This is a genomic window from Lacinutrix sp. (assembly GCF_037625555.1).
Lineage (GTDB): Bacteria > Bacteroidota > Bacteroidia > Flavobacteriales > Flavobacteriaceae > Lacinutrix.
Window position 1 is genome coordinate 1 of sequence record NZ_JASJHV010000129.1, and the last position, 47,338, is coordinate 47,338.

Genomic DNA, 47,338 nt, shown 5'->3' on the forward strand with positions numbered 1-47,338 from the left:
GATGACCATGCCATAGTAATAGACTCTGTGTCTAAACGCTACAGGATGTGTGGCGCAAGAATTGGTTGTTTAGTTTCTAAAAATAAGGAAGTAATGCAAACAGCATTAAAATTTGCACAAGCAAGATTGAGTCCTCCAACGTTAGCACAGATAGCTAGTGAGGCTGCTTTAGATACACCACAAAGTTATTTTGATGATGTTATTGAAGAATATGTAGAGAGAAGAAACACTTTAATTACTGAACTGAATAAAGTAGAAGGTCTAAAAGTTGCAAACCCTAAAGGTGCTTTTTATTGTATCGCAGAATTACCAGTTAAAAATAGTGATGCATTTGCACAATGGCTTTTAGAAGATTTTGAAGTAGATGGAGAAACAATAATGGTAGCACCAGCTGCAGGATTTTACTCGACTCCTGGCGTAGGTTTAAACCAAATTAGAATTGCATATGTTCTTAACAAAGAGAGTTTAATAAAATCTGTTAACATCCTTAAAGAAGCCTTAAAAGTATATAAAGATTAGTGCATATTCAACATAACATATCCCTAACAAACTATAATACTTTTGGTATTAACGTTAATGCAAAGCATTTTATTTCGGTAGAAACGTTAACCGAATTAATTTCAGTTTTACAGCTTAAAAACTATCCAAACAAGTTAATACTTGGTGGAGGCAGTAACATGCTTTTAACTAAAGATGTAGAGGCACTCGTTATTCATATAAATTTAAAAGGAACAACCAAAGTTAATGAAGATTCAGATTATGCATTTATAAAGGCAGATGCTGGAGAAAACTGGCATAAATTTGTGCTTTGGTGTTTAGATAATAATCTTGGCGGATTAGAGAACATGTCTTTAATACCTGGAAATGTTGGCACCTCACCTATCCAAAATATTGGAGCTTATGGTGTAGAGTTAAAAGACAACTTTGTGTCTTGTGAAGCTCTAAATCTAGATACTTTAGAAATTGAAGTTTTAAAAAAAAACGACTGTAATTTTGGATACAGAAATTCAATTTTTAAAAATCAAGTTAAAGGCAAATATATTATCATAAATGTCACTTTTAAACTATCAAAAAAGAAACACAAATTGCACACTAATTATGGAGCTATAACAACAGAGTTAGCTGCAATGAATATTAGCGAGCCTACAATTAAAGATGTATCTAACGCAGTTATAAGTATAAGGCAAAGCAAACTACCAGATCCTAAAAAAATTGGGAACAGCGGAAGTTTCTTTAAAAACCCAGTAATTCCATTAGACGCATTCAATACGCTAAAACTAAATTTTCCAGAAGCGCCAAGCTACCCAGTTTCAGAGAGTGAAGTAAAAGTTCCAGCTGGCTGGCTTATTGAAACAGCAGGTTTTAAAGGCAAAACATTTGGTAATTATGGTGTACATAAAAAACAAGCACTTGTATTAGTTAATTATGGTGGAGCTAAAGGAAAAGACATTCTTGCACTTTCAAAATTAATTCAAAAAACAATTTATCGTATATTTAATATTGAAATTGAACCCGAAGTAAATATTCTTTAAAATATTACGTTAGTAATTTACAAGCAAGCTAATAATTATTTAGAATGAAAATTAAGTTTAAAAAAAAAAGATTTTATGCTAATTTAATATTAGGAATAGTTTTTACGTCTTTAGGTATTTTTAGTCTTTTTGAAAATGATAATTTGAGATGGTCTAGTTATGGAAACTTATTTATTGGTATTTTGTATCTAATATATTTATTATTCGAATTTAAGCACCAATACCTAATTATTAAAAACAATACAATACAAAAAAACATACTTTACGGGTTAAAAAATAAAATAAATCTAAATGACATTATTTGGATTAGAAAATTTGCAGGAGATTACACATTAAACACAGAGTTAATAGAAAAACAATCCTTAATAGAGTTGAATACTTTTCTTGACACACTAAATTTACCATCAAAGAAAAGACAAGTAGTAAATAAAAAACAATAATAAACTTGAGCACATCTACAGAACAAGATATAATAACATTGTTACAAAATGGCGACAAAAAAGCCATTTCACTATTATATGAAAACTATTCTGGCGCACTTTTAGGAGTCATTAAAAAAGTGATTAAAGACAATGATATTCAACAAGACGTCTTACAAGAAAGTTTTATAAAAGTCTGGAAAAAAGGGAAAAACTACGACGCATCTAAAGCAAAATTATTTACATGGCTTTATCGTATTTTTTACAATTCTGCAATAGATAAAGTACGCTCTTTAAAGAATAAGACTACTAAAGAAGTCCAAATTGAAGATTCAAACGTATATAAATTAACGACTAATAGTTTAAATCAAGACACTCTAGACATACAAAAACACTTAAGTAGTATTGAATTAAAATATCAGGTAGTTTTAAATGCGCTATTTTTTGAAGGTATGACCCAACAAGAAGCTAGTGAAGATTTAAATATACCATTAGGAACAATTAAATCTAGATTAAAAATAGGGCTTCGCGAATTGAAAAAAATTTACAATCCTTAACAATAATGTGATGACTGATAAAGACACATTTTTAAAATCTGATTTGTTAGAAAGATATCTAGCAGGTCTAACTAATACTCAAGAAAACCTTGAAGTAGAAAGCTATATAAATACTTTTCCAGAAGTAAAAGAAGCATACCATAAACTCGAAAATAAATTAGAATTAGTTGCCTTGGCAAATGCAGAAGAAGCACCAACTCATTTATTAGAATCTATATTAGAAACACTAGACCATAAACCTGTAGTTCCTTTAAATAACAATAGAAATAAATCTTGGTTTACATATGGAATAGCAGCAAGTATTGCAACACTAGTTTTTGCTGGAAGTTCAGTATATTTTTATGTTCAAAATCAAGATTTACAAGACGAAAATCAAGTAATTGTTGATGAACTTTTTGATTTAAGAAGTGATATAGACCAAAATAATTTAAGACTTGAAGCTCTATCTAAAGAGTTTTCTAGATTAAACAATCCGGAAACCGAAAAATACATTTTAAATGGTAATGGCAGAGCAAAAAATTTAAAAACCATAGCCTACATAAATCCAAAAGATAGAACCTCTTTAATAGATGTTGTTTCATTACCATTACTCCCAAAAGATCAAGAATATCAAATTTGGGCAGAACTACAAGACAAGCAGGTTAATTTAGGAATATTAACACCTTCCGAAAGACGTCTTCAAGAAATTCCATATACTAAAGATGCCTTAGGATTGAGTATAACAATCGAACAAAAAGGTATTAAGCCAAATAAAAACACAACCGACACACCAGTAGCAGAAATAGAGTTGAAAATAGAAGATTAGTATTTCTTACAAAACACAAAAAAGCGTCTCATTAAAATAATGGGACGCTTTTTTTATAATAAATATTACTACTATTTAATCCTTATTTGGAGCCATAAATTTATAAACAATACCTGCTAAAATTGCACCAACAAATGGAGCTACCCAAAACAACCACAATTGACCCATTGCCTCTGCTCCTGCAAAAATTGCGACTGCAGTACTTCTTGCTGGATTAACAGATGTATTTGTAACAGGGATACTTATTAAGTGAATTAATGTTAAAGCTAAACCAATAGTCATACCACCAAAAGCTGGTGAAGCATTTTTGTGTGTAGCATCAAGTATAACAATTAAAAACATAAATGTCATTACAACTTCTGTAACTAAAGCACCAACCATCCCAAAGTTGACATCATATACATTAGCATCGTAAAAATTAGTTGCAAAAGTTCCAGGTGAAGAACCTAATTCTGTAAAATCTGCTGCACTACTAACAATTAAGTACAAAACCGCTGCTCCTACTGCACCTCCTATTACTTGAGCTGCAATATACCCAGGCAACTCTTTATTACTAAATCATCCACCCATAAATAAGCCAATAGAAACTGCTGGATTAAAGTGTCCTCCAGAAATGTGTCCTAATGCATAAGCACCTGTAAGCACTGTAAGACCAAAGGCTAGTGAGACATCTACAAGGCCAATTCCTACATCAGCAACTCCTGCTGCTAATACTGCACTACCACATCCACCAAGTACTAACCAAAAAGTACCAATAAATTCTGCTAATAGTTTTTTCATAATTATGATTTGTTTAAATTTAACACCATTAATAACTTTTTAACAAAAAAAAGATTGTTTATTTAAAAAAACGTTACAAAACCAATAAAACGCAATAATATTAGTTAAATGGATCGAAGTCTATGTATGACTAAAAATGTTATAAAAACTATTATCTTTGCAATGTTATATTTATTTAAAATAAAAAAACGTGAAACTTTTACTACTTACTTTAGCTTTATTAGCAATAGCATTTGCTGGAATTGCCATTAAAATATGGGCAAAAAAAGATGGGAAATTTGCTGGCACATGCGCAAGCCAAAACCCTATGCTAAACAAAGAAGGTGATTCTTGTGGTTTCTGCGGAAAAACTCCAGACCAGTTTGACAACTGCAACGAAACACAACACACATAACATTCTATGATTTTACTTGACATTATCTTCTACAGCTTTGTGGTTGTAGTTTGTATTCAAGTTATTTACTATGGTGTAATTTTTGGCAGCTTTGCTTACGGTAAAACAGAAAAAAAAGATCAAAAAAACTACCCAATATCTGTACTAATTTGTGCAAAAAATGAGGCTAAAAATCTAAAAAAAAATTTACCTTCAATATTAGAACAAAACTATTCCAATTTTGAAGTTGTACTTATAAATGATGCCTCAATAGACAACACATCAGAGGTTATGGAAGCCTTTGTTAAAACACACTCGAATATAAAAATTGTTAATGTTAAAAACATTGAGGCGTTTTGGGCAAATAAAAAATACGCCTTAACACTTGGCATAAAAGCTGCAAAATATAATAATTTACTATTTACAGATGCAGATTGCAAACCAGTTTCTAATAATTGGATAAGCGAAATAACTGCACATTTTAATAAAGAGAAAACCATAGTTTTAGGTTATGGTGCTTACAATAAAATTAAAAACTCTTTCCTTAATAAGTTAATTCGTTACGAAACTTTACTAACTGCGATTCAATATTTTTCTTTAGCTAAATTAGGCACACCTTTTATGGGAGTTGGACGAAACTTAGCTTATAACAGAGAAGAATTTTTTAAAACAAACGGTTTTATTAAACATATAGATGTTCGTTCTGGTGACGATGATTTATTTATTAACGAAGCTGCGCATTCTAAAAACACAGTAATTTGTTTTACAAAAGAAAGTTTCACCACTTCTAATCCCCAAACAACTTACAAAAAATGGTTTCGCCAAAAACGTAGGCATGTTTCTACTGCCAACAAATATCAATTTAAACACAAAGCAATTTTAGCTTTATTCTATAGTACTCAAGTTTTATTTTGGGCACTTTCAACTATACTATTAAGCTTATTGTTTTATTGGCAATTTTTTGCCATACTAATAGCTATTAGATTCCTTATTCAATATATAGTAGTTGGTTTATCAGCAAAAAAATTAAGCGAAATAGATGTCATATATTTGCTTCCGTTTCTCGAACTGTTTTTAGTTGGATTTCAATTAACTATATTTATCTCTAATCTTATTTCAAAACCAAACCATTGGAAATAGAAGAAGCCATTTTAAAAGCAAAGAAAAATAATCAAAAAGCATTTAATTTTTTATTGGATGAGTTTTGGGATTACGTTTATGGATTTCAATTAAAAAGAGTTTCTAACGAATATGAAGCTGAAGATATTACCATACAAACCTTTTCTAAAGCATTTGATAAAATTGATAAATTCGACGAGAAATACAATTTTAAAACATGGCTAATTACCATCTCAAAAAACATACAAATAGACCTGCAACGAAAAGAAAAAAGCTCTATAAATTCTAAAATCATAAATCACGAAGATGACAAGGTATATCGAGTAATCGATGATGCACCATCGCCAGAAGACAAACTTATTACTGAACAAAATTTAGCGAAATTACTACGCGATATTAAAAAGTTAAAACCGCATTATCAAGAAGTAATAAATCTAAGGTATTTTCAAGAACTTAGCTATGCAGAAATTAGCAAGGAATTAAATGAGCCAATGAATAATATTAAGGTAAAGCTACTAAGGGCAAAGAAATTATTGGCAGAAATTATTAAGAAGTAATGCTTTCAATTAAAAAACTTGGACCTGGTTTACTTTTTGCAGGAGCTGCAATTGGCGTTTCGCACTTGGTCCAATCTACTAAAGCTGGTGCAGATTTTGGTCTTGGTTTACTTTGGGCATTATTATTAGTTAACCTTTTTAAATATCCTTTTTTTCAAATTGGGCCACGCTATGCGTCTGCTACAGGTGAAAGCCTTTTAGATGGTTATAAAAAATTAGGAAAAAGTGTTTTAAGTGTTTATTTTATTCTCACACTTGCAACCATGTTCACTATACAAACAGCAGTAACCATTGTAACTGCTGGATTAGCAACTTCACTATTTGGTGACTTTATACCAATTAAAGTTTGGACTATTATTATTCTATTTATTTGCGGAGCTATTCTATTTTTTGGTAAATACAGACTACTAGATCGTTTAATGAAAATAATTATTGTAACATTAACTGTAAGTACTATTCTTGCTGTAATATTAGCTTTATATAAATCTAACAGTACTTTGTCTGTGTCTCAAGTATTGCCAAAAGGAACTTTAGAAATTAGTTTTCTAATTGCTTTTATGGGATGGATGCCAGCACCTTTAGACATTTCTGTATGGCATTCCCTTTGGACTGTAGAAAAAGAGAAACACACTATAGAGAGAGACCTAAAAGCTTCACTTTTCGATTTTAATATTGGCTATATTACTGCTATTTTTCTAGGCATAGGTTTTCTACTTTTAGGAGCTCTTGTAATGTTTAATAGTGGTGAAAATTTTAGCGCTAAAGCAGGCGTATTTTCAAATCAATTAATAACAATGTATGCTAGTAGTTTAGGAGACTGGTCTTATATAATAATTGGTCTTGCAGCTTTCACCACAATGTTTAGCACAACATTAACTACACTAGATGCCTCACCAAGAGCAATGAATAAAACTATAGAATTATTAACAAATAAAAAGCAAAAATTTGGTTATGCCTTCTGGATTATGCTACTAATTTTAGGTACTATTTTTATTTTTTTTGTCTTTTTTTCAGAAATGGGCTTGCTTATAAAAATCGCAACTATACTTTCTTTTATAACTGCTCCTTTTTACGCTGTTATTAACTATGTTTTAATTAGTAGTAAACACACTCCAAAAAAATGGAGACCTAATCAACCATTGCATATACATAGTATTTTAGGCATTCTTTTTCTAATAGGTTTTAGTGTTTGGTATCTTACTATTTTATAGAATACTTCGTATCTTTGTATCAAGAAAGAAAAATTTATGAATACAGAAACTACTTCAACGATATCTGTTAAAGAAAGACAACCCAAGCCAAAATGGTTACGCGTAAAATTACCTACTGGTAAGAAATACACAGAACTTCGTGGTTTAGTAGACAAATACAAACTAAATACTATTTGCACCTCTGGAAGTTGCCCAAATATGGGTGAATGTTGGGGAGAAGGCACTGCCACTTTCATGATATTAGGAAACATTTGTACTCGTTCTTGCGGATTTTGTGGTGTAAAAACCGGAAGACCAGAGACTCTAGATTGGGACGAACCAGAAAAGGTAGCGCGTTCAATTAAAATCATGAAAATTAAACATGCCGTTCTAACTAGTGTAGATAGAGACGATATAAAAGACATGGGAAGTATTATGTGGGCAGAAACCGTAAAATCTGTTCGTAGAATGAATCCTGAAACTACTTTAGAAACTTTAATTCCAGATTTTCAAGGTATAGAAAAACATATAGATAGAATTATAGAGGTTGCTCCTGAAGTAGTATCACACAACATAGAAACAGTAAAGCGTTTAACTAGAGAGGTTAGAATTCAAGCTAAATACGAACGTAGTTTGGGTGTTTTAAAGTATTTAAAGCAACAAGGACAGAGAAGAACAAAATCTGGTATCATGCTAGGTTTAGGAGAAACGCGAGAGGAAGTAATTGAAACATTACATGATTTACGTGCTAATGATGTGGATGTAGTTACCATTGGGCAATACCTACAACCAAGTAAAAAACATTTACCAGTAAAAGAATTTATTACTCCTGAGCAATTTAAAGAGTACGAAACCATTGGTCTAGAATTAGGGTTTCGTCATGTAGAAAGTAGCGCATTAGTACGTTCTTCTTACAAAGCTCAAAAACATATAAATTAATATGATTACTATTGCTATAAATGGTTTCGGTCGTATTGGTCGACGTGTTTTTAGACTCTTACAGGATTATAAAAACATTAAAGTTGTAGCAATTAATGATCTGGCAGATGCAAGAACATTAAGTCACTTGTTAAAGTACGATAGTATTCATGGTATTTTTAAAGGCGAAATTTCAAATACAGAAAACCATATTATCGTTAATAATAATGAAGTCGTTTTATTAAACGAAAATCATCCAAGTCACATTAATTGGAAACCATTTAATGTTGACTTTGTTATAGAAGCTACAGGTAAATTTAAAACATCCAAAGATTTAGAACATCACATACAAAATGGAGCAAAACGTGTTATTTTATCAGTTCCTCCTACAGACGATACTATAAAAACTATTGTTTTAGGAACTAATGAAAATATTTTAGATGGTTCCGAAAAAATAATATCTAATGCATCTTGTACAACAAATAATGCAGCGCCAATGATTGCTATTATTAACGAACTTTGTGGTATAAATCAAGCCTATATTACAACCATACACTCATATACAACAGACCAAAGTTTACACGACCAGCCACATCGAGACTTACGTCGTGCAAGAGCTGCTGGGCAGTCTATTGTACCAACAACAACAGGAGCTGCAAAAGCATTAACAAAAATTTTTCCAGAGTTAGCTAATGTTATTGGAGGCTGTGGTATTCGTGTACCTGTAGCAAATGGCTCACTAACAGATATTACATTTAATGTAAAAAAACCGGCAACCATAGATGCTATAAACACCGCGTTTAAAGAGTCAGCAAATGGCGAATATAAAGGTATCTTAGAGTATAATGAAGATCCAATTGTATCTATTGATATTGTTGGAAATTCGCATTCTTGTATTTTCGATTCGCAAATGACTTCTGTAATTGGGAATATGGTAAAAATTATAGGTTGGTACGATAACGAAACTGGATATTCAAATCGAATAATTGACCTTATTGTCAATTTATCGGAAAAAAATGCACTTTTATCGAGTAAATAATTATATTTGTTGTAGCTAATTATGCTATAATGTCCCAATTTAAGAAAACTATTTACAACTTTTTTTTATTGTATGGAGTAATTGCTTTTGCGCAAGAACTTAAACAAACAGATACAATTATGCTTCAGTCTGAAGTAAACTCAAGCTTATCACTAGCCCAAAAAAACATTAAAAACTATAATTATTTACAAGCTAAATCAGGTTTAGAAAGCGCACTAGAGAAGGCAAAAATATTGAATAATAAAAAAAGCTTAGGCTTGGTATATTTCAACCTTGGTAAAATTCAGTATTTGTTAGAGGAATCTAATCAAGCAATAATCACACTTATTCGAGCAATAGAAATTCAACGTTTTGCAAAAGATAAAATTAATATTGCAGAAACACACAAAACACTTGGCGATGTATACTTAAATAGTAAAAAGCCAAAACAAGCAATTGAGCACTATATATCCGCACAAACTTTTTCTAACCTAGAAAACCTTAAAAACCTAGAAACCGAAACTATTATAAAAAAAGGTGAAGCACACCTAGTTTTAGGAGATTATAGAAGTGCAGAGATAGCTTTTAAAAAAGCGGTCACTTTATCTAGAAAGTTCAATATAGATAGACAACTTAGCATTAGCCTAATAAATTTAGGTATCACACAAACTAAAAACGGGCTTTTACTATCTGCTCAAAAAAATATTAAAGAGGGAAATACAATTGCAAAGGAAAATAAAGCAGTAGAAATACTTAATCTGGGTTATTTAAGCTTAAGTAACTTACAAGAGCTACAAGGTAATTATAGACTTGCAAACAAGAATTTAAAAGCACACTTAAAACTAACAGACTCATTATTTGAAACTAAAAGCGGATTATTATTAAAAGAAAAAATTAACGAATCTATAATTGCAAGTCAGTTAGATGCACAAAAACAAGTGAATGCAGAATTAGAAGAAGAAAATGAAGAAGAAGCAAGCACGAGTACTTTTAACCAACTAACAACCATACTTACCATTGCTTTAATTACTATTCTCTCTTTACTTACATTATCGCTTTACAAAAACAATAATATTAGATTAAAATCTAATTTGGTATTACAAAATAAAAACAATACACTTATTGAAAGTAAAGAAAAAGCTGAACTAGCATCTAGAACAAAAGCAAATTTCCTATCTACGGTAACCCACGAGCTAAGAACACCACTTTATGCGGTTACTGGACTAACAAATATGCTTTTGGAAGAAGACCCAAAACCAGACCAAATACCACATTTAAATTCTTTAAAATTTTCTGGCGACTACCTTTTAACTTTTATTAACGACATACTTCAAATTAACAAAATTGAAGCTCAAAAAGTAGAAATTGAGAAAGAAGTCTTCAATTTAAAAAAGAAAATTGCTAACATCATTTCTGCATTAAACAACTCAGCTTCACTAAATAATGTTAAATTACATTTTGAATTTGATGAAAAATTACCTCATAATTATTTGTCAGATCAACTTAAAATCTCACAGATTTTAATAAACCTAATAGGTAACTCCATTAAATTTACAAAAGATGGTGACATTTGGGTTCGAGTTAACAAAATAAACAACATTAACGGCATATACAATATTCGTATTGAAATTGAAGACAACGGAATAGGGTTTAGTAAAGAAAAGCAAGAACGCATGTTTGAAAGCTTCTCTCAAGGCTCTAATCAAATTAATAGAAAATATGGTGGAACTGGTCTAGGACTCTCTATTGTTAAAGGTTTAATAGAAATATTAAAAGGAAAAATATATTTTGAAAGTGAACTTGAAAAAGGCACAACTTTCTTTGTAGAAATACCTTTCGAGTTTGCCGAAGAAACTGTGGAAAGAGAACAAATTAGTTACTTTAAAAACATAAACGAAGATATACTTAACAAAGTTAATATTCTATTGGTTGAAGACAATAAAATCAATCAAATGATTACTAAGAAAATTTTAAATAAATTAAAACTTAATTGCGAAGTTGTAGAAAATGGTGAAGATGCTGTAGAAAAAGTAAAATCTAACACTTATGATGTTGTTTTAATGGATATTCACATGCCAGGAATTAGTGGTATAGAAGCCACTAAAATAATAAGAAAATTCGATAAAAAACTATCAATTTACGCGCTTACGGCAGTAACAATTGAAGATAAAATGGTGGAATTTGATGAAGCAGAATTTACAGATATTATTAGTAAACCATTTAAGCAGGAAGATTTCGAAAAGAAATTATTTGATGCAATAGTATTAAAAGAGAAAGCATAAACTAGACTTTATCTTTTACCTGTTCATTAAAATCATTCTCTCTATCTATTCTAATACTAATTGAAAGATAATATAATTTATTAACCAACTTTTTTTCACTAACTAATCTTACATAATCCTTTTCTGTAGTTACTACTAACTTATTTCTAGAGATAGTTTCTATTTCTTTTTTGGAAAAATCATGATGATCACTATACTCCATATGATTAAAATTCAACCCTTTATTTTTCAAGAATTCAATTAAAGGTTTTGCATTTGCTATTCCTGTAACCAAAGTAAAATCTTCAAGAAGGTCAAGAGCAATAGTTTTTTGATTACCAATAACTGAAGTAGCATAACCAATAGTACTAAAAAAAAGCTGTTGGCCTTTTTTTAGCTTCAACTTACCTTCTAATATTTGTTTTCTATTTAGGGTTAAATTTTCTGGACATTTGGTTACAACAATTATTTGTGCTCGTTTTGCGCCTTGCTTAGGCTCACGCAAATTGCCGGTAGGCAGTACAAAACCTTTGTAATACAAATCAGAATACGTGGTCAATAAAATATTAAGTTTCGCTTTAACTTTTCTATGTTGAAAAGCATCATCTAAAATAATTAAATTGGGTTGTTTTTTTAAATTACGCAGATTTAATATTCCGTTTTGTCTATTTTCATCTACAGCAACAGAAATTTTATTTTTAAATTTATTATAAAACTGAAAAGGTTCATCTCCTAATGTATTTGCAGAGGATTCTTCATTTGCCAACAAAAATCCTTTAGTTTTTCTTCCATAACCTCTACTTAAAGTGGCTAAAGTATAGTCTTGATATAGAAGTCTAATTAAGCACTCTACCATTGGAGTTTTGCCAGTTCCACCTGCACTTAAATTACCAACACAAATTACAGGAAAACTATACGTTTTAGATTTAAATATACCTAAATCAAAAAATTTATTACGCAACCATGTAATAGCATAATAAATAGGCACAATTGGGAATAATAAGAGTCTAATTAATTTCATTGCTATGGTTTAAGCATAACGAAAGTAAAAATTTTATATTTGTTACAAATCAATTCACATAAATAAAATGATTATTCAAGACATTATAGACCATCTCGAAGACTTTGCTCCTTTAGCATATGCAGAAGATTTTGACAATGCAGGTTTACTTGTAGGTGACAAAAACGCAGGTTTAACAGGTGTTTTAGTAACTTTAGACACTTTAGAAACAGTTATAGAAGAAGCTATAGAGAGCAATTGTAATCTTATAGTAAGTTTTCATCCAATAATTTTTAAAGGCTTAAAAAAGTTAACTGGCAAAACATATGTTGAACGCACAGTACAAAAAGCGATAAAAAACGATATTGCCATTTATGCAATTCATACTGCACTAGACAATAATATAGAAGGTGTAAATGATATGATTTGTAAACAACTAGGCTTGTTTAACAAATCGATATTAATACCACAGGTAGAAACAATAAAAAAACTAACTACTTATGTACAAAAAAAAGAAGCAGATAGATTAAGAGCATCTATTTTTAAAATTGGAGCTGGAAACATTGGCAACTATAGTAATTGTAGTTTTAACATAGAAGGAACTGGAACTTTTAAAGGTAATAAAAACTCAAATCCAACTATAGGTAATAAAGATGAAACAGTTTCTTTAAACGAAACAAAAATCTCAATAACTTTTGCTAAACACCTAGAAAACGAAGTTATAGATACACTATTTAAAAATCATTCTTACGAAGAAGTTGCTTACGAAATAACTACATTAGAAAACAGAAACCAAAATATTGGAATGGGAATGGTTGGAACTTTAGAAACACCAATGTCTGAAAATGATTTTTTTAAGTTTTTAAAGACAAAAATGAAAACTGAAAGCATTCGACATTCAAAATTATTAAATAAACCAATTAAAAAAGTAGCGGTATTAGGAGGCTCTGGAAGTTTTGCAATTAAAGCTGCAATAGCAGCAAAAGCTGATGTTTTTGTAACTTCCGATTTAAAATACCACGACTTTTTTACTGCCGAAAACACTATTGTTCTTGCAGATATTGGGCATTATGAAAGCGAACAGTACACAAAAAACGGTTTAGTTGCACATCTTACAAAAAAAATTAGTAATATTGCAGTCCTTTTATCAAAGACAAACACCAATCCTGTTAACTATTTTTAAAGTATGGCAAAGAGTAAAGAAATAAGTGTTGAGCAACGTTTAAGAGCTTTATACGATTTACAATTAATCGATTCTAGAATCGATGAGATAAGAAACGTTCGCGGAGAACTACCTTTAGAAGTTAATGATTTAGAAGACGAAGTCACCGGATTAAAAACAAGATTAGAAAAACTTGAAGAGAATTTGGCAGCTACAGATGCTCAAATTAGCGACAAAAAGAATCTAATTGAAGAAGCTAAAACTTTAATAAAAAAGTATAGCGAACAACAAAAAAATGTTAGAAATAACAGAGAATTCAACTCGATTACTAAAGAGGTTGAGTACCAAGAACTAGAAATAGAACTTGCTGAAAAACACATTAGAGAATTTAGAGATCAAATAGAGCAGAAGAAAGAAGTTGTAGACAAGACAAGAGATCATGCTAAAGAGCGTGAAACTCATCTTAAGCACAAAAAAAGCGAGTTAGATGCTATTTTAGCAGAAACTGAAAAAGAGGAAGAAGCACTTATTAAAAAATCTGAAGATTACAAGAGAAAAATCGAAGAGCGTTTAGTAAAAGCTTATAACCGCATAAGAACTAACGTTAAAAATGGTTTAGCAGTTGTACCAATCGAAAGAGGTGCATCTGGTGGATCTTACTTTACTATTCCACCACAAGTACAAATGGAAATTGCTTCTCGTAAAAAAATTATTACTGATGAGCATTCTGGACGTATTTTAGTTGATGAAGTTTTAGCAGAAGAACAAAAAGCGAAAATGGCTAAAATGTTTAAAAAACTTTAATCCAATTTTATATTAAAATTTTAAAATAATTAAAGTTACTTAACTTTTCAAGACTAACAATAAAAATCGCTATGAAAAAGTTAATTACACTACTAATTATAAGTTTATTATTTAGTTGCAAAAACACAGCACAAAATACAGACATTAAAGTAGCAAAAGAAAATATAAAAACCGCAAAACCTTTAGAGATACCATTAGAAAACGGAATGTCAAAAGCGTATTTTGCTAGCGGTTGTTTTTGGTGCGTAGAAGCTATTTACGAAAGTGTTAAGGGTGTAGAAGAGTCAATTAGTGGTTATGCTGGAGGACACACAAAAAACCCAACTTACGATGCAAGCAACACTGGTAGAACAGGACACGCAGAGGCTGTAGAAATCATCTACAATCCAAAAATTGTAAGCTTTGAAACCTTGATAGATGTTTATTTTGCATCACAAAACCCAACACAAGTTAATGGGCAAGGTCTAGATAGAGGTTCTCAATACCGTTCTATTATTTTTTATCAAAATGATGCACAGAAAAAAATAATTGAAACTAAAAAAGCAGCCTTAGCTAAAAAACTAAATACAACTATTGCGGCAGAAATATATCCTTTCCAAAAATTTTGGATTGGAGAAGATTACCACCAAAATTACGAGAAACTACATCCAGAAAACAGATATATTCAAGGTGTATCTATACCAAGATTAAAACGTTTTCAAGCCAAAATGCCAGAGGTTTTAAAAAAATCTCACTAATTTATCTTAAAATGAGTAATGTAAAGTGTCGTTTTATAAATAATAAAATACTGATATTAATTAAAAACAGTAAAATCCAGCATTATAAATCGATTACGCTTCTAGTATAATAACTTAAAACTCTGGGCTATTTTTTCGCCTTAAACAGTATCCATATCATAGCAATAAATAGTTGTTTCATAAATAATATTTTTTTGTGGATGGTACATAACAACAACAAAAACTGGATTTTTAGTATCGCCATCAATATCTGATGCTCTTACATAATAACCTTTAGGAACAGTCCTTAATTTTTTTGCTATTTTAACTTCGTGCAAGGATAGTTTTGATGCAACTACCTCTGTGGTCTTAGAAAGGTCATCAAAATAATCGCTAGCTACTTCACTAGGATAAAATATCTCAGTATCTACTGCTAGATAATTATTTTCATAGCCAACAACACGAACAGATTCAGTATCATAAACCTTTATATCTTTACTTGTTTCAAAAGAATAAAAATATTTTTCAGAGGAAATTGTTCTTTGTGCAAAACCTATATGGCAAATTCCAATTAGAAAAATTTAGTGTATATTATCTTTTTAATCATAGGTATTATGTCTATTAGCTTTTTAAAAAATGTAATTAAAATTCATAAATGTATATATTTTTAATTGTTTTTTTAAATTTAAATCACACCAGAGGTCTAAATTTTAGTTGCCTTAATCTCAAAAATTAAAGGATACAACTTATCTTTTGTAGTGTACATTCCTGACTGTGTTTCTTGCAATTCTGGCAAAACATTATAAGGGCTTTCGTTGTGCTCATTTAGATATTCAATCTTTAAACCAGCTTCGATTAAAGCATTAATTACTTCGCTTAAACCATGGTTCCAACCATATTCTTTAGTTACCATTTTAGACTCTTGATTGGCATAGGTGCCTTCATATTCTTCATAAATAACCTCATCTTGCATATAACCATATTTCATAATTGGCTTATTGTCTAAATAATCGAACATCCAAACAATGGGATGAAACTCTACCATATAAAACACACCTCCTTTTTTAAGTTTTTCGGCAATCATTTTTCCCCAAGGTTTTAAATCTGACAACCACCCAATTACGCCATAACTAGTATAAACAATATCAAAAACACCTTGAACATGTTTTGAAGTGTCTAAAACATTACAACACACAAATTCGGCATTTAATTCTAATTCTGTGTTTAACTCTTGTGCTAATTTAATACCTGCATCACTTAAATCTACTCCAGTACTTTTTACTCCTAACCTACTCCAACTTAAAGTATCTTGCCCAAAATGACATTGTAAATGCAACAGAGTTTTACCAGTAACATCACCTAAAGCATTAAGCTCATATTTCATTAAAGAGGTTTTTCCGCTTTTAAAAGCTTCCATTGCATACATATCACTTTCGGCATGTACTTTTACTTTATCGTTCCAAGTCGCTTTATTTGCGTTAAAATATTCTGAATTATTAGTCATATGTAGCTGGTATTTTCTCAAAATTAATTAATATTTCTTAGCTTTGAAAGAAAACCGAAATCCATGTATAGAATACTTTTTATTTGCTTACTTTTTTTGTCATCTTGTAAAGAAGAACAACCACAAAAAGAATACACACTTGCCCAAAAAATTGCAAATGCACATGGTTTCGAGAATTGGGACAGTGTTAAAGAGTTTCACTTTACATTCAATGTAGACAAAGACAGCACACATTTTGGTCGTTCTTGGATATGGAAACCTAAAATTAATGAGGTAACAATGCTAACCCAAAAAGACACTATTACTTACAAAACAAATAAAATAGAACAAGAAAGCCTTAACGCAGATCGTGCATTTATAAACGATAAATATTGGGCTTTATTACCATTTCAATTAATTTGGGACACTAGTGCCTCCCTTGGCCAACCAATTAAAATTGAAGCACCAATTAGTAAAAAAGAACTTTACAAAGTAACTTTAACCTATCCTGCAGATGGAGGTTATACTCCTGGAGATGCTTATGATATTTATTATGATGATAACTTTATTATTCAAGAATGGGTGTTTAGAGAAGCGAATGCAAAAGAACCATCGATGACTAATACTTTTGAAAACTACAAAGATTTTAATAGTATTAAATTAGCACAAGACCATAAAAAAGCTGAAGGTAATTGGAACCTTAACTTTACTAATATTAAAGTAATTACAGAATAACCACTAAAACATAAAAAGTGTCAAACTATACTTTAGGCATCGACTACGCTAAGCAATTAGACAAAGAAGATACAATATCGCATTACAGAGAGCAATTTCATATTCCAAAAGACAAAGATGGAAACAACTGGCTATACTTTACAGGTAACTCACTAGGATTACAACCAAAATCGACTCAAAAATACATTCAACAAGAATTAAAAGATTGGGCGAATTTTGGTGTAGAAGGCCATTTTGAAGCTAAAAATCCTTGGATGCCTTATCATGAATTCTTAACAGAATCTATGGCTAAAATTGTTGGTGCAAAACCAATAGAGGTTGTAATAATGAATACTTTAACAACTAATTTACACTTGTTAATGGTGAGTTTTTACCAACCAACAAAAACAAAATATAAAATAGTAATAGAAAGTGATGCTTTTCCTAGTGATAGGTATGCAGTGCAAACTCAATTAGAATTTCATGGTTTTGATGCTAGTGAAAGTTTAATAGAATGGAAACCTAGAGATGGAGAAGACCTACTAAATATTGAAGATTTAGAAACTATTCTTGAAGAACAAGGAGACGAGATTGCATTATTACTTATTGGAGGTGTAAATTATTACACAGGACAATATTTAGACATAAAAAAAATAGCAAAATTAGGTCATGCAAAAAATTGTATGGTAGGTATAGATTTAGCACATGGAGCAGGAAATATAAAACCAGATTTTCATGATTCTGGAATAGATTTTGCAGCTTGGTGTACTTACAAATATTTAAACTCTGGACCAGGAAGTTTGGGTGGCCTTTTTGTACACGAAAAGCATGCTCACAACAAAAAACTAAAACGTTTTGCAGGTTGGTGGAGCCACAATAAAGCAACACGTTTTAACATGAGACAACCATTGGATGTAATTCCAGGAGCAGAAGGTTGGCAACTTAGCAATCCACCAATATTATCTATGGCAGCAATTAAAGCTTCATTAGATATGTTTAACGAGGTTGGTATGGATGCACTTAGGGAGAAATCCGAAAAATTAACTGGTTATTTCGAGTTTTTAATTAACGAATTAAACAACAATAAAATAAAGATAATAACACCAACAAATCCTAAAGAAAGAGGGTGCCAATTATCTATTCAAGTAAAAGATGCTGATAAAAGTTTACACAAAAAATTAACCGAAGCACATATTATTACCGACTGGAGAGAACCAGACGTAATACGTTGCGCACCTGTACCTTTGTATAATACGTTTGAAGATGTATTTAGAATGGTGGAAAAATTAAAAGAACTATTAAATGAGTAAAAAAGACAACATACTAATTATTGGAGCTGGACTTTGTGGCTCTTTACTAGCATTACGTTTAGCACAAAGAGGTTACACTGTTAACGTTTACGAAAGTAGACCAGACCTTCGTACTACAGATATTTCTGCAGGACGCTCAATTAACTTAGCACTATCAAATCGTGGTTTAAAAGCCTTACGATTAGCAGGAATAGAAGACAAAGTAAAACCACTTTGCATACCTATGTATGGAAGATTAGTACACGATATAGAAGGCAACACATTTCCTTCAAATTACTCTGGTCGTGAAGGCGAATTTATCAACTCTATTTCTAGAGGAGAATTAAATGGTTTATTACTTACAGAAGCCGATAAATACGACAACTTAACCTTTCATTTTAATAAAAAGTGCAACAGTATTGACATCGAAAATAATTCAGCACAACTTTACGATTATGTTACTAAAGCCGAAACTGAAGTTACAGGTGATGTTCTTTTTGGTACAGATGGTGCAGGATCATCACTCCGTAAAGCCTACTATTTAGAACGCAAATTTTTATTTAGTTTTTCACAAAATTATTTAACCCATGGCTATAAAGAATTAGAAATTCCGGCTTCAAAATACGGAAAACATTTAATAAGTAAAGACTATTTACATATTTGGCCAAGAGGAGAATATATGGTAATTGCTTTACCAAATCTAGATGGAAGTTTTACAGTAACGCTATTTTTAAGTTACGATGAAGGTGAATATAATTTTAATAACCTTACCACAGAAGAGACGATTACAAAATTCTTTAAAACACAGTTTCCAGATGCTTTAGCATTAATTCCAAATATTACTGAAGAATTTTTCAATAATCCAACAGGTCCTTTAGGGACCATAAAATGTTCGCCTTGGCACAACCAAAATAAAAATATTCTATTAGGTGATTCAGCACATGCTATTGTACCGTTTTATGGGCAAGGCATGAATGCTTCTTTTGAAGATGTTGCCGTTTTTGATGCCATTTTAGAAGCACATGAAGGCGATTGGGAAACCATTTTTAAAATTTACGAAAAAACACGTAAAGTAGATACAGACGCTATTGCAGATTTAGCAATTGATAATTATTACGAAATGCGAGATCACGTTGCAAATCCAATATTTAAAGAAAAGCGTATCTTGGAAATGGCTTTAGAAAAAGAATTTCCAAACGCCTATTTCTCTAAATATTCTATGGTCACTTTTAAAGAAGATATTCCTTATTCTAAAGCCATGAAAAAAGGAAGAGCACAAGACAAAGCTATTTTAAATTTGATTGTAGAAAAAGAGATCTCGACTACACTCGACATGACAGAAGAAAATTTAAAAATTCTATTAAAAAAAGTACAAGAAGAAACCCAAGCCATTTTACAAGACGATAAAATTGCTGGATTAAAAGAGTAAGCAGTAAGCAGTAAGCAGTAAGCAGTAAGCAGTAAGCAGTAAGCAGTAAGCAGTAAGCAGTAAGCAGTAAGCAGTAAGCAAAAATAAAAATAACTTGGACAACACAAAAACATTTTAAAAGTGAAAGTCCTAAATCAATTCGCAGAATTGAACATTGAAATTTAGAAATAATGAACGCTATTGAAATTTAAAATATATTTTAAATTGAAGATACCCAAACGAAGTTTGATGGATAAGCAAAGTGAAGCTTTAAGCACGAAATTCCGAAAAGTGAGTGTTCTACAGGAATTTCCTCATTTCAATATGAATTTTTGGTTTTGATCCGCAATGTACTTTCATTTAAAACAGTGTTTTAAATTCAGTAATGCATCAAGACAAAATGAACAGAAATAAAAAAAAGAAGAGATTGCCACATAATGCAAAAAGGCATAATTCGCAATGACACAAATAAACATATTATGAGTAAAAAAAATGAGATCCCTATTTCAGAAGGAACAAAAGTAACACCAAGAGGCGCATATCCTCACACCAAACGCGTTGGCGATTTTATTTTCGTTTCTGGAACAAGTTCACGTAGAGCGGATAATACCATTGCAGGAGTCGATATTATAGACAACATGGGAACCAAACGACTAAACGCAGAAGTACAAACGCGTGAGGTTTTAAAAAACATAGATACCAATCTTAAAAAGGTTGGAGCTAGTTTAAAAGATGTTGTAGACGTCACCTCATTTCTAGTAAACATGAATGACTTTGCAGGTTATAACAAAGCTTATGGAGAGTTTTTTGATAAAGAAACAGGACCAACAAGAACTACAGTAGCAGTGCACCAATTACCGCATCCAGATTTGGTAGTAGAAATTAAAGTAATGGCTTATAAAACGCGATAAATAATAAAATTCTTATCTGTGAGAAATACATTAAAGTACATAACTATTTTGCTTCTATCTCTATTTTCTATATCTAGCTGTAAAAAAAGCAGTACTAAACAGAATAATAGTTTAATACATAAAACAACCGGACAAAAGGTTGAAATTGAAAATAAAATTGATTCATTATTACATATTATGACCATAGAAGAAAAAGTTGGTCAAATGAATCAATATAGTGACTTTTGGGATGTAACGGGTCCAGCACCAAAAAACGGAAGTGCAGAAATTAAATATACGCATATAAAAAAAGGCTTGGTTGGAGCAATGCTAAATGTAAAAGGCGTTGAACACGTTAGAGCGTTTCAAAAAATAGCAGTAGAAGATACACGTTTAGGAATTCCTTTATTATTTGGATTCGATGTTATTCATGGTTTCAAAACACTCAGCCCTATTCCTCTAGCAGAAGCCTCCAGTTGGGATTTAGATGCCATACAAAAATCCGCAAGAGTGGCAGCCACAGAAGCTTCATCCGCAGGTATTAATTGGACATTTGCGCCTATGGTAGACATCACAAGAGATGCAAGATGGGGACGCGTTATGGAAGGTGCTGGAGAAGATCCATTTTTAGCTAGCAAAATTGCTACTGCAAGAATAAAAGGTTTTCAGGGAGACAATTTAAAAGCTACTAATACTATTGCTGCTTGCGCAAAACATTTTGCTGCTTACGGATTCGTGGAGGCCGGAAAAGAATATAACACAGTAGATATTGGTGCTTCCACGTTACACAATATTGTATTACCTCCTTTTGAAGCTGCCGTACAAGCAGATGTAAAAACATTTATGAATTCCTTTAATGAACTCAATGGCATACCAGTAACTGGTAATTCTTATTTACAAAGAGAAATTTTAAAAGGAAAATGGAATTTTCAAGGATTTGTAGTCTCAGATTGGGCATCCATAAGAGAACTTATAAATTGGGGACACGCAAAAGACAGTAAGGAAGCATCTAAAATAGCTGTTAATGCAGGTTCAGATATGGATATGGAAGGCTATGCTTATGTTGAAGAGCTAGCTAAATTGGTGAAAAATGGAGATGTAAAAGAATCCATAATAGATGATGCCGTTAGACGTATTTTAAGAGTTAAATTTGAATTAGGCTTATTCGATAATCCTTATAAATATTGTGATATTAAAAATGAAAAAAATACGCTTTACAATCCTAAACATCAAGAAGCGGTTTTATATATAGCAAAAAAATCTATTGTGCTTCTAAAAAACGAAAACAATATACTTCCACTTAAAAAAGAAGGACAAAAAATCGCTCTTATTGGTGCTTTAGCTGCCGATAAAAATAGCCCACTAGGGAGTTGGAGAATTGCATCAGATGATAACACTGCAGTATCTGTTTTAGAAGGCATGCAAAAGTATGATGGAAATACCTTAAACTACCAAAAAGGTGTTGATTTAATAATTGGACAAGCTTCATTTGTTAACGAAGTAGTTATTAATCAAAACGATAAATCTAAGTTTCCCGAAGCTATAAAAGCAGCAAAAGAGTCAGATATTGTTGTAATGGTTCTTGGTGAACATGGTTTCCAAAGTGGCGAAGGAAGAAGTAGAACAAGCTTAGGATTACCTGGATTACAACAAGAATTATTAGAAGCCATTTTTAAAGTTAATAAAAACATAGTTCTAGTCTTAAATAATGGTAGGCCATTAGCAATAGAATGGGCTACAAAAAATATTCCAGCAATTGTAGAAGCATGGCAACTAGGTTCGCAATCTGGTAATGCTATAGCAGAAGTATTATATGGTGATTATAATCCTAGCGGAAAATTACCCATGTCCTTTCCCAGAAATGTAGGTCAACTGCCACTGTATTATAATTACAAAAATACAGGAAGACCTTCTAATGATGGAGATAATGTTTTTTGGTCACATTATAGCGATTCTAAAAACACGCCATTATTTCCTTTTGGATTCGGATTAAGTTATACCAAATTTAAATATAGTAACTTTAAAATCAATGGCTCTAAATTTAAATTAAATGAAACAATAGAATTATCTATAGATGTAACGAATACTGGCAATTTTGATGGAAAGGAAGTTGTTCAATTATATATAAGAGATCTCGTTGGAAGCATTACTAGACCAGTTAAAGAATTAAAAGGGTTCGAACTCATTGCAATAAAAAAAGGAGAAACAAAAACCGTTAATTTTGTTTTAAACAAAAACTTATTAGGCTTTTATAATAATGACGGAGATTTTATTACAGAAGTTGGTGATTTCAAAGTTTATATTGGAAGTAATTCTGTAGACACCATTGAAAAAGAAATTGAATTAATAAATTAATAACAGTTATTCTTATATATAGCCATCATAAAATTATGAACATTCAAAACTACATAAACGGAACATTTCATAACCCAATTCGTAATCACTGGATAGACAATTATAATCCTAGTAATGGAGAAATCTACGGACAAATTCCTAACTCGACAAAAGAAGATATAGAAAACGCGTATATAGCTGCAAAGTCTGCTTTTCCTATTTGGTCTCAAACTACTTTTGAAGAGCGTAGCAGAATATTAATTAAAATTTCCGAATTACTAGAAGCCAATCTTGATCGTTTTGCAGAAGCAGAGAGTAAAGATAATGGCAAACCTGTCAGTCTGGCTAAAGCTATAGACATACCAAGAGCAGCTAGTAATTTTAGATTTTTCGGAAATGCCATTACTCAATTTGCAAGTGAAAGCCACGAAAGTGTTGGCGAAGCAATAAATTACACCTTACGCCAACCTATTGGAGTTGTAGGTTGTATTTCTCCTTGGAACCTCCCACTCTATCTCTTTACATGGAAAATTGCACCTGCAATTGCAGCAGGAAACTGTGTAGTTGCAAAACCAAGCGAAGTAACACCAATGACCGCTTTTCTTTTAGGAGAAATTTGCAACCAAGCAGGCCTACCAAAAGGTGTATTAAACATCGTCCATGGATTAGGCACAACAACAGGTCAAGCCATTATAGAACATGAAGATATTAAAGCCATTAGTTTTACAGGTGGTACTGCAACAGGAGCTCATATTGCAAAAGTAGCGGCTCCACTATTTAAAAAACTCTCTTTGGAATTAGGTGGAAAAAACCCAAATATTATTTTTGCAGATTGTGATTATGAAGACATGTTAAATACAACTGTAAGATCATCTTTTGCAAATCAAGGGCAAATTTGTTTATGCGGAAGCAGAATTTTTGTAGAAGCTTCTATTTATGAGAAATTTAAAAAAGATTTTATTGAAAAAGTAAAGGTTTTAAAAGTCGGTCATCCCACTGAAGCAGCAACAAATATTGGCGCATTAGTTTCTAAACCACATTTAGAAAAAGTAAAAGAATATATAGACATTGCTAAAGCTGAAAACGGGACAATACTTTGCGGCGGTAATCAAGTGACTGTAAAAGGATACGAAAACGGTTATTATTTAGAACCTACCGTAATAGAAGTAGAATCTGACGAATGTAGAGTAAACCAAGAAGAAATTTTTGGACCAGTAGTTACTATCATGCCATTTAAAAGTGAAGATGAAGTGTTACAAATGGCCAACAAAGTAAAGTATGGACTCTCTGCAACACTTTGGACTAACAATTTAAAAAGAACGATGCAATTAAGTAACCAACTACAAGCAGGAATTGTTTGGGTTAACACCTGGATGATGCGCGATTTACGAACACCTTTTGGTGGTGTAAAAGCATCTGGTGTTGGTCGTGAAGGCGGATTTGAAGCGCTACGCTTTTTCACCGAAGCTAAGAATGTTTGTATAAAATATTAAAATCCCATCAGATTCTTCCCAAAGGGAAGACACTCTTCTGGAAAAATAAAACGAAATAAAATATTAACAACTAACAAAACGCCTTCCCTTAGAGAAGGTTGGGATGGAAATGAATCTAAATCTAAACAACAAATACGCATTAGTTTGCGGAAGCACAGCAGGAATAGGAAAAGCTACAGCAATTGCATTAGCAGAAGAAGGTGTGCAAGTCACCCTTATTGCTAGAAACGAAGAGAAACTAAAAGTGACTTTAGCAGAATTACCTCAACACAGAAATCACGATTATATAGTAGCAGATTTTTCTAATCCTTCAGAATTAAAAGCCAGAGTTACAGACTATGTTTCTAGAAATCACGGTTTCCATGTCCTTGTTAATAATACTGGAGGTCCAAAAGGCGGACCAGTATTTTCAGCAGCCATAGACGAATTTGAAAATGCTTTTACACAACATTTAAAATGTAATCATGTGTTAGCACAAGCTGTCGTACCGTTCATGAAAGATGAAAAATATGGGCGTATAATAAATGTAATATCTACGTCGGTTAAACAACCTTTAGATGGCCTTGGAGTTAGCAATACCATTCGTGGTGCAGTTGCTAATTGGAGTAAAACATTAGCCAACGAACTTGGCCAATTTGGTATTACAGTAAACAATGTACTACCTGGAGCAACAGGAACAGATCGTTTAGCAGAAATAATAAAAAACAAGTCTGCTAAATCTGGAAATACCGAAGAAGAGTCTGCAAATGCAATGAAAAGCGCTGTACCAGCTAAGCGTTTTGCAAAACCAGAAGAATTGGCCGATGCCATAACATTTTTAGCCAGCGAACGTGCAGCATATATTAATGGCATAAACCTACCTGTAGACGGAGGAAGAACAAAGAGTTTATAATTCTCTAATTCGTTTTTTATTCCTATTTTTATTGAATTGATTAATCTGCGTTAAGGATTGAAGCGACATCCTTTTTTTTAAACGTAAGTTCGAGTGTTTTGTGAAGTATGAACAAAATGTATCGAGAACAAGTTTAAAAAAAAGATATAGCAAAAAGCCTGACCCTTTTTAGGGTAACGCCCAAAATATAAAACCATGAGTAAACTAGTGTCTCCCCTAAATTTTAAAGCTTGGATAGATGAGAATAGACATTTATTAAAACCCCCAGTTGGTAATAAGTGTGTATGGAATGATGGCGATTTTATTGTTATGGTTGTTGGCGGACCAAATAATAGAAAAGATTACCATTATAACGAAACACCTGAATTTTTCTACCAAGTAGAAGGTGATATGGTTTTAAAAATAATGGATGGAGACACGCCAAAAGATGTACACATTAAGGAAGGTGATATTTATTTATTACCTCCAAAAGTGCCACATTCTCCGCAACGTGGAGCAAATACTGTTGGTTTAGTAATAGAATATCCACGTTCTAAAAAAATGAAGGATGCACTTGTGTGGTATTGCGAAAATTGCAATGAGAAGTTATATAAGAAAAAGTTTAAACTTGATAATATAGAAACTGATATGCCTGTAATTTTTGATAAATTTTACAACAATGAAAAAAAACGGACTTGCAAAAAATGTAGTACAGTCATGCAACCACCTAGCAAAGTAAAATAAACAAAAACCAACTTGTAATTGCGAGCCTTTTGGCAATGCAATTTGTATATTGTAACAGAAGACATTAATAAGATTTTTGCATTCGCAGGAAAGACAAAATGGAAAAACGCAAACTTAGAATTAACGGCCACTCACATTTATTACCATATCCCGAGGAAATACCTCAGTTTATGCAAGATAAAGGTATTTTTTGGGTTGATAAAGATCGAAAATTCATGCTTCAAAAAGACTGGAGCCGTCCTGTAACAGATTCTAGCTTTTTCTTAGACGAAAAACTAGAATGGATGAAACGTAATAAATTGGATCATGCTGTTGTACTTAATTTATCGCAGTTATATGGTAATGGTTTGCGTGTAGAAGAAATGAAGCAAGCGCTAAAGTTTCAGAACGATTTTAATGCAAAAGTTCAACGCGAAAACCCAAGTAAATTTACCTGTGGCTTTGTTGTACATCCTGGTTTTGTGCGTGGTGCCTGTTGGGAAATTGAGCGCTGTGTAGAAGAATTGGGTATGCAACTTTTATGTTTACCAACACATTATATGGACACTATTGGTACTTGGCGTTGCATTTTTGACGAAGAAAACGAGCCTATTTTTGAATTGGCTAACAAATACAATCTTGCTGTAGAAATTCATCCATACGATGGTGAAAAATTTATAAAACTAGAAAACACCTCTTGGCGTTTTCATTTAATTTGGATGTTAGCACAATGTGCAGATGCATACCACTTTCTAACCTTAAATGGTTATGCAGATAAGTATCCAAATATGCGTACTTGTTTTGCGCATGGCGGACAATTAGCACAAATAAACTTAGGAAGACGTATTCAAGGTTTTGATGGAAGACCAGATTTATTTGAAGGCAAAACACATCCAAGAAAAGCGGTTGGACACAAAAACATTTTTTTCGATACTTTAGTACACGACACTGGCGGATTAGAATTATTAATTAGAAACCAAGGTTCTAAACAAGTCATTATGGGTCTTGACGATCCATATCCTTTAGGAGAAATGGAGAGTGAAAAACAAAGTTCTTATCCAGGAAAGATTTTAGATTTAGCAATAGAAAGAAAAATTATTACTAAAACCGAACATGATGACATTTGGGAAAACAATGTAGTACAATGGTTGTGTGGTGATGATCAAGCTGCTAAAGATAAATTGGTTAAACGTATATTAGGATAATGTATAATGACAAGAATGAGGATATAATAGATAAATATCGTAGAACTAAAGCAATGTCACTTGGTGCTGCCTATTTAATAATTACGATTATACTTATTGTTGTAGTATTGTATAGCATAATTTAAAATTGACTCATGCATTTTATTCCAGAAAAACTTGACAATTATGTGGTGGCACATTCTGAAAATGAACCAGAACTATTACAACAATTGACTCGAGAAACATTCCAGAAAATATTACAACCACGAATGTCTAGTGGTCCCTACCAAGGTCGTGTATTGAGTATGATCTCAAAATTAATAAGCCCAAAAAACATATTAGAAATTGGTACTTTTACAGGCTATTCAACATTGTGTTTAGCAGAAGGATTAAAAAACAAAGGCAAAATTGATACTATAGATGTAAATGAAGAACTTTTCGATTTTCAACGTGTTTTTTTTGATAAATCTATATATGGAACACAAATAATTCAGCATTTAGGAAATGCTTTAGATATTATTCCTGAACTTAAAAAAACATTTGATTTGGTCTTTATTGATGCCGATAAAGACAATTATATTAATTACTTCAACTTAATTGTAGACCAGTTAAATCCTGGTGGCATAATTTTATCAGATAATGTATTGTGGAGTGGTAAGGTTATTGAAAAATTAAACCCAAAAGATAAAATGACAAAAGCCGTTTTAGATTACAATACGCTTTTAAAAGAAGATATTAGGTTTGAAACTGTTGTGTTACCTATTAGAGATGGATTAACTATTAGCAGGAAAATTTAAAATCTATTCCTAGTTAATTTAAAACATTTAATAAGATATAAAAGATGATTAAAGATTTACTATTAACACCTTTTCAAAAATTTATAAAACTAGAAAGCTTTGCAAAGGCTTTTAAAAAAAATACTCAAGACTCTTTAATTTGGAAATATTCTAATGAGCCTAATGAAAAATACAATACCATATTTAGAGCTACAAAAGAGAAAGCATTAATTTGGGCTTTGAATTAAATATTAATTTCAATAATTAATAAAAACCTATTCAGAAAAGAGTATAATAATTAAGATTACATTTTTCTACTTATAGAACCAGTAAAATCTTCTAAGTCGTCTTTTACTTTTTTAAGTTCGTCTTGTACGTCTTTTGTAATACTTGTGTCTAATCCGTTTTTCTCAGCGCTTTTAGTAATCTCGCCTTTAATATCATTACTAGCATCTTTAAGCATACGCATACCTTTACCTAAACCTCTAGCGATTTCAGGTATGTTTTTTGCGCCAAAAATCATAACTACAGCAAGAATAATTAAAATAAACTCTTGACCTCCGATAAATAAAAATGTTGTTAACTGTAACACAGCACAAATATAGTAAGTAATTAGTTTTAAATGTAAAAAGCCTTTTAAAAATAAGTTCTAAAAGGCTTTTTTTTGTGGATAGGCAATAATTAAATTGTAAAATTACCTGTTTTTTTGTGCTCACTAGTTTCGTAACGGTCTATGCATTTATTTAAAATATCATAGGCTTCTTTTGCGTCTCCCCAACCACCAACGTCAACTTTTTTCTTTTCTAAATCTTTGTATACTTGAAAAAAGTGTGTAATTTCTTTAATTCTATGTGGATTTAAATCGTTGATATCGTTATAACTGTTCCAAATAGGATCTGTTACTGGAACACAAATTAACTTCTCGTCTGGTCCTTTTTCGTCTGCCATATGGAATACACCTATTGGCTTTACCTCTACAACACACATTGGAAATGTTGGCTCTGTACCCATAACCAAAACATCTAATGGGTCTCCATCTAATGCTAATGTTTCTGGAATAAAACCGTAATCTCCAGGATACATCATTGAAGAAAATAACATACGATCGAAACGTATTTTGCCTAATTCAAAATCGTATTCGTATTTATTTCTACTTCCTTTTGGTATTTCTATTAAAACGTCGAACGTTAATTTTCCTGCTGGACTCATTTAAATATTTATTTTACATGCTCTCACATAAAAGAGAGCTAATTATTTACATTAATTTTTACACGAAAAACCTTTAGTTTTTTGGCCTGCAAAAGTACGAGATTATTTAAGTATGTACAAGAATTCTAGCTTTAGATTAAATTTGATAACATTTTAATAAACTTAATCTAGTAGAAAGCTTGACTTTATTATGTTTAAACCTTGTATTTAATGGGTAAGTGTACTACTTTTTTAGTTTCATAAAAATCTTCGGAATAAAAATCTGATATGTTATAAACAGTAGCCGTTTTGTAGTCTTGTAATTCTTGAGTTAAATCGCCTCCTTTAAGGTAAAGTATACCGTTTTTAAGATTGTTATTATGTTGCTTGGCAACTTTTCCTTTTATCCAATGCACAAAAGTTGGCATAGCAGCAACAGCTCTACTAATAACAAAATCGTAAGTTCCTTTTATATCTTCTATTCTAGAATGTGTTGTTTTTACATTTTCAAGACCTAATCCTTCTGCAACCTCATTTACAACTTTAAGTTTTTTTGCGATACTATCTACCAAATGAAAATCGCATTCTGGAAATAATATTGCTAATGGAATTCCAGGAAATCCTCCTCCAGTTCCAACATCTATAATTTTAGTTTCATCTTTAAAAGCCATAACCTTTGCAATAGCAAGAGAATGCAACACATGACGCAGATATAACTCGTCTATATCTTTTCTAGAAACAACGTTTATTTTTAAATTCCAATCTTGGTACAAAGATTCTAGTTTAATAAACTTATTAATCTGATCCTCAGAAAGGTTAGGAAAATACTTAAGAATTAACTCCATACTTTTAAATTTTGCACAAAAGTAGAGAAATTTATTGTGCATTTTTATGATAAATTTATTTATAAGCACGTCATTATTATTTATCTTTGTTGTTATATTTTTTACTAAAAAATTATAGCTCTAAATAAAAAAAAATTAATAGCATGAAAAAACAAACAATCTCTTTTTCAAGAAAAGACTCTGCCAAGTTTTTCAAGACACTAAACAAGCGTGTTAATACTTACTTTAAAGAAAATAACATTAAGAAAACTGGTAATTGGAAATTGTATCTTAAAGCCATAGTAATGTTTACATTATTACTTGGTCCTCTGGTTCTTATATTAATAGTAGAGTTGCCTACTTGGCTTCAAATATTATCTATGATGGTTATAGGTATTGGTATGGCTGGAGTTGGCATGAATGTTATGCATGATGCCAATCATGGTTCTTTTTCTTGTAAGAAATGGGTTAATAAATTAATGGGAAGTAGCATCCATATTCTAGCTGGAAACGATTATAACTGGAAAGTACAACACAATGTATTACACCATACCTACACTAATATTCAAGGACATGATGAAGATATAGATGCTGGAAGAATAATTCGTTTCTCTAAACATTCTAAATGGTTAAAAATCCATCAATATCAAAAATACTATGCTTTTTTACTTTATGGATTATTAACTGTAAACTGGGCTATAACTACAGACTTTATACAAACTTACATTTATCTTAAGAGAAAACTATCTTATGGTAAATTCCCAAAACCAGCAACACAATGGACTAAGCTAATTATTGGTAAAATAGTTTATTACACAATTTGGGTTATTTTACCATTATCTATAGGCTATGTCTGGTGGCAAGTATTAATAGGCTTTCTTATAATGCATTATACTGCAGGAATGATTTTAAGTGTTGTTTTTCAATTAGCACATGTTATGCCTAATACAGAAATGCCTATTCCAGACGAAAATGGCAATATGAAAAACACTTGGGCTATCCATCAATTATTTACTACTTCAAATTTTTCTCCTAAAAACTGGTTAGTAGAATTTTACACAGGTGGATTAAATAGACAAGTTGAACATCACTTATTTGCGCATATTAGTCATGTACATTACAAAAACATAGCAAAAATTGTTAAAGAAACTGCAAAAGAATTTAGTTTGCCTTACAACGAATACAACACTATTTGGAAAGCAATAGGAGAACACTATCAACAATTAAAAGTATTAGGTATGAAGCCTAATATGGCTTAACTATTTTTGCATTTCAACAAACCAACAATTAACAATGAGCCTACTTTCAGATAGAATTACAAACATGTCCACATCTGCTACTTTAGCTATGGCAGCAAAAGCAAGAGAGCTAAGAGCAGAAGGTAAAGACATTATAGGTTTAAGTTTGGGAGAACCAGACTTTAACACACCAGATTTTATTAAAAATGCAGCTATAGAAGCTGTAAACGAAAATTACAATTCTTACACACCTGTAGATGGTTATGTAGAATTAAAAGAAGCTGTAATAACTAAGTTTAAACGCGACAACAGCCTAACTTATACGTTACCACAAATAGTAGTATCTACTGGAGCTAAACAATCTTTATATAACGTAGCACAAGTGCTACTAAACAAAGGAGACGAAGTTATACTACCTTGTCCTTATTGGGTTAGTTATAGCGATATTGTAAAAGTAGCAGAAGGCGTTCCTGTAGAAGTAAAAACATCTATAGAAAACGATTTTAAAATGACAGCTTCACAACTTGAAGCAGCCATTACGCCAAAAACAAAAATGCTCTGGTTTAGCTCACCTTGTAACCCAAGTGGATCTTTATATAGCAAAGAAGAGTTAGAAGCTTTGGCTTCAGTTTTAGTAAAATACCCAAACATATATGTTATTTCAGATGAAATTTACGAACACATAAACTATACTGGAAAACCACATGCTAGCATGGCTAGTATTAATGGCATGTTTGATAGAACGGTAACCGTAAATGGTGTTTCTAAAGCCTTTGCAATGACAGGCTGGAGAGTTGGTTTTATTGGTGCTCCAGATTGGATTGCTCGTGCCTGCAACAAAATGCAAGGTCAAGTAACAAGTGGTACAAATTGTATTGCACAACGCGCTGTTATTACTGCTTTAAAAGCAGATTCTAGTGTTGTTGGTTATATGATTGACGAGTTTAAGATTCGTCGTGATATGGTTTTAAATTTATTAGAAGATATTGAAGGTTTTAAAACCAATACACCAGAAGGTGCTTTTTATGTGTTTCCAGATGTTTCTTTTTTCTTTGGAAAAACATTACGCGGAACAAACATAAATAATGCTACAGATTTTTCTCTTTACCTTTTAGAAGAAGCACTTGTTGCAACAGTAACTGGTGATGCTTTTGGAAATCCAGATTGTATAAGAATAAGTTATGCTGCTTCGCAAGAACAAATTAAAGAAGCAGTTAAGAGAATTAAGGCTGTATTAGTATAAATAAATCAAACCTTAATAGTACAAAAGCCTCTAAAATCAATTTAGATGCTTTTTTTATAACATAATGTAAACAAAGGCTAAAACTAAAATCAAGGTAAATAATCCAATGAGTGCAAATTGTTTTTGCTGCCTCAATTTATTTTCACATTACATTATATTCTTGATACGTTTCAACCTCTCTGGTGTAGATTTTGGTAGATTATATTCTGTTATTCTTTTTTTAGAAGTACTTAATATATTCTTTAACTTATCTCTTTTAGACAAAAAACTTCTGTTATTTTTCATTGAAGCTATTGCAGACTATACAATTCCAAAGCTCATGATTTCTCTCTGTTTTTATAAATATAGTTTAGTTTTTTAGTAGGTAAATTTAATCAGTACAAAAGAAAATATATTAAAAACGAAAACCAATAAAATTGCTAAAACACCAATTAATAACAACCGTTTTTGCTTTCTTGATTTATTTTCTCGTTCTAATTTATTCTGAATTCTTTTTAAAGCCTCAGGTGAAGCTTTAGGTAAATCATATTCGGTTTTTTCTGTACTAGTATGAATAAAGCTAAATCTACTCTCCTTAAGCTTACCAACCAATTTACGGTTAGCGTCTAAAGATTGATTTGCTGCTGCCATTAATCCTCCTCCGCCAATAAGTTCTAAATATTATTCCGAAAATATTTTCGGCATTAAACAATAAGTTAAATGAATAGATATGCTGATTAAGAACTTGCAAATTCTAAATATCTATTTGGTTTTAATTAAAGTATAAAAACTATAATTAAATAAAAGCTACTTTATATATAAATAGTATTTTATTACAAATTGTTACAATTTAGAATTTAAAAACTAAATAGATCAATTAGTAGATTAATTAAATGCAATAATGATTCCTGTAAAAAACAAAACAAGTTTTAATCCTGTTTCTACAAAACAGCAATTTTTAAATTGTTCTCTTTTTAAACCTTGTTTTAAACTAAAAATAGAATTGTTTTTTAAAGATTTAAAATTCTCATTCACTATGGATTTATAATTAGAATTTAAAAAACCAGTGTAAGTTATGTGTTGTTTTGATTTGATGATTGATTGCATGATAATATATTTTGTGATTATATTATTACGACGAGTTAATCTTAGAATTGTTACACTGAACTAATTATGAATTAGACTAAAAAGAAAAAAAATCAAATAAATAATTTATCTATTTCTCCAAAAGAAAGGCGTCAACAAAATCAATACTGTAAACAATTCCAATCGTCCAATAAGCATTAAAAATGAAGCCCACCACTTACCTATTGGTGGCAAAGCAGCATAATTATTTACTGGTCCAAAAGCTCCTAGAGCTGGACCAACATTTCCTAAACTTGAAGCTGCCAATCCAATAGCAGATTCAAAGTCAATTTCCATCATAGAAAAACCTAGTGAACCAACAATAAAAGACAAGAGGTATAAAATAAAGAATCCTAAAATATTAAAAACAATATCTCCTGTAACAGAGCGCTTGTTATAACGCACTGGCAATATAGCATTAGGGTGTAAGGCACGCTTAAACTCTAAAAATCCATTTTTTATTGTTATTAAATGTCTTACTACTTTAATTCCTCCAGAGGTACTACCTGCAGAACCTCCTAAAAACATCAACCCAAAGAAGAAAACTGTTAAAAAAGGTGTCCAAAGTGTATAATCTGCAGTTACAAATCCTGTTGTTGTTATAATTGCTAAAACTTGAAATAAACTATGTCTAAAAGCGCTTTCTCCAGATCCTAAAACTTGTGGATGATCTATAGAAGAGATACTAATATCTGCATTAAAGTAAATAATTACAGCAGCTATAATGGTAAAAATAGCTATAAATTTAAAGTAGAGTTTAAACTCTTCATCTTTATAAACTTTAGATATCTTTCCTTTAAATGCAAAATAACTTAATACAAAATTTGTTCCTGCCAAGAACATAAAAAATATAATAATGTATTGCACCATTGGCATATTATTCCAATAAGCAACACTAGCATTTTTAGTAGAAAATCCTCCAGTAGACAAAGTACTCATAGAATGATTTATAGCATCGAAAAAGGTCATTCCTGCTGCTTGAAGTAAAATAGTTTCTGCAGCTGTGTAACCAAAATAAATTAACCATAATCGTTTTGCTGTATCTGTTATTCTTGGATGTAATTTATCTGCACTTGGTCCTGGAGCTTCAGCTGCAAATAGTTGCATTCCTCCAATACCTAGTAATGGTAATATGGCTACAGCTAGAACAATAATACCCATTCCTCCAATCCAATGCGTTAGACTTCTCCAGAATAAAACACCTTCAGGAACTGCTTCAATATCGTTTAATATAGAAGCACCAGTGGTACTAAAACCAGACATAGTTTCGAAAAAAGCATCTGTAAAACCAGGAATAGCATCTGTAAAAACATAAGGAATGGAGCCTGATAAAGCCATCACAATCCATCCAAAAGCTACAACTATGTAACCTTCGCGTTTATTCATTTCCTTTTTATGGTTTCGAGTGAAAACCATAGCAGAAACACCAATAACTAATGTTAATAAGCCTGATAAAAACAGTTTTAATGTTACACCATCTTTGTAAATTAAACTTACCAATGCTGAAAGTAGCATAAACCCACCATTAAAAAGAAATAGCAGTCCAAAAAAATGGAAAATAATTTTATAATTAAGTTTAAGGCTTTTAGACATAATAATTTATAAGAACAGTTTCTCTACCTCTTTTATTGATCTTGGCAGACAACAAACCACTATATAATCGTCTTCTTGAATTTTAAAACTTCCTAAAGCAATAAGTCCTTCTCCATCTCTAATAACACCTCCAATAATTGCAGAACGTGGAAATGAAACATCCTTGATTTGTTGATTACAAATTTTAGAATCACTCTTTACTCTAAACTCTAACAACTCTGCATTCATGTTGTTAAGCTTTGTCATAGCTACAACTTCTCCTTTTCTAATATATCTAAAGATATTATTAGCTGCTAACAGTTTTTTATTTACCAAAGTATCAATCCCTATAGATTGAGACAACTCGAAATAATCCATATTCTCAACTAACGCTATAGTTTTTTTAACACCTTTAGATTTTGCAACTAAGCAAGACATTATGTTTGTTTCAGAGTTACCAGTTACGGAAATAAAAGCGTCCATATCGCTAATATTTTCTTCTTCTAACAGCTCGACATTTCTTCCATCTCCATTAATTACTAATACTTTTTCTAATGTATCTGCAAGATCAAAAGCGACCTCCCTATTGTTTTCTATAAGTTTTACATTAAACTGTTTTAAACTTAAATCCCGTGCAGTTTTGTAACCAATTTTACTTCCACCAAGAATCATGACATCCTTAATAGCAGTATTTGTTTTTCCTGTCATTTTACACAATTCATCTCCTCCTCCTGCACTAGTTATAAAGACTACAGTGTCACCTTCTTTAAACTGAGTATCTCCTCTTGGTATTATGGTATATTGTGTTCCAAAACGCTGAATTGCTATTGGCACAAAGTGAATTTCAGAAAAATGTTGTGCTGCCTCTTTAACAGATTTTCCAACAAAAGAAGCTGTTCTTGCTAAATTTAAACTCACCATTGTTAATGCACCATCTTCAAACTCGTAACTTTCATTAAAAGCAGATTGATTTAACAAAAGTTGTATCTCTGAAGCAGCAAGAGCTTCTGGAGAAATAAGTTCGTCTACACCAAAACGTGTAAAACCAACTTCGTCTTTGTGTGTTATAAACTCTGTATTAGATATTCTTGCAATAGTTCTCTTAGATCCTAATTGCTTTGCTAATACACAAACTGTAATGTTAGTAGTTTCAGAGGCTGTAACAGCAATTACAAGGTCACTGCCTTCTACTTTTGCTTCTTTTAACATAGCTATAGAAGTTGCATCACCTTTTAGAACTTTAATATCTAAATGGTTATCTGCATAAGATAGACTTGATCTATCTGTGTCTATTAACGTAATTTCTTGCGATTCGTAAGACAATAATTTTGCTAAATGAAATCCAACTTCACCAGCTCCAGCAATAATTATTTTCATTGTTTGTTATATATGAAAGTAATGACAAAGATAATTAATTAATTGTTTTCTTGTTTCTTAAAGGTTAAGCAATGTATTATATTTGCAAAAAAATTATTTTGAAAAAAGTTAACCCTTATAAAGATAGTAATCTGAGCAAGAAAGAGCAGGTTACAAAAATGTTCGATACTATTTCTGGAGAGTACGATGGTTTAAATCGTGTAATCTCTTTTGGTATAGATATTAAATGGAGAAAAAAAGTAGTAGAAATAGTAAAAGCCACCAATCCTGAAACTGTTCTAGACATAGCAACTGGAACAGGAGACTTAGCCATTAACCTTGCTGAAACTAATGCCAATAAAATTATTGGACTAGATATAAGTAGCGGAATGCTTGAGATTGGGAAAACTAAAATTACTGCTAAAAATCTTGACAATAGAATTGAAATGATTATTGGAGATAGTGAAAACATGCCTTTTGAAGACAACTCGTTTGATGCTATTACTGTTGCCTTTGGTGTAAGAAATTTTGAAACTCTAGATAATGGACTAAAAGATATATTACGTGTATTAAAACCAGGAGGCACTTTTGTAATTCTTGAAACCTCTGTTCCTACAAAACTCCCATTTAAACAAGGTTACAAATTCCACTCTAAAGTTATTTTGCCTACTGTAGGTAAATTATTTTCTAAAGACAAAACTGCTTATAAATATTTAAGCGAAAGCGCTTCTGTTTTTCCTTATGGTGAAGCATTAAACAATATTTTACGTAATATTGGGTTTATAAATGTTAAAGACTTGCCACAAACTTTTGGAGTGTCAACTATATATACAGCATCAAAAAAATAACATGAGAAAACTAATTGCCCTATTTATCTGTATTACAGCAAGTACTGTTTGTTCAGCTCAATTATTTAGTCGAGAAAAAGTACAGAATAACCAAAGTATGGATAAGCAATCTTTAAGTTGGGGATATTACTTTGGTGCAAATAATCTAGACTTTAAAATAGATTATAATGATAATAAAGGAGATATAGAAACCATAAGAACAACTGGTTTTAATGTTGGTTTAGTGGCAGATGTTAGTGTTAACGACTATGTAAATTTTAGATTAGAACCTGGCTTAGTAATTGCCTCAAGAAATTTACAATATCCAGAAAACTATTTTGAAGGAATACCAATAGAAGACCTAAGTCCATCAGATTTTTTACGTGAAATAAAATCTACTTATGTTTATATTCCATTATTAATGAGGCTTTCTACAAAGCGTGTTAATAACCTAAAACCATATATTACTGTAGGCGTTGCAACATCTTTAAACTTATCGAGTAACGAAAAAAACCCAGAAGACAATACTGGTGGTAGATTTAGAACTGCTAGAAGTGTCCAATTTTATGAAGTTGGTTTTGGCATCGATTTTTACTTATACTGGTTTAAGTTCTCACCTTCAATTCGTGGCGTTTTTGCGTTTAATGATGAGTTAATAAGAGATGTAGATCCTAATAGTCCATGGACTGGTAATATTAATTCTATGCAAACACGAGGAATTTTTATTAATTTTACTTTTAGATAGTAGTCACTTTCAATCTTAACCTCTCTTAAACTCACTCAACAAAATTGCTGTTGCTGTTGCTACATTTAAACTCTCTGTAGCTTGTAAATCGCCAAAACGTGGAATTGCAATACGTTTTTTAACTTGTTTTTCTAAAGCTTCAGAAATACCATTTGCTTCATTTCCCATAATTATAATGCCCTCTTTTGGCAATTCACTTTTATAAATATTTTTACCATCCATAAAAGCTCCAAAAATTGGTGTTTTAGCTTCAGCTAAAAAAGTATGTAAATCTAAGTAACTAATATTTACTCTTGTAATAGAACCCATTGTCGCTTGTATTACTTTTGGGTTATAACAATCTACCGTTTCTTTACTACATACTAATTCTTTAATACCAAACCAATCACACAATCTAATAATTGTACCTAAATTTCCTGGATCTCGCACACTATCTAAAGCAACAATTAAGCCTTTAGCATCAATTGCCTTTGGACTAGGTATTTTAAAAATTGCTAAAGCCTTATTTGGTGTTGTTAAAAAACTAATTTTCTTTAATTCTACTTCTGTAATTATAGTTTCGTTTTTGGTATGACTTTTGAAAATTTGAGTTGTAAATAAATGATGTAACTCTAAAGAAGATTCTAAAAGTTCATTAATCACTTTTATGCCTTCAGCAATAAAAAAACCATCTAAAATTCTATGTTTTTTTTGTTTGAGACGTGTTATTAATTTTATTTGGCTTTTTGATAGCATTTAAAAAATGTATTTTTGAATCTTAGTGATTTAAAATTAGAGTATAAAGTTGAAACAAATCCTTTTAAAGACCGCTTAATTGATAATACAAGATTCAAAAATACTATTTATTATTTTAATTTTTGGTTTTCTAACCTCGTGTAACTCTGTTAAGCGTGTGCCAAAAAACGCACATTTACTAACTAAAACTACAATACTAGTAAATAATAATCCTGAAGAAAAAGAGGCTATAACTAACCTTATATTTCAGAAACCTAATAATAGCATTCCTTTTATTAATTTTAAAACCAGACTTTATATTTACAATTGGACACGACCAAATTTAGACTCTATTTTAAAAGCAAAAATTGCTGATAACCCAAAACAAACTAAAAGACAGATTAAATTTTTGTCTAAAAAACAATTCAATCAAGGTCAAAAAATGAAGCTTGGGTTTAACAATTGGTTAAAAAAAACAGGAGAAGCACCTGTTATTGTAAACGATACATTATCTAAAAAAACGGCTAAAAGACTTGAAGACTACTACTGGAATAATGGATGGCTCGATGTTAAAACAGATTTCGAAACTATTAGAGAAGATAACCAAAGAGCAAGAGTTACTTACAGAGTAACCACAGGTGAGCCGTACATAATAGATTCACTTACAACAAGAATAGAAACACCTATTATAGATTCTTTGTACCAAAACACCTCAAACAAATCTTTATTTAAATCCAGCATACAATATAGAACAAATGATGGATTGGCTGAAAGAGATCGTATTACAGAAATGTTAAGAAACTCTGGTGTTTACCATTTTTCTCAGGATAATATTCTTTTTAGAATGGATAGTATAGAGAAAACAAAAAAAATAAATGTCGAATTATATATAAGTGAAAAACCAGTTACAAAAGAAGATACTACATTATACGAGCCTTTTAAAATCTACAAAGTAAAAGACGTAAACATTTACACAAACAACTCTTTTGAAGATAAAGATATACCTATTACAAACACTATAAATTATAATGGCTACAGTATATATAGCAAAGAAAAATTACGTTACAACGCTAAAATGCTTACTGATGCTGTTTTTATAAAACCAAAAACACTGTTTAGAGACAAAAACAAAACACTAACTTCTAGAAGAATTAGTAACTTAAAAACATTTAAGTACCCAAAAATAGAATACATAGAAAACACTAAGGATACCACATTAACAGCAAATATTTATTTAACACCATTAAAGCGTTTCTCACTTGGTTTTAGTGCCGAAGCCTCACAAAGTAACATACAAACTATTGGTTTCTCCTTAAACCCAAGCATATTAATGCGTAATGTATTTAAAGGCGCAGAGACTCTTGAGCTTTCTGGTATCGCTTCTGTTGGTGCTTCTAAAGACGGCTCAAATGAAAGTGATCAATTTTTCGATATTAATGAAATTGGAGCTAATTTAAGATTAACCATACCAAGGTTATTTTCTCCTTTCAATACCGAAAAAATAATCCCAAGTTCTATGTTTCCATCCACGAGAATTAGTTTAGCTACAACAAGCCAAACTAATGTTGGTTTAGATAGGCAAACAGCTACAGGAGCTTTTAATTACAGGTGGTTTCCAAATGATAAGGTCTCGAATAGAATAGACCTTTTTAACATTCAATTTGTAAAAAATTTAAATACAGGAAATTATTTTAATGTTTATGAGAATGCATTTAATAATTTAAATGATGTTGCTATAAATTCAGGATATTTATCCAGCGGTGAAACTTTAACCTTACCTACTCAAGCCAACCAATTTATTGAAGATGCTTTAAACGGAAATGTAAATGGTATTTCTACAACTGATCTTCAAAATGTTAATTCTATAAGCGAGAGAAAAGATAGATTAACTGAAGACAATCTTATTCTTGCCACAAATTTTAGTTTTACAAAAGATAGACGTGATAATTTATTCGACAACGACTTTTCTATTTTTAGATTAAGAGTGGAATTAGCAGGAAATGTTTTTGCAACAACGGCAAATATTTTAGGGTTAGATAAGAATGATAATGATAAATACGAACTGTTTAACGTTGCATTCTCTCAGTATGTTAAAACAGAATTAGACTATATTAAATATTGGGATTTAGGTTCTAAAAACGTAATTGCTGTTCGCTCTTTTTTTGGTATTGCAATCCCTTATGGTAACTCTAGAAACATTCCTTTTCTTAAAAGTTTTTTTGGTGGTGGAGCTAACGATAATCGTGCTTGGGCTGCTTATGATTTGGGACCTGGAAGCTCAGAATCTTTAAACGAGTTTAACGAAGCAAACATGAAAATTGCATTAAGCGCAGAAAATCGATTTAATCTTTTTGGAGCACTAAATGGTGCTTTATTTGTGGATGCGGGAAACATTTGGAATGTTCTAGATGATGTTGACGATGAAGCATCAACTTTTAACTCATTATCCTCAATTAAAGATATAGCTATTGGCTCAGGTTTTGGCTTGAGATACGATTTTAACTTCTTTATATTAAGAGGTGATATTGGCTTTAAAACCTACGATCCAGCTTATAGAGAAGGAGAACGTTGGCTTAAAGATTATAACTTTGCTAATGCTGTTTATAATATAGGTATAAACTATCCTTTTTAAAAACTATTTATCTTAATTACACTACATCGTTTTCGCAGTTTTATTATTCATTTTAATAAAAAATCTTCAGAAATTGCTTACTTTTGAGACTCAATTTTCAACTAAAACAATAGATAATGTCACATAATATAAAACCAGGAGTAGCTACAGGAAAAGAAGTTCAAGCTATATTCAAATTAGCAAAAGAAAAAGGCTTTGCCTTACCAGCAGTTAATGTTATTGGCTCAAATTCTATAAATGGTGTTTTAGAAACAGCTGCAGCTTTAAATGCTCCTGTAATAATTCAGTTTTCTAATGGTGGAGGCGTTTTTAATGCGGGAATAGGATTAAGTAACGAAAATCAAAAAGCAGCAATTGCTGGTTCTATTGCTGGCGCAAAACACGTGCATTTAATGGCAGAAGCTTATGGTGTTCCTGTAATTTTACACACCGACCATTGTGCTAAAAAATTATTACCTTGGATTGATGGTTTATTAGATGCAAGCGAGCAACACTTTAAAGAAACTGGGAAGTCGCTTTACAGTTCACACATGATTGATTTAAGTGAAGAACCTCTAGAAGAAAACATTGAAATTTGTAAAACATACCTTGAGCGCATGAGCAAAATGGGCATGACTTTAGAAATAGAATTAGGAATAACAGGTGGCGAAGAAGATGGTGTAGACAATAGCAATGTAGACGAGTATAAACTATACACGCAACCAGAGGAAGTTGCTTACGCATACGAAGAGTTAAGTAAAGTTAGTGATCAATTTACAATTGCAGCAGCATTTGGAAACGTTCATGGTGTATACAAACCAGGAAATGTAAAATTAACACCAAAAATTTTGAAGAATTCTCAAGAGCATATCTCTAAAAAATATGGTGTAGAGCACAATCATATCGATTTTGTTTTTCATGGTGGTTCTGGTTCTACAGAAGTAGAAATTCAAGAAGCAATTGGCTATGGCGTAATTAAAATGAATATTGACACAGACATGCAATATGCATTTATGACAGGTGTTCGTGATTATATGGGAGAAAAAGCAGAGTATTTAAAAGCTCAAATTGGTTCACCAGATGGTCCAGAATCTCCAAACAAAAAGCATTACGACCCAAGAAAATGGCTAAGAGAAGGAGAAATAACTTTTGTAGAAAGACTAAAAAAAGCATTTAAAGATTTAAACAATGTAAACACATTGTAAAATAATATATTTCACTTTCAAGTCCCGTTTTAAAAGAATTAAAACGGGATTTTTTATTTAAAAAAACAACCAACTAACAGATAGCGACATCAAATGTTGAGTTGTATCGATAAAAATAGTAGTTTTGCATCCTTGTGTTTTATAAAGACAAAAACTAACTAATAGCAAAGATTTTAGGTAATTTTAAAATCTTAAAACTTAAAAAAGTAAATCAATATGGCTTGGTTTAAAAGAAAAGAAAAAGGAATTACAACTTCAACCGAAGAGAAAAAAGATATCCCAAAAGGATTGTGGTACAAATCTCCTACTGGTAAAGTTGTTGATTCTGAAGAACTAGCAAAAAATTTCTACGTAAGCCCAGAAGACGGTTACCACGTTAGAATAGGAAGTAAAGAGTACTTCGAAATATTATTTGATGACAATAAATTTAAAGAGCTAGATAAAGATTTATCTTCTAAAGATCCTCTTAAATTTGAAGACACAAAAAAATACCCAGACCGTTTAAAAGCAGCTCAGGAAAAAACAAAATTAACAGATGCAGTACGTTGTGCAGTAGGTAAATCTAAAGGTAACGACTTAGTTGTTGCAGCTATGGATTTTAGTTTTATTGGAGGTTCTATGGGATCTGTAGTAGGAGAAAAAATTGCTCGAGCAGCAGATTATGCTTTAAAAAAGAAAATACCTTTCATGATTATTTCAAAATCTGGTGGTGCTCGAATGATGGAAGCTGCGTTATCTTTAATGCAATTAGCAAAAACATCAGCTAAACTAGCACAACTAGCAGATGCTGGATTACCATACATTTCATTATGTACAGATCCAACAACAGGAGGAACAACTGCTTCTTTTGCTATGTTAGGGGATATTAATATTTCAGAACCTGGAGCATTAATTGGTTTTGCAGGACCCAGAATTGTTAGAGATACAACTGGAAAAGAATTACCAGAAGGTTTCCAAACTTCTGAGTTTTTATTAGAACACGGGTTTTTAGATTTTATTACACTTCGAAAAGATCTAAAAAACAAAGTGAATTTATACATAGATTTAATTACCAATCAACCTTTAAGGGATTAAATTCAAAGCAAATATTAAAGACCTGTCCTCTTTTAAAAAAGGCAACAGGTCTTTTTGCATAAAAAGTTTGCAATTAAACAAAAAAACGTATATTTGCCGCTCGAAAGATAAGCTTTCGTGTACATAACAATCATTTACAATAATATTAGAATGTATTTATCAAAAGAAGCTAAAGAGGAACTCTTTAAAAAACACGGTAAAGATGCAAAAAACACTGGTTCTTCAGAAGGACAGATTGCATTATTTACTCATAGAATTGAGCACTTAACACAACACTTAAAAAACAATCGTAAAGATTATAATACAGAGCGTTCGTTAGTAATGTTAGTAGGTAAAAGAAGAAGCTTACTTGATTACTTAACTAAGAAAGATGTCTTAAGATATCGTGCGATAGTAAAAGAATTAGGATTAAGAAAATAATCTCAATATAAAGATCACGCCTAACAGCGTGGTTTTTTGTTATAAATTAACTCGTTTTGGAAGAGTCTAAACTCCAAATTTGAAGAAGCTAATTATAGTTTTTCATTGGACACTACTACACACACAACTACCAATGTTTAACCCAAAATTCCGAATGACCTACTAATCATCTGAATAATAATTAAAAAATTTATGATTCCAAAAGTATTTAAAGAGGTCATTGACCTTGGAGATGGTAGAGAAATCACTATCGAAACCGGAAAGCTAGCAAAACAGGCACATGGTTCTGTTGTTGTTACCTCAGGAAAATGTATGATGTTATGTACAGTTGTTTCCAATTACGAACAAAAAGATCTTGGTTTTTTACCATTAACAGTAGATTACAGAGAGAAATTTGCAGCTGCAGGGCGTTATCCTGGAGGTTTCTTTAAAAGAGAAGCAAGACCAAGTGATGGCGAAGTATTAACAATGCGTTTAGTAGACAGAGTATTACGTCCATTATTCCCAAAAGATTATACAGCAGAAACGCAAGTAATGATTCAGTTAATGTCTCATGACGAAAACGTAATGCCAGATGCAATGGCTGGATTAGCAGCATCGGCAGCTATACAGTTATCAGATTTCCCTTTTGAATGTGCTATCTCTGAAGCAAGAGTTGGACGTATAAACGGTGAATTTGTAATCAACCCAACAAGAGCTCAATTAGCAGAGTCTGACATCGATATGATGATTGGAGCAAGTGCTGATTCTGTAATGATGGTTGAAGGTGAAATGGATGAGATTTCTGAAGACGAAATGGCAGATGCTATTAAGTTTGCTCACGAAGCTATTAAAGTACAGTGTGCAGCTCAATTAAGATTAGCTGAAGCATTCGGAAAGAAAGACGTTCGTGAATACGAAGGAGAAAGAGTTGAAGCAGATTTAGCAAAGAAAATTCATGACATGGCTTATGATAAGGTTTATGCTATTGCAAAAGCTGGATCTTCTAAGCATGAAAGAACTGCTGCGTTTAAAGAAATAAAAGAAGATATTAAAGCCTCTTTTTCTGAAGAAGAAACTGAAGATTTTGGCGGATTAATTTCAGATTATTACCGTAAAGCTGAAAAAGCTGCTATTAGAGATTTAACCTTAGATGAAGGTTTACGTTTAGACGGTAGAAAAACGGATGAGATTAGACCAATTTGGTGTGAGGTAGATTACTTACCATCAACACATGGTTCTTCAATATTTACACGTGGAGAAACGCAAGCATTAGCAACAGTTACTTTAGGAACGTCTAGAGACGCAAACAAAATAGATATGCCATCTTACGAAGGTGAGGAGAATTTCTATTTACATTATAACTTCCCTCCTTTTTGTACAGGTGAAGCTAGACCAATTCGTGGAACCTCTCGTAGAGAAGTTGGACATGGTAATTTAGCACAACGTGGTTTAAAAGGAATGATTCCTGAAGATTGCCCTTACACAGTTCGTGTTGTTTCAGAAGTATTAGAATCTAATGGTTCATCTTCTATGGCAACTGTATGTGCTGGAACAATGGCATTAATGGATGCAGGTGTACAAATGATAAGACCAGTTTCTGGTATTGCAATGGGATTAATTTCTGATGCAGAATCTGGAAAATACGCTGTATTATCTGATATCTTAGGAGATGAAGATCACCTTGGTGATATGGATTTTAAAGTTACTGGTACTTCTGAAGGTATTACTGCTTGCCAAATGGATATTAAAGTAAAAGGATTAAGCTACGAGATTTTAGTGAATGCACTAAAACAAGCGCGTGATGGTCGTTTACATATCTTAGGAAAATTAACAGATACTATTGAAACTCCTAATGCAGAAGTTAAAGAACATGCACCAACTATGGTTACAAGACGTGTTCCTAACGAATTTATTGGAGCCTTAATTGGACCTGGTGGAAAAGTAATTCAAGAAATGCAAAAAGAAACTGAGACAACTATCGTTATTAACGAAGATCCAGTGACTGAAGAAGGTATCGTAGAAATTTTAGGTGTTGGTAGCGCAGGTATTGATGCTGTAATGGCAAAAATAGACGCTATATTGTTTAAGCCTGAAGTTGGAAAATCATACGAAGTAAAAGTAATCAAAATGTTAGATTTTGGTGCTGTTGTAGAGTATATGGATGCTCCAGGAAACGAAGTGTTATTACACGTAAGTGAATTAGCATGGGAGCGTACAGAAAATGTAACTGACGTAGTAAATATGGGTGACGTTTTTAACGTAAAGTATTTTGGACTAGATCCAAGAACACGTAAAGAAAAAGTATCTCGTAAAGCATTGCTAGAAAAACCTGAAGGTTATGTAGCGCCAAAACCAAGAGACGATAAACGTTCTGGTGGACGTGATAACAGAGGTAGAGACAATCGTCGTGACGATAGAAAACCAAGAGCACCAAGAAAAGAAGATTAATTCTTTTTTAGACTCTTAATATATTAAAAAGCCCAACAGCAATGTTGGGCTTTTTTTATACACTTAAACTTAATAAATATACTTTTATTATTATGATCACTACAACACCTAAAACCGAAAGATATATTTTATAGAGAACCCAAAAGTTAGTAATTACAGTAAAGAATCCATTCGTGCATTTCTTAAAAAAAACACTAAACTTGCAGGAATAACAAAAACAGTAACACCACATACTCTAAGACATAGTTACGTAACACATATGCTGGAACAAGGCATTAGCATAAGACATATTCAAGAATTATTAGGACATAGCAAACCAGAAAAGACTTAGAACAAATAAAAAGCCCATTAGATACTGCAATAAATTATCTTAATGGGATAACAGTAACAAAAAAGTTACTATATCCTGAC

The 47,338-nt window shown here is 31.5% G+C and carries 47 protein-coding genes and 1 pseudogene; 36 read left to right on the forward strand and 12 right to left on the reverse strand.

All coding sequences use genetic code 11. The features are described 5' to 3' along the window. The 5 genes from QNK89_RS10530 to QNK89_RS10550 all read left to right on the forward strand — a co-directional run. A partial coding sequence (locus QNK89_RS10530; RefSeq protein WP_340171003.1) for an aminotransferase class I/II-fold pyridoxal phosphate-dependent enzyme occupies positions 1–519 on the forward strand: 519 nt, incomplete at its 5' end. Continuing rightward, positions 519–1,532, forward strand: coding sequence for a UDP-N-acetylmuramate dehydrogenase (murB, locus tag QNK89_RS10535; RefSeq protein WP_340171004.1), 1,014 nt, complete (start codon positions 519–521; stop codon positions 1,530–1,532). The genes QNK89_RS10530 and murB, both read left to right, overlap by 1 nt. Positions 1,533–1,576: 44 nt before the next feature. Then, the gene (locus QNK89_RS10540; RefSeq protein WP_340171005.1) at positions 1,577–1,972 is read left to right on the forward strand and encodes a hypothetical protein; all 396 of its coding nucleotides are present in this window, start codon (positions 1,577–1,579) and stop codon (positions 1,970–1,972) included. A gap of 5 nt (positions 1,973–1,977) precedes the next feature. Beyond that, entirely contained in the window at positions 1,978–2,508 is a 531-nt protein-coding gene (locus QNK89_RS10545; RefSeq protein ID WP_340171006.1) for a sigma-70 family RNA polymerase sigma factor, read from the forward strand. Positions 2,509–2,518: 10 nt separating this feature from the next. Further along, the gene (locus QNK89_RS10550; RefSeq protein WP_340171007.1) at positions 2,519–3,313 is read left to right on the forward strand and encodes an anti-sigma factor; all 795 of its coding nucleotides are present in this window, start codon (positions 2,519–2,521) and stop codon (positions 3,311–3,313) included. A gap of 75 nt (positions 3,314–3,388) precedes the next feature. Here the strand turns inward: QNK89_RS10550 and aqpZ are convergent. Continuing rightward, positions 3,389–4,096: pseudogene (gene aqpZ / locus QNK89_RS10555) on the reverse strand (aquaporin Z). A gap of 187 nt (positions 4,097–4,283) precedes the next feature. On the opposite strand from aqpZ, the gene QNK89_RS10560 reads away from it, so the two are divergent. The 7 genes from QNK89_RS10560 to QNK89_RS10590 all read left to right on the forward strand — a co-directional run bounded on the left by QNK89_RS10560 (position 4,284) and on the right by QNK89_RS10590 (position 11,550). Then, positions 4,284–4,487 carry a membrane or secreted protein gene (locus QNK89_RS10560; protein WP_340171008.1) on the forward strand — a complete coding sequence of 68 codons (204 nt, stop codon included), beginning with the start codon at positions 4,284–4,286 and terminating at the stop codon, positions 4,485–4,487. A gap of 6 nt (positions 4,488–4,493) precedes the next feature. Continuing rightward, positions 4,494–5,606: a glycosyltransferase gene (locus QNK89_RS10565; RefSeq protein WP_340171009.1), complete on the forward strand. Its 1,113-nt coding sequence runs from the start codon at positions 4,494–4,496 to the stop codon at positions 5,604–5,606. After that, positions 5,597–6,142 (forward strand): sigma-70 family RNA polymerase sigma factor, encoded by a 546-nt coding sequence (locus tag QNK89_RS10570; RefSeq protein WP_340171010.1) that lies wholly within the window; start codon positions 5,597–5,599, stop codon positions 6,140–6,142. The genes QNK89_RS10565 and QNK89_RS10570 overlap by 10 nt, the downstream gene beginning before the upstream one ends. Beyond that, on the forward strand, positions 6,142–7,353 hold the full coding sequence (locus QNK89_RS10575; protein ID WP_340171012.1) for an Nramp family divalent metal transporter: 1,212 nt from the start codon (positions 6,142–6,144) through the stop codon (positions 7,351–7,353). The genes QNK89_RS10570 and QNK89_RS10575 overlap by 1 nt, the downstream gene beginning before the upstream one ends. Before the next feature lie 36 nt (positions 7,354–7,389). Then, positions 7,390–8,271 carry a lipoyl synthase gene (lipA, locus tag QNK89_RS10580; protein ID WP_340171013.1) on the forward strand — a complete coding sequence of 294 codons (882 nt, stop codon included), beginning with the start codon at positions 7,390–7,392 and terminating at the stop codon, positions 8,269–8,271. Position 8,272: 1 nt separating this feature from the next. Beyond that, entirely contained in the window at positions 8,273–9,289 is a 1,017-nt protein-coding gene (gene gap / locus QNK89_RS10585; protein WP_340171014.1) for a type I glyceraldehyde-3-phosphate dehydrogenase, read from the forward strand. Positions 9,290–9,357: 68 nt separating this feature from the next. Next, positions 9,358–11,550, forward strand: coding sequence for an ATP-binding protein (locus tag QNK89_RS10590; protein WP_340171015.1), 2,193 nt, complete (start codon positions 9,358–9,360; stop codon positions 11,548–11,550). A gap of 1 nt (position 11,551) precedes the next feature. Here the strand turns inward: QNK89_RS10590 and lpxK are convergent, their stop codons facing one another. After that, positions 11,552–12,550, reverse strand: a complete 999-nt coding sequence (gene lpxK / locus QNK89_RS10595; RefSeq protein ID WP_340171016.1) for a tetraacyldisaccharide 4'-kinase — start codon at positions 12,548–12,550, stop codon at positions 11,552–11,554. Positions 12,551–12,617: 67 nt separating this feature from the next. Between lpxK and QNK89_RS10600 the strand changes: the two genes are divergently transcribed. The 3 genes from QNK89_RS10600 (at position 12,618) to msrA (ending at position 15,232) form a co-directional block, all read left to right on the forward strand. Beyond that, positions 12,618–13,712 carry a Nif3-like dinuclear metal center hexameric protein gene (locus QNK89_RS10600; RefSeq protein ID WP_340171017.1) on the forward strand — a complete coding sequence of 365 codons (1,095 nt, stop codon included), beginning with the start codon at positions 12,618–12,620 and terminating at the stop codon, positions 13,710–13,712. 3 nt (positions 13,713–13,715) lie between these two features. After that, positions 13,716–14,495: a C4-type zinc ribbon domain-containing protein gene (locus QNK89_RS10605; protein ID WP_340171018.1), complete on the forward strand. Its 780-nt coding sequence runs from the start codon at positions 13,716–13,718 to the stop codon at positions 14,493–14,495. Positions 14,496–14,566: 71 nt separating this feature from the next. Then, positions 14,567–15,232, forward strand: a complete 666-nt coding sequence (gene msrA / locus QNK89_RS10610) for a peptide-methionine (S)-S-oxide reductase MsrA (protein ID WP_340171019.1) — start codon at positions 14,567–14,569, stop codon at positions 15,230–15,232. Between the two features lie 140 nt (positions 15,233–15,372). Here msrA and QNK89_RS10615 read toward each other — a convergent pair whose 3' ends face one another. Next, entirely contained in the window at positions 15,373–15,549 is a 177-nt protein-coding gene (locus QNK89_RS10615) for a hypothetical protein (RefSeq protein ID WP_340171020.1), read from the reverse strand. A 365-nt stretch (positions 15,550–15,914) separates the two neighbouring features. Further along, entirely contained in the window at positions 15,915–16,715 is an 801-nt protein-coding gene (locus QNK89_RS10620) for a class I SAM-dependent methyltransferase (protein ID WP_340171022.1), read from the reverse strand. A gap of 63 nt (positions 16,716–16,778) precedes the next feature. Between QNK89_RS10620 and QNK89_RS10625 the strand changes: the two genes are divergently transcribed. The 11 genes from QNK89_RS10625 (at position 16,779) to QNK89_RS10675 (ending at position 28,624) form a co-directional block, all read left to right on the forward strand. Then, a complete protein-coding gene (locus QNK89_RS10625; protein ID WP_340171023.1) occupies positions 16,779–17,429 on the forward strand; it encodes a hypothetical protein in 651 nt (216 codons plus the stop codon). Between the two features lie 17 nt (positions 17,430–17,446). Next, positions 17,447–18,718 carry a kynureninase gene (gene kynU, locus QNK89_RS10630; protein ID WP_340171024.1) on the forward strand — a complete coding sequence of 424 codons (1,272 nt, stop codon included), beginning with the start codon at positions 17,447–17,449 and terminating at the stop codon, positions 18,716–18,718. After that, positions 18,711–20,126: an NAD(P)/FAD-dependent oxidoreductase gene (locus tag QNK89_RS10635; RefSeq protein ID WP_340171025.1), complete on the forward strand. Its 1,416-nt coding sequence runs from the start codon at positions 18,711–18,713 to the stop codon at positions 20,124–20,126. The genes kynU and QNK89_RS10635 overlap by 8 nt, the downstream gene beginning before the upstream one ends. A 458-nt stretch (positions 20,127–20,584) precedes the next feature. Beyond that, the gene (locus QNK89_RS10640; RefSeq protein WP_340171026.1) at positions 20,585–21,016 is read left to right on the forward strand and encodes a RidA family protein; all 432 of its coding nucleotides are present in this window, start codon (positions 20,585–20,587) and stop codon (positions 21,014–21,016) included. A gap of 18 nt (positions 21,017–21,034) precedes the next feature. After that, positions 21,035–23,350: a beta-glucosidase BglX gene (bglX, locus tag QNK89_RS10645; protein WP_340171028.1), complete on the forward strand. Its 2,316-nt coding sequence runs from the start codon at positions 21,035–21,037 to the stop codon at positions 23,348–23,350. A gap of 35 nt (positions 23,351–23,385) precedes the next feature. After that, positions 23,386–24,822 (forward strand): aldehyde dehydrogenase, encoded by a 1,437-nt coding sequence (locus QNK89_RS10650; RefSeq protein ID WP_340171029.1) that lies wholly within the window; start codon positions 23,386–23,388, stop codon positions 24,820–24,822. A gap of 109 nt (positions 24,823–24,931) precedes the next feature. Continuing rightward, positions 24,932–25,714 carry an SDR family oxidoreductase gene (locus QNK89_RS10655; RefSeq protein ID WP_340171054.1) on the forward strand — a complete coding sequence of 261 codons (783 nt, stop codon included), beginning with the start codon at positions 24,932–24,934 and terminating at the stop codon, positions 25,712–25,714. Positions 25,715–25,909: 195 nt separating this feature from the next. After that, positions 25,910–26,437, forward strand: coding sequence for a 3-hydroxyanthranilate 3,4-dioxygenase (locus QNK89_RS10660; RefSeq protein ID WP_340171030.1), 528 nt, complete (start codon positions 25,910–25,912; stop codon positions 26,435–26,437). Between the two features lie 98 nt (positions 26,438–26,535). Beyond that, complete coding sequence (locus QNK89_RS10665; protein ID WP_340171031.1) at positions 26,536–27,621, forward strand: amidohydrolase family protein; 1,086 nt, start codon at positions 26,536–26,538, stop codon at positions 27,619–27,621. Positions 27,622–27,755: 134 nt separating this feature from the next. Next, the gene (locus QNK89_RS10670; RefSeq protein WP_340171033.1) at positions 27,756–28,397 is read left to right on the forward strand and encodes an O-methyltransferase; all 642 of its coding nucleotides are present in this window, start codon (positions 27,756–27,758) and stop codon (positions 28,395–28,397) included. 44 nt (positions 28,398–28,441) lie between these two features. Next, positions 28,442–28,624: a hypothetical protein gene (locus tag QNK89_RS10675; protein WP_340171035.1), complete on the forward strand. Its 183-nt coding sequence runs from the start codon at positions 28,442–28,444 to the stop codon at positions 28,622–28,624. Between the two features lie 56 nt (positions 28,625–28,680). Here the strand turns inward: QNK89_RS10675 and QNK89_RS10680 are convergent, their stop codons facing one another. The 3 genes from QNK89_RS10680 to rsmG all read right to left on the reverse strand — a co-directional run bounded on the left by QNK89_RS10680 (position 28,681) and on the right by rsmG (position 30,409). Next, complete coding sequence (locus QNK89_RS10680) at positions 28,681–28,968, reverse strand: twin-arginine translocase TatA/TatE family subunit (RefSeq protein ID WP_340171037.1); 288 nt, start codon at positions 28,966–28,968, stop codon at positions 28,681–28,683. An 89-nt stretch (positions 28,969–29,057) separates the two neighbouring features. Next, on the reverse strand, positions 29,058–29,585 hold the full coding sequence (locus QNK89_RS10685; protein WP_340171039.1) for an inorganic diphosphatase: 528 nt from the start codon (positions 29,583–29,585) through the stop codon (positions 29,058–29,060). Positions 29,586–29,779: 194 nt separating this feature from the next. Further along, positions 29,780–30,409, reverse strand: a complete 630-nt coding sequence (rsmG, locus tag QNK89_RS10690) for a 16S rRNA (guanine(527)-N(7))-methyltransferase RsmG (protein WP_340171040.1) — start codon at positions 30,407–30,409, stop codon at positions 29,780–29,782. Between the two features lie 143 nt (positions 30,410–30,552). On the opposite strand from rsmG, the gene QNK89_RS10695 reads away from it, so the two are divergent. Together QNK89_RS10695 and QNK89_RS10700 are read left to right on the forward strand one after the other, a co-directional pair. After that, the gene (locus QNK89_RS10695) at positions 30,553–31,647 is read left to right on the forward strand and encodes an acyl-CoA desaturase (protein WP_340171041.1); all 1,095 of its coding nucleotides are present in this window, start codon (positions 30,553–30,555) and stop codon (positions 31,645–31,647) included. Between the two features lie 34 nt (positions 31,648–31,681). Beyond that, the gene (locus QNK89_RS10700) at positions 31,682–32,869 is read left to right on the forward strand and encodes a pyridoxal phosphate-dependent aminotransferase (RefSeq protein WP_340171042.1); all 1,188 of its coding nucleotides are present in this window, start codon (positions 31,682–31,684) and stop codon (positions 32,867–32,869) included. Positions 32,870–33,226: 357 nt separating this feature from the next. Here QNK89_RS10700 and QNK89_RS10705 read toward each other — a convergent pair whose 3' ends face one another. From QNK89_RS10705 to trkA, 4 genes are all read right to left on the reverse strand, one after another. Then, entirely contained in the window at positions 33,227–33,499 is a 273-nt protein-coding gene (locus tag QNK89_RS10705; RefSeq protein WP_340171043.1) for a hypothetical protein, read from the reverse strand. A 234-nt stretch (positions 33,500–33,733) separates the two neighbouring features. After that, a complete protein-coding gene (locus tag QNK89_RS10710; protein WP_340171044.1) occupies positions 33,734–33,955 on the reverse strand; it encodes a hypothetical protein in 222 nt (73 codons plus the stop codon). 105 nt (positions 33,956–34,060) lie between these two features. After that, a complete protein-coding gene (locus tag QNK89_RS10715; protein WP_340171045.1) occupies positions 34,061–35,566 on the reverse strand; it encodes a potassium transporter TrkG in 1,506 nt (501 codons plus the stop codon). 6 nt (positions 35,567–35,572) lie between these two features. Next, entirely contained in the window at positions 35,573–36,922 is a 1,350-nt protein-coding gene (trkA, locus tag QNK89_RS10720; RefSeq protein ID WP_340171046.1) for a Trk system potassium transporter TrkA, read from the reverse strand. A gap of 95 nt (positions 36,923–37,017) precedes the next feature. Between trkA and ubiE the strand changes: the two genes are divergently transcribed. Together ubiE and QNK89_RS10730 are read left to right on the forward strand one after the other, a co-directional pair. Beyond that, a complete protein-coding gene (gene ubiE / locus QNK89_RS10725; protein WP_340171055.1) occupies positions 37,018–37,749 on the forward strand; it encodes a bifunctional demethylmenaquinone methyltransferase/2-methoxy-6-polyprenyl-1,4-benzoquinol methylase UbiE in 732 nt (243 codons plus the stop codon). A 1-nt stretch (position 37,750) separates the two neighbouring features. Beyond that, complete coding sequence (locus tag QNK89_RS10730) at positions 37,751–38,473, forward strand: porin family protein (protein ID WP_340171047.1); 723 nt, start codon at positions 37,751–37,753, stop codon at positions 38,471–38,473. A gap of 15 nt (positions 38,474–38,488) precedes the next feature. On the opposite strand, the gene QNK89_RS10735 is transcribed toward QNK89_RS10730, so the two are convergent. Next, complete coding sequence (locus QNK89_RS10735) at positions 38,489–39,208, reverse strand: RNA methyltransferase (protein WP_340171049.1); 720 nt, start codon at positions 39,206–39,208, stop codon at positions 38,489–38,491. Positions 39,209–39,287: 79 nt separating this feature from the next. Here QNK89_RS10735 and QNK89_RS10740 point away from each other — a divergent pair, with 79 nt between their 5' ends. From QNK89_RS10740 to QNK89_RS10765, 6 genes are all read left to right on the forward strand, one after another. Continuing rightward, on the forward strand, positions 39,288–41,819 hold the full coding sequence (locus QNK89_RS10740) for a BamA/TamA family outer membrane protein (RefSeq protein WP_340171050.1): 2,532 nt from the start codon (positions 39,288–39,290) through the stop codon (positions 41,817–41,819). A gap of 116 nt (positions 41,820–41,935) precedes the next feature. Further along, the gene (fbaA, locus tag QNK89_RS10745; protein WP_340171051.1) at positions 41,936–43,003 is read left to right on the forward strand and encodes a class II fructose-bisphosphate aldolase; all 1,068 of its coding nucleotides are present in this window, start codon (positions 41,936–41,938) and stop codon (positions 43,001–43,003) included. A 216-nt stretch (positions 43,004–43,219) separates the two neighbouring features. Next, on the forward strand, positions 43,220–44,077 hold the full coding sequence (gene accD / locus QNK89_RS10750; protein WP_340171052.1) for an acetyl-CoA carboxylase, carboxyltransferase subunit beta: 858 nt from the start codon (positions 43,220–43,222) through the stop codon (positions 44,075–44,077). A 150-nt stretch (positions 44,078–44,227) separates the two neighbouring features. Next, a complete protein-coding gene (gene rpsO / locus QNK89_RS10755) occupies positions 44,228–44,497 on the forward strand; it encodes a 30S ribosomal protein S15 (RefSeq protein WP_340171056.1) in 270 nt (89 codons plus the stop codon). 192 nt (positions 44,498–44,689) lie between these two features. Continuing rightward, complete coding sequence (locus tag QNK89_RS10760) at positions 44,690–46,927, forward strand: polyribonucleotide nucleotidyltransferase (RefSeq protein ID WP_340171053.1); 2,238 nt, start codon at positions 44,690–44,692, stop codon at positions 46,925–46,927. Positions 46,928–47,096: 169 nt separating this feature from the next. After that, on the forward strand, positions 47,097–47,258 hold the full coding sequence (locus QNK89_RS10765) for a tyrosine-type recombinase/integrase (RefSeq protein ID WP_340171057.1): 162 nt from the start codon (positions 47,097–47,099) through the stop codon (positions 47,256–47,258). Positions 47,259–47,338: the final 80 nt, after the last annotated feature.

What these genes read in the sequence shown, in the direction of transcription:
- msrA (WP_340171019.1), top strand. Translation starts at nt 14,567, where the DNA reads ATGAAAAAGTTAATTACACTACTAATTATAAGTTTATTATTTAGTTGC.
- QNK89_RS10620 (WP_340171022.1), bottom strand. Translation starts at nt 16,715, where the DNA reads ATGACTAATAATTCAGAATATTTTAACGCAAATAAAGCGACTTGGAAC.
- QNK89_RS10700 (WP_340171042.1), top strand. Translation starts at nt 31,682, where the DNA reads ATGAGCCTACTTTCAGATAGAATTACAAACATGTCCACATCTGCTACT.
- QNK89_RS10550 (WP_340171007.1), top strand. Translation starts at nt 2,519, where the DNA reads ATGACTGATAAAGACACATTTTTAAAATCTGATTTGTTAGAAAGATAT.
- gap (WP_340171014.1), top strand. Translation starts at nt 8,273, where the DNA reads ATGATTACTATTGCTATAAATGGTTTCGGTCGTATTGGTCGACGTGTT.
- QNK89_RS10565 (WP_340171009.1), top strand. Translation starts at nt 4,494, where the DNA reads ATGATTTTACTTGACATTATCTTCTACAGCTTTGTGGTTGTAGTTTGT.
- QNK89_RS10650 (WP_340171029.1), top strand. Translation starts at nt 23,386, where the DNA reads ATGAACATTCAAAACTACATAAACGGAACATTTCATAACCCAATTCGT.
- QNK89_RS10695 (WP_340171041.1), top strand. Translation starts at nt 30,553, where the DNA reads ATGAAAAAACAAACAATCTCTTTTTCAAGAAAAGACTCTGCCAAGTTT.
- QNK89_RS10660 (WP_340171030.1), top strand. Translation starts at nt 25,910, where the DNA reads ATGAGTAAACTAGTGTCTCCCCTAAATTTTAAAGCTTGGATAGATGAG.
- QNK89_RS10600 (WP_340171017.1), top strand. Translation starts at nt 12,618, where the DNA reads ATGATTATTCAAGACATTATAGACCATCTCGAAGACTTTGCTCCTTTA.
- lipA (WP_340171013.1), top strand. Translation starts at nt 7,390, where the DNA reads ATGAATACAGAAACTACTTCAACGATATCTGTTAAAGAAAGACAACCC.
- QNK89_RS10685 (WP_340171039.1), bottom strand. Translation starts at nt 29,585, where the DNA reads ATGAGTCCAGCAGGAAAATTAACGTTCGACGTTTTAATAGAAATACCA.
- QNK89_RS10540 (WP_340171005.1), top strand. Translation starts at nt 1,577, where the DNA reads ATGAAAATTAAGTTTAAAAAAAAAAGATTTTATGCTAATTTAATATTA.
- QNK89_RS10735 (WP_340171049.1), bottom strand. Translation starts at nt 39,208, where the DNA reads ATGCTATCAAAAAGCCAAATAAAATTAATAACACGTCTCAAACAAAAA.
- rpsO (WP_340171056.1), top strand. Translation starts at nt 44,228, where the DNA reads ATGTATTTATCAAAAGAAGCTAAAGAGGAACTCTTTAAAAAACACGGT.
- QNK89_RS10625 (WP_340171023.1), top strand. Translation starts at nt 16,779, where the DNA reads ATGTATAGAATACTTTTTATTTGCTTACTTTTTTTGTCATCTTGTAAA.
- QNK89_RS10675 (WP_340171035.1), top strand. Translation starts at nt 28,442, where the DNA reads ATGATTAAAGATTTACTATTAACACCTTTTCAAAAATTTATAAAACTA.
- QNK89_RS10730 (WP_340171047.1), top strand. Translation starts at nt 37,751, where the DNA reads ATGAGAAAACTAATTGCCCTATTTATCTGTATTACAGCAAGTACTGTT.
- QNK89_RS10575 (WP_340171012.1), top strand. Translation starts at nt 6,142, where the DNA reads ATGCTTTCAATTAAAAAACTTGGACCTGGTTTACTTTTTGCAGGAGCT.
- fbaA (WP_340171051.1), top strand. Translation starts at nt 41,936, where the DNA reads ATGTCACATAATATAAAACCAGGAGTAGCTACAGGAAAAGAAGTTCAA.
- QNK89_RS10715 (WP_340171045.1), bottom strand. Translation starts at nt 35,566, where the DNA reads ATGTCTAAAAGCCTTAAACTTAATTATAAAATTATTTTCCATTTTTTT.
- trkA (WP_340171046.1), bottom strand. Translation starts at nt 36,922, where the DNA reads ATGAAAATAATTATTGCTGGAGCTGGTGAAGTTGGATTTCATTTAGCA.
- QNK89_RS10665 (WP_340171031.1), top strand. Translation starts at nt 26,536, where the DNA reads ATGGAAAAACGCAAACTTAGAATTAACGGCCACTCACATTTATTACCA.
- QNK89_RS10605 (WP_340171018.1), top strand. Translation starts at nt 13,716, where the DNA reads ATGGCAAAGAGTAAAGAAATAAGTGTTGAGCAACGTTTAAGAGCTTTA.
- QNK89_RS10710 (WP_340171044.1), bottom strand. Translation starts at nt 33,955, where the DNA reads ATGCAATCAATCATCAAATCAAAACAACACATAACTTACACTGGTTTT.
- QNK89_RS10760 (WP_340171053.1), top strand. Translation starts at nt 44,690, where the DNA reads ATGATTCCAAAAGTATTTAAAGAGGTCATTGACCTTGGAGATGGTAGA.
- QNK89_RS10670 (WP_340171033.1), top strand. Translation starts at nt 27,756, where the DNA reads ATGCATTTTATTCCAGAAAAACTTGACAATTATGTGGTGGCACATTCT.
- rsmG (WP_340171040.1), bottom strand. Translation starts at nt 30,409, where the DNA reads ATGGAGTTAATTCTTAAGTATTTTCCTAACCTTTCTGAGGATCAGATT.
- accD (WP_340171052.1), top strand. Translation starts at nt 43,220, where the DNA reads ATGGCTTGGTTTAAAAGAAAAGAAAAAGGAATTACAACTTCAACCGAA.
- QNK89_RS10640 (WP_340171026.1), top strand. Translation starts at nt 20,585, where the DNA reads ATGAGTAAAAAAAATGAGATCCCTATTTCAGAAGGAACAAAAGTAACA.
- QNK89_RS10655 (WP_340171054.1), top strand. Translation starts at nt 24,932, where the DNA reads ATGAATCTAAATCTAAACAACAAATACGCATTAGTTTGCGGAAGCACA.
- QNK89_RS10705 (WP_340171043.1), bottom strand. Translation starts at nt 33,499, where the DNA reads ATGGCAGCAGCAAATCAATCTTTAGACGCTAACCGTAAATTGGTTGGT.
- QNK89_RS10635 (WP_340171025.1), top strand. Translation starts at nt 18,711, where the DNA reads ATGAGTAAAAAAGACAACATACTAATTATTGGAGCTGGACTTTGTGGC.
- lpxK (WP_340171016.1), bottom strand. Translation starts at nt 12,550, where the DNA reads ATGAAATTAATTAGACTCTTATTATTCCCAATTGTGCCTATTTATTAT.